Origin of the sequence: Paraburkholderia sp. J67, from assembly GCF_905220265.1 — a bacterium.
GTDB lineage: Bacteria > Pseudomonadota > Gammaproteobacteria > Burkholderiales > Burkholderiaceae > Paraburkholderia.
Genome location: NZ_CAJMZK010000020.1, coordinates 1 through 57,074, shown reverse-complemented (window position 1 = coordinate 57,074; position 57,074 = coordinate 1). Strand labels below are relative to the sequence as shown.

Sequence of the window (57,074 nt, the reverse complement as noted above, 5' to 3'; positions counted from 1 at the left end):
GGATCTGGGCAATCCCGTTGAGGAAGGTCTGATCCAGCAAATCCAGTCTGGCCAGTTCGTCGAGTTGCTTTTCGTCGAGCAGGTCGTCTTCGGGCGCCAGCGGGCGCGCATCGCCAGGGGCGAGCGAGGCCGCCGAAGCGTTCCCCTTCATCAGGTTGCCCGCCACGTTGCCCAGCACGCGCTGCCGCGCGAACTGCCTCGCCAGCGCGGCATAGAGCGCGCCCACCTGAACCGGCTTGGTCACCACTTCGTTCATGCCGGCGGCCAGACACTCCCGCACGGCGTCCATGTCGGTTTGCGCGGTCAACGCGACGATCGGGATACGGGCATAGCGATCGGTGCGGGCACGGATCAAGGACGCGGCCTCCACGCCGCCCATACCCGGCATGTTCATATCGATCACGATCGCGTCTATGCAGGTGCCGTCCTGGAGGCTGTTCAGGCTGGCCAGCACGGCATTGCCGTTCTCGGCCTCGATCACGCTCGCGCCACAGCGCTCCAGATAGGCCTTGGCCACGAGCCGGCTGTAGGTGTCGTCATCCGCCACGAGCACCAGCTTGCCCTGGAAGCCGTCGATGCCCTTACCCAGATGCTGGCGGTCGCCCTTTTCGAAGAGCGCTTGCAGCGCCGCGATCAGATCCATCGTGCTGCTGGCTTTACTGATCACGTCATCCATCCCGGCGCGCCGCGCGAGGACGTGAGCCACATTGCCCGACTCCGCCGTAAAGCCCGCGATCAGCACGTTCCGGTTCGGAAAATCGCGACCTGCGCGAATGCGCTCGGTCGCGGTATAGCCGTCCATGACCGGCATATTCACGTCCATCAGGACGAGGTCGAAAGGCGGCGTCCCCCGATCCTGCAGCAGGGTCAACGCCCGCTGGCCGTTATCGGTCTCCCTCACCTGGGAGCCCAGCTTCTCGAGCACGCGCTGCACCTTGGCGCGCTGGTCGGCGTCGTCATCGACGAGAAGAATGCGTTTTCCTTCAAAGACCGGCATCGCGCGATCAAAAATCTCGCGCTCGTGTTCGGCGAACTCGCGCTCGGACACGGCGGGAAAACGCAAGGTGAACTGCGTGAACGCGCCGAGCTCCGAGTGGCAACTGATCGTGCCGCCGAAGGCGTGCATCGCACGCTGGCAGTAGGCGAGACCCAGACCCGTGCCGGCCGAATTGCCGGCCGTGCGGAACGGTTCGAACAGATGCGGCAGCACCTCGGGCGAGACGCCCGGGCCGGTGTCGCGAACCACCACCGTATGGCGGTCCACCATCAGCGTGAGCGTGGCCGACGGCTGCACCGCCATGTGATGAAGCGCGTTCTTGATCAGGTTGAAGAGCGTGAACAGATAGACCGTTTCGTCGATCTTGAAGACGAAATCGTCCAGCACCAGCAGCCGAACCTTGCTGCGCTCGACTTCGTCGGCAAAGCCGTATTCGTCGAGCGCCTTGCGGGTGGTATTCGCCGCGCGCAGATAGACGAGATGGTCCGAGCGCAGGGGCTTCGCGCTCACTTCGTCCAGCGTCATCGCAATGATGCGCAGGCCGCGCTCGATCGAGAGCTGGCCGTGCGCGAGATAGCGATAGAGCAACGCCGAATTCGCGTGCGTCAACACCGTGGTGCGATCGAATTCGGTCGACGGAGGCAAGGTTTCTTCGATGCCGTCGAGCACGTACCTCAACTGGCTAAGCGGATTGCGTATTTCGTGAGCGATCGAACCCGCCAGCGCCTTGAGCGCCCGGTTCTTCTCGACAAAAATGCGCCCTTTGCCGATCGCATGATTGAAGGCCATGCTGCACAGCACGACGACCGGCAGCAACGCGATGTTCGAAATATCGGCGGCGCTCAGGATGATGGGCGTGGGCGACGTGACGAACGCCGCCAGCGAACTGGCGACGATACCGATGCCAATACAGCCCATCAGCAAAAGCGGGCTGTCGATGCACAGCGCCATGATGAAGATCATCATGACTTCGGTCATCATCCACATCGTGGAGAAGCCGTTTCTGATCGCGAGGAACGTGCAGACGAACGGCAGCACGTAGATCAGGCAGGCATGCCAGTAGATGAGAAGATGCGTGCTGAATCGTTTGGGCCAACGCGCCTGAAAGATCAACGGCACGCAGACGAGCGCCGCGCTCAAACGCAGAAATAGATTGTCATACGGCTGCGGCAGGACATAGGTCCAGACGACGTAGTAAATGGGGTGGCACAGGAGGCCGAGTATGCCCCCCCATCGTATTGCAAGCCGGCTTCGTTCGAGCATATCCCTCATGCTTTCGCGCGGCATCACCATCAGGCCTCCAAAGACGCTTTTATGACCCTACCAGTTCTGGCAAGGCGTTGTGCTGGACATCCGTCACGATCGGCGAGCCGTTCTTCCCGTGGAACGGTCCCACCGAAAACCCGTATTTCTTCAGCAAACCGTGAGTATAAGAAACGGACCACACGGGCGGGCTGCCAACGATGAAATCGGAAGCAATGCCCTCCTGCCAGGCCGCATAACCTTCGGCGAAACAGGTATAGCAGTCGCGGGTGCTGGGCAGTCTGAACGGGTACGCCGTATTCAGTGATGCCGGACCACGTGCGAAGCACTCAATATATAGCGTCTGGCCGCGCGAGGCGAGTTCTGCCTCGACACTTGCCGCCCGCGGATGCGAGTCGTCGATCCAGAACCGCGCACGCCTGAGGTCGGCCGCGCTCAGGTAGGGCACGCTGGTGCTGCTCGCAAGGATTGCACCATCGAACTGCGGCAATGGCGTGTCCGGGCTGAAGGTGTGCACCGACACCTTGACGCGCCCTGTGAGATCGGACGCCAGCAGCTCGTTCGCCTGATCCCTGAGCAGGTTGATCTTGTCCGGCAGGTCGATCAGCACGAGTTCCTTCGGCGCATCCTTGTAGAGCACGTAGCGTGCAACCGTCGTGCCCAGCCGGCCAGCCGCGCCGAACAGCGCAAGCTTCGTATTGCCGAACTCGAGCCCGGTTTCGTTGCAGCAATGCATCGCCCATTCCTTGAGCATCGCCGCCGTGGCCGCGTGACCGGTGGTGATATGCGGCGGCTTGATCGGACGCGGCAGCGCGCCATAGTTACAGGCATACGGTGTGGACGCACCCATCGCGACCATGTTCAGCCCCGCTTTCCTGGCCAGTTCGAGCGCCGGAAAAAATTGCGCCTCGCGGAATCGCTTGATGCCGCGCGCACTGCCCAGCCAGAGTTCGAGCGGGACCGGACACGCGATATTCGCACCGATGACCTGGGAGCCCGAATAGATCGTCGAGGCAATAAAGGGCGCCGTGTTCCAGAGGGCTTCCTCGAACGAGGCACTGCGTTGCCTCACGTTATGCAATGAGAATGAAAGCGTTTCCCAGTCGGTCGCGTGAAACAGAAAGCCGATACCGCCTTGTCCCGCCGGCAGGTTGTCGCGGATCTCTTCTGGGTGGATGGTGCGTTTGAGTGTCAGCGGCGCGCTGCCGAGATCCAGACTCGAATCGATCTGCGTGTGGAACTCGCCCGGAAGTTCGTTATGGATTGACATCATTTATTTCCCTTCGTTTGAAATCGCGCCGAGACGTCGGCGCGGAGTCGCCAGTCCGGATTGACCGACGATCCTTCAACTCTAGAGAAATTTGCGGGCGTGTAGCCGTACGATCGTGCCTGAATGCACGACGCTTAAGTCGTCCTGCGATCGACCGGGAGGCCATCGATGCGGTGGCACCGCAGACAAGAGGGAGTACGAAACACCTGGCCGCTTGAACTGCACGGCCACTGCGCAGCCGTGTGCGGAAAAATTTGCCGGACTGATGCACCTTGCATCTACCGGCTCAACGCTGTTTCCTCGCGTTTGCTGGCCCGTCCTTCGTACTCATGTCGATCCTCAGAACCGGTGAGTCATGCCGACCCCGGCCAGAACCTGCTGCGTGCCCGGCGCGCTCACCGCGACGCCCGGCCAACTGACCGTGGAGCTTCCGTTGTTCTTGATGTAGCCGGCCCGCGCATAGAGACTGGTTCGCTTCGACAGCGCATGATCGACACCCACCTGAACGCCCAGCGCGTTATCGTGCGCGCCCCGCACATCGCGCTCGGTGAAGGCGATTTCGATCACATCGGCCGATGTGGCCTGGACGGTGGCGCCCAGCTCGGCCGTGCTGCTGGAATGGGCCGTGCCGAGCAGTGCCGCCAGCGACCGGGCGGCGGGATTGTCGGAGCGCTGATAGGCGTAGTTGAATTGCAGGTTCACGACGCCGATCCGCCAGGCAATCGCCCCGATAAAATGCTCCGTTCCCAGCAGGCTGAGCGAGCCAGGCAATCCGGCAATCGTCTGTTCTCCAGAATGTTGATTGACGTACGCCAGACCGGCGTAAAGACCATAGCCCGAATAACTCGCCCCCACGTTGAGCATATTGCCTGAGGTGGAGGGCGTGGGTTGGGTCACCGTCGCTGCGAACGCGTACATGCCGTAGAACCGGAGACCGCTCAGGTTCGGCGATTGAAACAGGATGGCGTTGCTTGCGCGGCCATTGCCGGACTGGGTGGACAGCGTGTTGCGGTCGACGGCCAGCACATTGGCCGACATGGGCGAGAGCACTTCGTTCAGGCGGAACGGATCGGTGGGATACACCACGCGGAAGCTCGGTACATATTGGCGGCCGAACGTGAGCGAACCGTATTGCTCGCTGGCGAGCCCCACCCAGGCCTGGCGATAGAAAAGCGACGTGGTATCGGCGAACAAGGCGCCGCTATTGATGTTGTAGCCGCCTTCCAGATCGAATTGCGCGGAGAGTCCGCCGCCCAGATCTTCCGTTCCCTTCAAGCCGAAGAGCGAACCGCTCGCGCCGCCACTTCTCTGCGAGATGGCGTGCGCGCCGCCGTTGTCGAGGTACTGGACAAACGTATCGGCCACGCCGTACAACGTGACACTCGAATCCGCTGCAACGGCATTGCCGGCGGCAAGCGCGAGCGTGCCCCCTACAACGCCCGTGACGAACAAGCGCATGCATGTCTCCTATGTTGTTGTGCCGCGATCCCGGTGCGGTGACGCGGAGTCGCCGGTGTTCACCGGCCGGGGTAAAGCGCTCCTGCATCGGGGCGCGCGCCCCGTTCGAGCCTCAGACGCGTCCCCTGACGGGAATCAGCGCGCCGGTAATGGGCGCGGCGTCCTCCGACTGTAGAAAGACGATCACGCGCGCCAGTGCCGAAGGATCGACCCAACGCGACGCATCGTCATGCGACATGGCGGCCCGGTTGGCGGGCGTATCGATGATGCTGGGCAGCACGGCATTGACCGTAATGCCCCGATCCTTGAACTCCTCGGCCAGCGCTTCGGTCAGCCGGGCGACACCCGCCTTCGACGCGGCGTAGGCGCCCATGCCAACGCCCGCATGATGGGCCGCCAGCGCCCCCACGTTGACGATGCGCCCCGCGCCGCGTTGCAGCAGCCAGGGCAGTGCGGCCTGCGAGGCGCACAGCGCGCTGCGCACATTGAGCCGGTACATGCGATCCCAGGTATCGGCATCCCCGCTCTCCACCGCTTCCCAAACGAAGCCGCCCGCCACGTTGACGAGGCCATCGAGTCCATTCAAGCGCTCGGCCGCCGCGGACAAGACGCTTTTCGCTGCTGCGCTATCGCTCAGGTCAACGCCGCCCCAGTTCGCGCCGTCCTCTTTCATACCCGCTGGCCGCGGCGCCTTGTCGATCCGCGCGACGCGCGCGCCCGCCGCCTCCAACGCCTTGCCGACTGCATCGCCTAACGCCCCAAAGGCTCCCGTCACGACGATGCGTTTTCCTTCCAGTACCTGACTCATGCAAACTCCAGATCTTGCTCAATGCGTGGTGATGTGAATGTCGATGCGCTAGCGCGTCACGCGACCGCTCGAATCGGCGAGCGAATCAGTCGGAAACTGCCCGGCCGATTCGTCGCTATAGATCTGGCCGCCGAATTTCAGTGCGCTGTATTCGCGGCTCGATTGACACAGCGGATAAAACATCTGGTGATGCCAGCGCTCCGCCCCGAACAGTTGATCGTCACGCAGGCCGACTTCAGCGGGATAGCGGCGCGTAATATAAGCAGTACCAAACAACACGTCCCATAAAAACAGCAGATTGCCGAAGTTGCCCGAGTAATGGCCGATACCATCCAGGTTGGTGATCGCATGATGGGCGCGATGCGTGGCCGGCGTGGAAATGGTGCGCTCCACGATCCACATGAGCGGATGCAGCGCGCGGATGCGGTAAAGCGGCTCGTCCCAGGCCCAGGCGCAATGGGCGCCAAGAATGACCACGAGTTTCACGACCAGGTAGACAAAGTAGACGGTTCCAAAGCCCAGATAGAGCATCGACGCGCCCACCCAGAGGCCCGGCATCATCAGGTAGTAAAAGAAGTTGTTCCGGTAGGTGATGCGGATGCTCATATACGACGCGGAATGATGCGCACGATGAAGCGGCCAGAGATGCGCGGAATGCGAAATCCGGTGCCACCAGTATTGCAGCATGTCGTCGCCCACCAGCAGGATGCCGGTCATCGCCCACCAGGGGAGCGTGGACCAGGCATTGCGAAGTTCAGGCGCGAAACGCTGGCCGAGCGCATCGGTAATCAAAACGATGAGCGGTTGCGTGAACACCAGCAAGCTCACGGACATCATCAATTCGAGCGCGGTGTCATTGGCGCTGGCGTGAACGGTGTTGCGATAGCGCTTGCTGACGATTTCAGCCAGAGCGAATCCCGCGATGGCAACGGCAATCAGCAACCAGGTCATTTTTTCGTGCATACGAGTGGATTCTGAATAGATGGAGAGGGAAGCCGACGACGGGCAGAACGGCTTGCTTGTGTGTCCCGGTCACTGCATGATGCTGAAGTTGATCCAATAAGACTGTTCAAATCTTGTCGATTCAGGGCTAATACCGATCCCCATTCCCCATGCAAGTCTTTTTCGACAATCCGTGGTTTGGAAGCTTGCCCAAAGAGGTGGCCGACGCGTTGCTGGCGTGTGCGCGACCGCTGCGCCTCGCGCAAGGTGAAGTGCTGTTTCGCCAGGGCGATCCGTTCAACGAATCCCGCGATGGTTTTTTTGGCGTCGCCAAAGGGGCGATCAAGTTCTTCGTCATTCACCCGGATGGCAATGAAGCCATCCTGACCATCATCGAACCGGGCAACTGGTTCGGCGAGGTCATGCTGCTGGCGCGGCATCCCAGAACCTCCACGACCGTGGCGCTGGAAGACACCGAACTGATCGTCGTGAATGCGGAGCACTTCAACGCACTGATGCAGAACGCCACGTTCGCGCAAGCGGTGGCCCTCATGGAGGCAAGACGGCTGCTGGGCGTGTTCGGACTGCTCGCCGACATCGCGTTGCGCAGCACAGGCACGCGGGTCGCGCGCCGTCTCGTGATGCTTGCCCGTGGCGATCTCACGCAGTCGTGGGACGCGCGTCCGGTGATCGGCACCTCGCAGGACAACATCGCCATGATGCTGGGCATCAGCCGCACGACCCTCAACAAGGAACTGCAAGGGTTGGCGAAAATGGGCGCCATCGAACTGCGCTACGGCAAGATCGAAGTAAAGGATATGAACCTGCTGGTTGAGACGTCCAACGGCGTTTAGGGTGACGCAGCGGCATGCCTGCATGGCGCTAGCCCGACGCGGCAAATCGATCAGGAATCCCTGGCAAATGAGCGAACCGTCGGCCATCGCACAGCGCGACCGGGGCCAAAATCGCCCGCCCTTCGCGCGAGTGGAACGCACCGTCCGGCCCCGTTTTTCGGTGCCGGCAAAGAGGGGCTCAGGACGCCTTCCCCCTCATTTCGATCCCACCCTCAATCCAACCCGTTAAAATCCCGGGTTTTCATTCCAACCCGGCCTTTCCGATGCAACCCGCTTTGCCCACGCAGCACGCTCAACCGCACGCCCAGCCTCACGCGCACGCCCCCCACGACGCCGAACCGGTCCACGACCTCGTCTACGGCCCCGACGACCGCCCCGCCCCCACGATCGCCTTCGTGGCCGCCTTGCAGCATCTGCTGGCCATTCTCGTGCCGATCGTCACGCCAGGCCTGCTGATCTGCCAGTCGCTCGGCGTCTCCAGCCGCGACACCACGCTGATCGTGTCGATGTCGCTCGTCATTTCGGGCATCGCCACGTTTTTGCAGTGCCGCCGCATCGGGCCGCTCGGCGCGGGCCTGCTCATCGTGCAGGGCACGAGCTTCAACTTCGTCGGCCCGCTGATCGCCGGCGGCAGTCTGATGGTCAAGCAAGGCACGCCGGTCCAGACCGTGATGGCTGCGATCTTCGGCGTAGTCATCGCAGGGTCGTTCGTCGAAATGGCCGTCTCGCGCATCCTGCCGTTCGTCAAGCGGCTGATCACGCCGCTCGTCACCGGCATCGTGGTGCTGCTGATCGGCCTCACGCTCATCAAGGTGGGCCTCATCAGCATGGGCGGCGGCTATGGCGCCATCGCCAAGGGCAACTTCGCGAGCGTCGAGAACCTCACGCTCTCGGGCGTCGTGCTCGGCACCATCATCCTGCTCAACCGCGTGCCCATCGTCTGGGTCCGTAGCACGGCGCTCGTCATCGCGCTCGTGATCGGCTATCTCGTGGCCGCCGCGCTGGGCCGCCTCGACTTCACCGGCGCGCGCGAAGCCGCCCTGTTCCAGATCCCGACGCCGCTGCACTTCGGCATCGGCTTCTCGTGGTCGCTGTTCGTGCCGATGCTGATCATCTATCTCGTCACCTCGCTCGAAGCGATCGGCGACGTGACGGCGACCAGCAAGATTTCGCGTCAGCCCGTCGAAGGACCGGTGTGGATGCAACGAATCAAGGGCGGCGTGCTCGTCAATGGCGCGAACTCGCTGCTGGCCGGCGTGTTCAACACGTTCCCGAGTTCGGTGTTCGCGCAGAACAACGGCGTGATCCAGCTAACCGGCATCGCCAGCCGTCACGTGGGCGTGTGGATCGCGGGGATGCTCGTGGTGCTGGGGCTCTTCCCGCCCGTCGCAGGCGTGCTGCAGGCCGTGCCCGAGCCCGTGCTGGGCGGTGCGGCGATGGTGATGTTCGGCGCGGTGGCCGCCTCGGGCATCAACATTCTCGCGGGCACCCGGCTCGACCGCCGCGCGCTGCTGATCATCGCGGTGTCGCTCGCGCTGGGTCTGGGCGTCTCGCAGGTGCCGGAGATCCTGACCAGCCTCCCGCATGCGCTGAAGAACGTGCTGGAATCGGGCGTCGCCACGGGCGGCATCTGCGCGCTCGTGATGAACTGGTTCCTGCCGGAAAAGAAGTGACGTAGCAGTCAGCTACACAGTCAGCAGCAAGCGGCCCTCCCGGGCCGCGCTTGCCCTCGCGTCGTCGGGTGGTCAGACGGCGCTGGCATGCAGCACGGGCGCCGCGGTCTTGCGTGTGCCCGCCACCACCCTGTCCCGCCCCTGCGCTTTCGCGCGATACAGATTCTCATCGGCGCCCTGAAGCGGATCGCTCGCCTGCGGCTTGCCCGCCTCGCTCGTGAACACGCCCAGCGAAATCGTCACGCGCCCCGCCGGGCTTTTCGCGGGAATGTCGAGCTTGCGCACCGCGCTGCGCATGGCCTCGGCAATCGACACCGCCGACGCCGCCGCACAACCCGGCAGCAGCACCACAAACTCCTCCCCGCCATAGCGGCTGACGGCATCGCCCTGGCGTCGCAGACAACCTTGCAGCGCGTTCGCGACCCGCCGCAGACACTCGTCGCCGGCTGCGTGCCCGTAGGCATCGTTGAACAGCTTGAAGTGATCGACATCGACCATCAGCACCGACAGCCGCCGCTCCTGATGCTGCGCCACGAGACATTCACGCGCATAGGCCATGTCGAACCAGCCACGGTTATAGAGGCCGGTAAGCGCATCGTGATTGGCCTTCTCCTCCAGATCCTCGTTGATGCGCGCAAGACGCGAATAGAGCATCGAGATCTCGACCAGCAGCGCCGCCAGCAATGCCGACGAAGCAATCACCGACGCTACGCGCGCGCCATACCAGCCCAGCGTGAAACGCGCCGAGCCCGCCAGCGTGAGCGTCACATCGGCGAGAAAAGCCAGCAGCGCGATCGTCAGCCAGAGATCGAGGACGCTGCGCAGACGACCGCTTACGAGCTGCGCGACCAGCGCCGTCACGCACGCGGCCACGACATAGAACGCGAAAGGGCTATGGCGCAGCAGGCTGTAAGAGCCGTCCTTGATGAGCATCGGCAGCGCGTCGCTGAAACGCACAGCGACAACGCAGCCCGCCACGCTGCCGCATAAGGCCAGCAGGACCAGCAGGCGGGCGTGCCGCAGTCGAAACAGAAATCGCGACTCTGCGAGCCACTGCGCGACGAAGCCCGCCAGCACGAGGGTCGGAAAGCCGCCGTGCCACACCACCCAGATCCACACGGCGCTCTGCTTGCCCGCGCCCAGCAGGCCGGTGGGCGAAAACACGCCCGGAAAGATCAGCAACTGCACCGCGCACGTCAGGCTGCTGAAAGCATAGGCGGCACAAAGCGCCGCATCGATGGGCGACTTGCCCATGCGAAAACGCACCCACATGAGCAGCGACGTGATCGCCTCGGTCACGACGACGGCCGTGCAGAAGATCGGCACGAAGGGCACGCAGGCGGGCAGCGCGCGGCTCGCATACGGATAGATCGCCGCCACCAGCAAGCCGATGCCTAACGCCAGGCCCAACGCGATCGAGCGATGCAGACGGGTCGGACGGCGTGAGGTAATCAGCTTGTTCATGCGGTGTTCGGACGGATCGAGGTCGGAAAAATCCCCGGCAGGCAGCGCTGCGGCATGGCGCGCGAAGGCCAGCCGCCGCCGGGCTCAACGCCTCTATATCGGCGGCCCGCGAGCCGACCTTTAGCGTCGCCCGCCTCCTCATTTACCCGGTATGAGCACCACGCGAAAACGCGCCTTGCCGCTCATCATGCGGTCATACGCCTCGGCGGCGCGGGCGAGCGGATATTCCTCGATCATCGGCTTCACGCCTGCGATCGCGCTGAACGCCAGCGTCTCCTGCGAATCCGCCGCCGTCCCCGACGGCCAGCCCTGCACCGACTGCCGCCCCATGATGAACTGCGTCACCGGCACTTCCACCGGCTCCTGCGCGACGCCCACCATGATGAGCTTGCCGTTCACACCCAGACCGCCGATCGCCGCGCTCATGGCCTGGCCGTTCGTGACGGTCGCCAGAATCACGCGCGCGCCGCCGAGCGCTTGCAGGCTTTCGCCGACGTTCTGCGCGGAACTGTCGATGTAGTGATGCGCGCCCAGTTGCTTCGCGAGCGGCGCCTTGTCCTCGCCGCGCGCGATCGCCACCGTGACGAAGCCCATCTTGCGCGCGAACTGCACACCCAGATGCCCGAGCCCGCCGATGCCGAGGATCGCCACCACATCGCCTGCGCGCGCGCCGCTATTGCGTAGCGCATTGAAGGTGGTGATGCCCGCGCAGAGCAGCGGCGCGGCATCGACATCGGAGAGATCGTCGGGCATGCGCGCGAGCGCCTCCTGCGGCGCCGTCATGTAGTCGGCGTAACCGCCGTCGTAGCTGATGCCCGGCACCAGCGCATTGCGGCAAAGCACGAAGTCGCCGTGACGGCACCGATCGCAGTGACCGCAATGCCCGCCGTGCCAGCCCACGCCCACGCGTTGTCCCAAGCTCCAGCCTTCGACTCCCGCGCCAAGGCGCTCGATCACGCCCGCGATTTCGTGGCCGGGCACGCGCGGAAACTGAAGACCCGGCCACTGGCCCTCTTTCGTGAGTGAATCGCTATGGCAAATGCCGCAGGCCTGCACCTTGATCAGTACATGGCCGGCGGCCGGTTCGGGGATATCCCGCTCGACCACTTCGAGCGGTCCACCTGCTTTCGCTACCTGCACTGCCTGCATCGTTGGCATCGTCTGCTCCTTGAAAGGGAAAGCGCGAGGGGAAGCGCGCGGCGTGCCTTCGACGCCGCCAGTGAGTGACACGATTGACGCGCTAGCAGCGTACAGCAGCGGAAAAAATCGCCGCGCATGGGCGACCGAATGCCTGTGCAGACAGCATTCGCGCGGCGGTGCGGCCAGTGCTAAGGCTTCTTCTTCCCGGGCAGAGGTTGATCGAGCCCCGGTTCGACTGGCGTCGGAATGGCGTCGCCGATGGGGACCGAAATCTCCTCGGGCAGCGGATCGGGCGCGTCGTCGGCTTGGGCTTGTGGCGCTTGGCCCGCTACACGCGCCGTTCTCGCAGGCGTTTTGGGCGGCAGCGGCTGATCGAGCCCCGGCTCCGTGGGCGCCGGCACGGCGTCGCCAAAGGGCCGCGATTGCTCGGATGGCAGGATCGGCGGCGCGTCGTCCGCGTCCGCCGGTTCGGTGGTGACGGCACTGGGTTTATCGATGGATTCGCTCATCGCTACGTCCTCCCGATGTCGATGGATACCCGCTCAGGGCGTATCCGGTCAGCGCACGCGGCGTGCCGCAAAATTCGGGCGTAATCAGACTGTCCATACAGTCATTTGCGCTTTTGAATCGACAGGCGGCGATGGAAACGGTCGAAAGCGCTCTGGCGCCCAGCAACGCTGGTCGAGCTGGAAGCAACCTGCGCGGCGGCGCGCGCAAGCGGTGAACACTCCGATTCGGGCAATCGGGCCGCTGGCGGTCGCTTCGATGTGGGAGAAGCGCGTACGCCGTTAGTTGAAAAATTGACGAGCAGCGCGAAACACCTCTCACGCGCTGCCCGTCCCCCCCCTTATTGCGCCGCGCGCAGCTTGCTCACCTGCTCCGCCGTCACCGCCCCTTCCTTCGAGCCGAAATGACTCAGCACGAAATTGGCGACCGCGGCGATATCGGAATCCGTGTACGCGCCCTCGAAGCCCGGCATCTGCTGCACACGTCCGTTGACCGTGAGCGAGGTGCCATGCAACAACACCTGCACGAGCGCCGCCCCCGAGGGATCGTTGACCGCATGACTGCCCACGAGCGAGGCATAGTCGCTCTGGCGCCCCGCGCCGTTCCACTGATGACAACCCGCGCAATCGCCTGCAAACAGACGCTGGCCTCGTGCAAGCGCCGGTGTCGTGGAGGACGCACCCGGCAGCACGGCATTCGAGGCATGCGCGGCGGACGGGTCGAGCGTGATCGTCGCCGCCGCACTCGCCTGCCCGCCCGTCGCGGGTGCAACACTGCGCAGATACGCGACCAGCGCCGCGATATCGCCGGGCGTCAGGTACTGCAAGCTATGTTCGACCACATCGGCCATCGGCCCCGCCGCCGAGCTGCGCCCCGGCGCATGGCCAAGCGACAGATACTGCGCGACCTGCTGATCGCTCCACGCACCAATGCCGTAGCTCTGGTCCGAGGTCGTGTTGTACGCCTTCCAGCCTTCGATATCCGCGCCGGAGAGATAGTCGCGCGACTTCATCGCGAAACCTGCGTTGCGCGGCGTATGGCATTCGCCGCAATGGCCGAGCGCGGTGGCGAGGTACGCGCCGCGATTCCACTCGACACTCTTCGCCGGATCGGCCGCGAAGCGCTGCTCGTGGAAGAACAGCACGTTCCACGCGGCCATGCCCCAACGCTGGTCGTACGGGAACGACAGATCGTTCGCGGGCGGCGCGGCATGCACGGGCGCGAGCGTCAGCAGATAACGCTTGATCGCCAGCACATCGTCGCGGCTTAGCTGCGTGTACGAGGTATAGGGCATCGCGGGATAAAGATTGCCATGCGATCCAATGCCCTCGCGCACGGCCTTGACGAACGCGTCGTCGCTCCAGTTGCCGATGCCGGAGTCCTTGTCCGGCGTGAGGTTGGTGGCGTAAATGGTGCCGAACGGCAGCTTGAACGGCCGCCCGCCCGCGTAGGGCGTGCCGCCTGAGACGCTATGACAGGCCACGCAATCGGCGGCCTTGGCGAGATATTCGCCACGGGCGATTTCCGACGACAAGCTGGCGGGCAAATCGGCCGGCGTGCCCGCGACGGGCGGCTGCGGTTCGGCGCCGGGCGGCGTGAGCCAGGCGCGGCCGCACAGGACGGCGGAGGCCACGAGCGCCGCGAGCGCCGTGAAGCCAATGATTCTGCGAATTTTCACGATGTTGGGTGTTCCCGGTTCGACACGGAAAAAGGAAAGGGGCGATCGGCGGATCAAGCCGGACGTAGCGAATCACCCAGCGGCAGCGTGCGGATCGCCGTGCCCGTGGCAGCGGCGAGCGCATTCGCGACCGCCGGCGCGGCGGGCGGCACACCCGGTTCGCCGATGCCGGTGGGCGCTTCCTTCGACGGCACGATATGCACCTCGACCACCGGCATGCCGCTCATGCGCAACACCGGGTAGTCGTTGAAATTGCCCTGCCTCACATGCCCCTTGTCGAACGTGATACCGGCGCGCAGGAACGTGAGGCCGAAACCGATGCCCCCTTCCACCTGCGTCGTGACGATGTCGGGATTGACCACCATGCCGCAATCGACGGCGCACACCACGCGATCCACCGTGAACGCGCCATCGGGCTGCACCGTGACCTCGGCGACCTGCGCAACATAAGTGCCGAACGCGAGTTGCAGCGCGATGCCCCGGCCGCGCCGCGTGCCCTGCGGCCCCGGCTTGAGAGGCGTGGACCAGCCCGCTTTTTGCGCCACGAGTTCGAGCACACCGCGATGGCGCGGCTGGGCGCCGAGCAGCGCATGACGGAACGCATACGGGTCCTTGCCCGCCGCGCGCGCGGCTTCGTCCATCATGGTTTCGCCGACGAAAGCCGAGTGCGTGTGCCCGACCGAGCGCATCCACTGCGTCTGCACGGGCAGCTTCGCCTTGTGCTGCGCGACGCGGAAATTGGGAATCGCATAGGGAATATCGGCGGCGCCTTCGACCAGCACCGGGTCGATCGAATCGGACTTGGGCAACTGCATGAAACTCTGCCCGACCACATCGTGATTCCACGAAACGAGATTGCCCGCGCGGTCGACCGCCACGCGCACCTTATGCACCGTGAGGGGCCGGTAATAGCCCGCGCGCATGTCGTCCTCGCGCATCCACACGAGCTTGATGGGCGCAACCACACCCTGGGCGTGCGCGGCGCGCACCACGCGCGCCGCCTCGCGCACGAAGTCCGAATGCGGATTCGCACGACGACCGAAACTGCCGCCCGCATAAAGCTGATGAATCACCACCTGATCGGGCTTGAGGCCGAGCTCTTTCGCTGCCATCGCCTGATCGCCGGTGTGCCACTGCTCGCCATTCCAGATCTCGCAGCGATTGCCCTGCAACTGGATGAGGCAATTCATCGGCTCCATCGTTGCGTGCGCGAGATAGGGCTGCTCGTACACCGCCTCGACGTATTTGCCGCCATCCGGTGCGGCAGTGAGCACCTTGCCGCGCTGCTCGGCCACATTGCCTGGCTGATCGGCCAGCGCGCGAAACTGACTGAAGATATCGGTCGAACTGAGCGCAAACGCGTGGCTGTCGTCCCACGCGATATCGAGCGCATCGCGCCCCTGACGCGCGACCCAGGTATTGCGCGCGAGCACGGCCACGCCGCCCTGCACCTCGTCGTCGCCGGGCACCTGGACGACCGCGACCACGCCGGCAATGGCCTTCGCCTTGCTCGCATCGACGTGCCGAACCTTGCCGCCCAGACGCGGCGGATGGGCGATCACGGCGACCAGCATGCCGGGCACCTTGACGTCCTGCGTATAGATGGCTGAACCGTTGACCTTGGCCGGAATATCGACGCGCTTCGTATCGCGCCTGCCGATCAGCTTAAAGTCTGCCGGCTGCTTGACGACCACTTTGACGGGCAGCGGCTCGCGCGCGGCGGCGGCGACGAACTGACCATAACCCGCACGACGCCCCGAAGCCGCATGCACGACCACACCGCTCTCGACGTGCAGCGTGGCCGGATCGACCTTCCATTGCTTCGCGGCGGCGCCGAGGAGCATCATGCGCGCGGCGGCGGCGGCCTCGCGCATCTGCTTCCACGCCCCGGCCATCGCCGTGCTGCCGCCGGTGGCCTGGAGCGTCCAGCCGAACGACGCGAACATCGGGTTTGCGTACTTCGTGACATCGGCGGGCGCGGCCTCGACGACGACCTTGTCGAGCGAGACATCGAGTTCATCGGCGGCCAGCGTGGCGATGCCGGTAAACGTGCCCTGCCCCATCTCCAGATAAGAGGAGATGACGGTAACCGAGCCATCGGCATTGACGCGGATAAAGGCATTCGGCTCGAACGTGAATGATGAGGCGTTCTTCGCGGGAGAATCGAGCGAAGCCGCAACCGCGAGACCACCGCGAAAGCCGACGGCGAGCGTGAGCGCCGAGATGCCGGCGAGGAACTGACGGCGAGAAAGGGACACGCGCGGCACATCGGCCTGCGCGCCCGCCGCTGCGCGCTCATTGCGATTCGGATCACGCATGCTTGAGCGCCTCCGAAGCCTGGTGGATGGCGGCGCGGATGCGCTGATAGGTGGCACAGCGGCAGATATTGCCGCTCATGGCATCGTCGATATCGGCGTCGGAGGGATTGGGTTGGGTTGAGAGCAGCGCGACGGCAGACATGACCTGCCCGGACTGACAGTAACCGCATTGGGGCGCTTGCTTGTCGATCCACGCGGCCTGGACGGCGGCGCCGACCTTCAACTCGTGAACGGCCTCGATGGTCGTGACGCGACGGCCCTGGATTGCACCGACGGGCGTGACACAGGCGCGCGCGGGCTGACCATCGAGATGGACGGTGCAAGCGCCACAGAGGGCCATGCCGCAACCGAACTTGGTGCCGGTGAGAGCGAGTTCATCGCGCAGATACCAGAGGAGCGGCATCTCGGGATCGCCATCGAATTGATGGGACTGACCATTAATCAGAATCTGAACCATGATCCAGGACCTTCCATGAGGGGGGGAGGCCACGCCCGTCGCAAAGACACGGGGCGGCGAAAATATTGTTGGAATGCGCAAACGCGGGAGCAGACGACAAGACGAGCAGAAACCGCGCGCCACCCGCGCACGACTACCGAGTCTAGTATCGAAGGGCCGGATGGGCCATACCGAAAAATCCGGCATCCATGCCTGAAAATCTGAATGTAAAGAAGCGCGGAGGGTTTCCCTGGCGGCCCCGACCGCAGCGCGCGAAGCGAGCGGCGGGATGGATGATTGCTGTGTCACTTCGTAGGAGGGTGCGAGGTGACAGACGCACCTATACCTATCCCCGTATAAGGCGGTTTGTGGACGGCGTCACACTGGCGGTGTGAGCGGCTTTCTTTGCCTACTTTCTTTGCCGCGGCAAAGAAAGTAGGTGCCGCCCCGCACAGGGGCGACGCTAATAGACCGACACGAAAACAAGGAAAGGCCAAGACGGCAAAGAGCCTGAGAAAAAACGAAGCAAACAACAACACAGCATAAAAATACCTAAGCAACCCTTATTAATATCCAAAAGAGAGCGGGCCTGCCAGGCCAGACGAACGCGCCGCCCGCGAAACGACGCTTTAAAAAAAGCACGAACCGTCACATTTGCCGAAGTCAATCCCGACAAACCGCAACACGACCGCTTACGGCGAACCCCATGCCCGATAAACAAAACGCATCATTAACGTGACTATGGAGATATTCCAGGACCACAAAAATACGCAAGAAACGCAAGAATGTCCCTACCTGTGCGAACAATTCAGCACCTCATGCAAATAACGCATAACGCTATGTGAATACAGCATTGGACGCATAAGAGGTGTCGCCCGAGTATCCGCGTTCGGCATTCAAGCGAGCCTTCGCCACAGCTACCCGCAACTGGCCATACAGCGCGCATACACGCACGCAAAAGCAGGAGAACAGGCAGCGAGAATGCCCGTAACGACGACAAGGCCGCTGCGCAACCCGCACCGAACCCTTACGATCTGGACATGAGGAGATGACGTGAGCAGTTCTGTAAAACGACATATTGGGCCGTTTGCGCTGATGTTTACCGGCCTTGGGTCGATCATTGGCTCGGGCTGGTTGTTTGGTGCATGGAAGGCTGCGAAGATCGCCGGACCGGCAGCGATTTGCGCGTGGGTAATCGGCGCCGTGGTGATACTGGCCATCGCGCTCACGTATGCCGAACTCGGCGCGATGTTCCCGGAATCGGGCGGCATGGTCCGCTACGCCCGCTACTCGCATGGCGCATTGGTGGGTTTCATCAGCGCATGGGCGAACTGGATCGCGATTGTTTCGGTGATTCCGATCGAAGCCGAAGCCTCCATCCAGTACATGAGCACCTGGCCTTACCCATGGGCGCACGCACTCTTCCTGAACGGCGAACTAACAACAACCGGCCTACTGCTTTCCGCCGTCCTCGTGATCATTTATTTCATGCTGAACTACTGGGGCGTGAAAGTCTTCGCACGCGCCAATAGCGCGATCACGATCTTCAAGTTCATCATCCCGGGCCTCACGATTGCCGGCCTGATGGCAAGTGGCTTCCACCACGAGAACTTCGGCGAGGCGAGCACGTTCGCGCCTTATGGTTGGTCGGCGGTGTTCACGGCGGTCGCGACGAGCGGCATCGTGTTCGCGTTCAACGGTTTCCAGAGCCCGATCAACCTCGCAGGCGAAGCGCGTAATCCATCGAAGAGCATTCCGTTCGCGGTGATCGGCTCGATCGTCTGCGCACTGGTGATCTACGTGCTGCTGCAAGTCGCGTATATCGGCGCCGTGGACCCGACGGACGTCGCGAAGGGCTGGAACCTGTTCAACTTCAAGTCGCCGTTCGCGGAACTCGCGATCGCACTGAACCTGAACTGGCTGGCGATCCTGCTGTACGTCGATGCGTTCGTGAGCCCGAGCGGCACCGGCACGACCTACATGGCGACGACCTCGCGCATGATCTACGCGATGGAGCGCAACAACACGATGCCGGCGATGTTCGGCAACGTGCACCCGTTCTACGGCGTGCCGCGTCCCGCGATGTGGTTCAACCTGATCGTGTCGTTCATCTTCCTGTTCTTCTTCCGCGGCTGGAGCTCGCTCGCGGCAGTGATCTCGGTTGCAACCGTGATCTCGTACCTCACGGGCCCGATCAGCCTGATGGCGCTCAAGCGTGCTGCAAGCGATATCGAACGCCCGCTAACCGTGCCGTTCATGAAAGTAATCGCACCGTTCGCATTCGTCTGCGCGTCGATGATCCTCTACTGGGCGAAGTGGCCGCTGACCGGCGAAATCATCCTGCTGATGGTCGTGGCGCTGCCGGTGTACTTCTACTTCCAGGGCAAGGAAGGCTGGGCCGGCTGGGGCCAGGATCTGAAGGCCGCATGGTGGCTGTGTGCCTACCTGCCGGTGATGGCCGTGCTCTCGCTGATCGGCAGCAAGCAGTTCGGCGGCTACGATGTGATTCCCTACGGCTGGGACATGCTGGTGGTCGCCGTCTTCTCGCTCGGCTTCTACTTCTGGGGCGTGAATTCGGGCTATCGCACGCCGTACCTCGCTGAGCGCGAACACCACGCCGAGTACGAAGCGCTGCCCGCAGAAGCCAAAGTCTGACGCATCGAAACGGCGCCGGGATGGAACATCCGCAGCGCCGCTTCCAATCACGAAGCCTCGGCCTCGTGCAACACAGGCAGCAACTTCTCGAAGTGATAACCCGGCGGCCGCACGTCGCCGAAATCGTGCGCCGATAGCAGCGTATAGCCGCTCGTGCTGTACAACCCCACCGCCTCGGGCTGGCGCGGCCCGGTGCCGAGGAACACCCGCGTGTAGCCCTGGCGCGCCGCCTGGGCTTCCAGTTCCACCAGCACGCGGCGCGCGAGGCCCTGGCGGCGCTCATGACGGCTTGCCCAGATCCGCTTGAACTCCGCCGTGCCTGCGTCCCCATGCGGCATGAACGCCCCGCCCGCCACCGCCACGCCATCGCGCAGCAGCAACACGAACGCGCCGCGCGGCTGCACGAAATCCTCGTCGGGATAGCGCGTCATCTCGCGTTCGAGGTCTTCGGCAGCGATCACGTCCGCATAGCGGCTGTGATATTCATAAGCCAGCTCCGCGAACAAGGGCTGCGCGCGCGGGTCTCGCACCGTCACATAGACGAACGCCTCGTGCGCCATCAATGCACCTTCGGGAATCCGTGGCGTTCGGCCAGCAGCGCGAGGATGCGCTTCGGGTCGGTTACATAGCGCGTTTCGCCTAATACGAGCACATCGTCGGGCAGCGGATGCTCGTCGCCCAGCACGAGCGCAGGCAAGCCCTGATGCGCTTCGTCGAGCACCTCGATCACCGCCGGGCGCGGGCGCTCGAACGCCACGCGCTTCACTTCGAGTTGCGCAGCGCGCGCGGGATCGCTCGCCAGCAGTCCTTCGATCGCCAGCCCATGTGGGCAGACGAAACGTTCGCCGGGATGTTTCGGGTCGGCGAATGCGGGGGCGAGCAACAACAGCAGGTCCTGGCTCATCTAAAGCAACTCCTTGTTATTTAATCAGTATGACGATGTAAATTGCGGAACACTTCACGCCGCGATCTGCGTCGGCGGATTGGCGGCCGATGAGGCTCGCCATTGCAACTCCGGTGCGATACGCGTGATGAAATCTTCGAGAATCTGCCGGTAGTTCTCGAACGGCAGATCGTAGGGCAATTCGAGGCGCAGTTCGCGCACCTGCGCGAGCACTGGATCGGCGTGCAATTGCGTCAGAATTTCCTCCGACGTCCCGACGATATCGGGCACGAAAACCGTGCGCCGCTCGCCTTGCGGCGCGAGCGTGCGCGCATGGCGCCCCGCCGCGAAGGCGCGATAACGCTCGCGCGTCGCTGCATCCGCGCTATCGAGCGGCACGATCACGCGACCGAGCGCCACGCGCGGCGGCTGCGCGCCGCTCCAGTGCTTGCGGTACGTCTCCAACTGACGCAATTGCGCCTCGCGATAATCGTCGGTGCCCTCACCCGTCGTGATATTGCCGATCAGTAGATTGAAGCCGTTACGCGCGGCCCATTCCACCGAGCGCTGCGAGCCACCTCCATACCAAAGCCGCGAAGCCAGCCCAGGCGCATGCGGCGTGATGCGCGGACGCACACGTCCCGCTGCCGATTCGACGAAACTCGCCTCGTCGCCCAGCCACTCGCCGCTCAGGTTGCGGCGCAGCCGCTCGACGCGTGCATGCGAGAAGTCGATCTGCGCGGGATCAGCATCGAACAAGCGCTCGCCCAGCAGCGTACCGTGGCCGGGCGCGCCCGCACTCAGCCCAACGTTCAGCCGCCCGCCCGAGAGCAGGTCCACGCTCGCCAGATCCTCGGCGAGACGGAACGGATTTTCATAACCCATCTGGATCACGGCGGCGCCAAGGCCAATACGCGTAGTGCGCTGGCTCGCCGCGGCAAGAAATGTCGCCGCCGAGGACACCGCATGTTCGAGATGGCGCTGACGCACCCAGGCGCTGTCGTAGCCCAACGCCTCGCCCAGGCGAAAGAGCTCGAGCGCGGCTTCGAGACCGGCGCGCGGTGCGTCGTCGCGATAATTGCCCGGTGTGAGAAAAGCGATGTGGTCGATATGAGCTGCGCACATACGAGAGGTCGTTTAAGGTTGGATGAGCGCGATGCGTCAGGCGTCGCGCAGGCCGGGCGGATTGGTTTCGGCGCGCTCGACGGCTTCCGATTCGATCGCCCAGCGCGCGAGCGCCGCGCGATATTGCCCATTGCGGATCAAGCCATTGGTCGCGAGCGTGAGCGCGTTGGCGAGGCCGCTGTCCTTGCGCGTGGCGACCGCCACATCGGCGGTATAGGGCCAGCCCGCGTTGATGCTGCCCACCTTGCGGATGCCGCCTTGCGTGGCGGCCTCGTAGGCGAGCGGCGCGTCGGGATTGAACTCGGCGTCGGAGCGCCCCGAAACCAGCGCGAGTCGCGCCGACGCGCTATCGTCGAAATACTGCAACTGGGTGGCTTTGAGCCCTTGCGCAACATTGCGCCGATTCCACTCGATCAGGATGCGCTCCTGAATCGTGCCGGAGCCGGTGATGACGCGCAGGCCCGCGACATCGCGAGGCTCGCGAATCGACTGGATCTTGCTGCCCGAGGCCACATAAAACGCGTGCAGCCCCTGGCGGTAAGTCGTGAAGTCGAACTTGCGCTTGCGCGCCTCGGTCACGCCGACGTTCGAAATCACCACGTCATACTTGCCGCTCGTGAGACCCAGCGGCCAGTCAGCCCACGCCACCGGCACGAAGTCCACATTGAGGCCCAGCGAATCGGCCAGCAATTGCGCATAGTCGGGGTCCGCACCGACGATGCTGCGCGCGTCCGTGGCGTAGGTCGCAATCGGCGGCGCGAACGGCGCGACCGCCACGGTCAGCGTACCGGGCGTGACGAAGCGATAACCCGCCGCCGCGCGCTGCGCCTCGGCGTCGTGCTGAGCACGCGGGCGGGCGCGTTGCTGCGGACTGAAATCGAAGTTCGAAACGGAAGCCGCCTGTGCACGCCGTGCAGGGAGCACGAGCGGCACCGCACCGAGCGCCGCGAGCTTGACGAGAAAATCCCGCCGCCCGTCTTTGCTTGCGCTCGCAACGAATGATTCAACGTCTGATGATCGCGTCATATCACAAGACCTTCGAAAGAAATTCACGCGTACGTGGGTGAGCCGGATTGCCGAGCACCTGGGCGGGCGGCCCTGCTTCAACCACACGGCCGCCGTCCATAAACACGATGGTGTCCGCGACTTCGCGCGCAAAGCCGATCTCATGCGTCACGATCACAAGCGTTGTGCCTGAGCGCGCCAACTGGCGAATCACGTCGAGCACTTCGTTGACGAGTTCCGGGTCCAGCGCTGAAGTGGGTTCATCGAACAGCAGCACCTTGGGCTTGAGCGCCAGCGCCCGTGCAATCGCCACGCGCTGCTGCTGCCCGCCCGAAAGCTGGCGCGGCCACGCATCGGCCTTGCCCGCGAGACCCACGCGCGCCAGCAGTGCGCGCGCTTCGGCCTGCGCCTGGGCGCGCGGCACGCCCGCGGCGATAGGCGCCTCGGTGATGTTGTCGAGCACGCTCAGATGCGGGAACAGGTTGAAGTTCTGGAACACCATGCCCACTTCGGCGCGATGACGCAGGATCTCCGCTTCCTTCAACTCGTAGAGCGTACGACCCTCGCGCCGATAACCCACGAGTTCGCCGTCGATGTCGATGAAGCCGTCATCGACACTCTCAAGATGATTGATCGAGCGAAGCAGCGTAGATTTGCCCGATCCCGACTGCCCGAGGATCACCGTCACGCTGCCCGAAGGCACCGTGAGCGACACGTTGTCGAGCACCTTGAGCGTGCCGAAGCTCTTCGAAACATTATGGATACCTACGCGACCGCCCGTGCGGCGCTGCGCCCAGCCCGCGTCGGCAGCGGGCGATGCTTCGGCCTGCGTCACCGCAGAGGCATCGTGCCCGGCCGCGACCTTCGAACGCGCAAACGACCTCGCCAGCAGTTTCCCGAAGGCCGAGCGCTGCGGCTGCGCACGCGTCGCGCCGCGCGCGTAGTGACGCTCGATGTGCACCTGAATGGCGGAGAGCACCGTGAGGATCACGAGATACCAGATGGTCGCCACCATCAACAGCGGAATCACCTCCAGATTGCGGTGATAGACGATCTGCACCGTATAGAAAAGGTCCGGCATCGCGAGGATATAGACCACCGAGGTGCCCTTGGCGAGTCCGATCACGTCGTTGAACGCTGTGGGCAGCACCGCGCGCATCGCTTGCGGCAGCACGATGCGCCAGGCCTGGCGTGCATGCGGCAAACCAAGCGCCGCCGCCGCTTCGCGCTGCCCTTGATCGACCGAGAGAATCCCGCCGCGAAACGCCTCGGCCGCAAAAGCCGCATGGTTGAGCGAAAGACCGACCACGGCCGCGAAGAATGGGCTGATGAGGTCCGTCGTCGGGCCGTCGTAGAGCGCCAGATGCGTGAACGGCACGCCGATCCACACGGTCTCGTAGAGATAGCCCAGGTTATTCAGCAACAGCAAGAGCACGATGGGCGGAATCGAGCGGAACAGCCACACGAACGCCCACGCGCAGCCCGCCAGCAGCGGCGAACGCGAGAGTCGCGCCAGCGCGATCGGCACGGCCAGCGCGAAGCCGAACACCGCGCCCACCAGCGTGAGCAACAGGGTGCGTGACAGCCCTTCGAGGATCGGCTCCGCGAAGAACCATTGCGCGAAGACGTTCCAGCCCCAGCGCGGGTTGCCGAGCACGGAGTGCAGCACCAGCGCGATCAGCACGACGGCGAGCACGGTGCCCGCCGTGCGGGCGCGATGGCGTGCGGGCACGACACGGAAATGCGCGTAGTCGGACGCGTCGTGCGTGGCATGCGTGGGGACGGCGATGTGGGTAGTGTCGCTCATGGTTCGATGTTCCTGCTCGATTCGGCGGTCAAGGCGTCACTGGGCTTTGGCGAGCGCGTAGCGGCTCTCGCGTCGCGGCAGTCCGAGGTGGTCGCGCAGCGTGTCGCCAGTCAAACGGCGGCTATAGCGCCCACGCGCTTCGAGCACCGGCACCACGTGCCTGACGAAATCGTCGAGCCCTTCGGCCTGCACCGGGAAGCCCAGAATGAAGCCATCGGCCGCGCCCGTATCGATCCAGCGGATCAGTTCGTCGGCGATCTGTTCGCCCGTGCCGAGGAACTGGGTCTTCGGCGTGGCCACTTCGAGCGCGACTTCGCGCAGCGTCGCGCCACTGCGACGCGCCTCGTTCTTGATGCGATCCGTGGTCGAGCGGAAGCTATTGGTGCCGAGATCGCCCAGTTCCGGGAACGGCTCGTCGAGCGGATACTGCGAGAAGTCATGATGCTCGAAGAAGCGGCCAAGATAGGCAAGCGCGTCTTCGATGCTGAGCAGGTCGCGGATCGCGCGATACTTTTCTTCGGCCTCTTCCTTCGTCGTGCCCACGACCGGCCCGATACCGGGGAAGATCTTCACGTCCGAAGCCGCGCGCCCGTGTGCAACGGCGCTTTGACGCACGCGCTCGGCAAATTCGCGCGTCTCCTCAAGCGAGGGGGAATGCGTAAACACCGCGTCGGCGTATTTACCCGCCAGGTCGATGCCTGAGTCGGACGAGCCCGCCTGGAAGATCACCGGCTGCCCTTGCGGCGAACGCTGGATATTGAGCGGTCCCGCCACTTCGAAGAAGCGTCCCTTGTGATCGAGCGTATGCAGTTTGTCGCGCTCGAAGAAGCGGCCGCTCGCGCGGTCACGCACGAAAGCGTCGTCGTCCCAGCTATCCCAGAGCCCTTGCACGACGTCGAGATATTCATCGGCGATCTCGTAGCGCAACGCGTGATCGGGATGCTCGCCGCCATAGTTCTTCGCCGAACCTTCGAGCGGCGAGGTCACCACGTTCCAGCCCGCGCGCCCGCCGCTGATCAGATCGAGGGAGGCGAACTGGCGCGCCACCGTGAACGGATGGCTGTACGAAGTCGAAAGCGTGCCCGCAAGGCCGATCTTCGTGGTCGCCGTGGCCAGCGCCGAGAGAATCGAAATCGGCTCGAAGCGATTGAGGAAGTGGGGAATCGACTTCTCGTTGATATAGAGGCCGTCGGCCACGAATGCAAACGCCACGCCATTGGCCTCGGCCTTCTGCGCGATGCCAGTGACGAAGTCGAGATTCACGCTCGCATCGGCCGGGCCGCCCGGATGCTTCCACGCGTTCATGTGGCCGCCCGCACCGTGCAGCATGATGCCGAAAGTAAGATTGCGCTGAGGCTTCTGGGTTTGATCAGTCATTTCGGATTCCTTCTATTATATGGATGCGGGTGGTCAGACGCGTGCGTCCTGGGTCAGCGGCGCAAGGCGCTCGACCGAATCGAGTCGCCGCGCGTAATCCGCCACCGGGGTGTCGATCACGAACTCTTCCACGCCGAAGCGCGTATGCAACGCATCGAGTTCGGCGCGCACATCGTCGGCCGTGCCTGCGATCACGTGGGGATGCAGTTCGTCGAGGCGGTAATCGGATACACCGGTCTGCCGTGCAAATTCGGCCGCGGCTTCGGGACTCGGCAAATTCACGCTCTGGCCTGTAGCGAGTTGCAGCTTGAACAGACGCAGCGCGCCAACCTGGGCGCGCGCGGCTTCACGCGTGCCGGCGGCGAACGCATAGAGCGCCAGCAACGGCGCGCGGCCAGTGGCTTCACGATAGGCGTCGATGGAACGCGCGATATTGGCTTCGTCGCCATTGAAGTGGCCGGCATAGCAAAAGGCCCAGTCGTGCTTTGCGGCAAGACGCGCGCTCTCGGGGCTGCCGCCCAGCAGCACGCGCTGCGGTGCCTCCGGCGGCACGGGCAACGCAAGCGCACCGGCCAGCGCGTGATCCTCGGGCACGCCCCATTTGAGGAAGGCATCCAGTTCCGCGAGCTGCCCCGCGAAATCGGGCTTCTTCGCCTTGTCGTGGAACCACTGCAACGCGCGCGTGGTGAGCGGCAGGCCGCCCGGCGCCTTGCCCACGCCCAGATCCACCCGCCCGGGCGCGAGCGACGCGAGCACGCGGAACGATTCAGCGACCTTGAACGGGCTGTAGTGTTGCAGCATCACCCCGCCCGAGCCCACGCGAATGCGAGAGGTATGCGCAAGCAGATGCGAAACGACAATCTCCGGCGCGGAGCTGGCGAGCCCCGGTGCGCCGTGGTGCTCGGCGATCCAGAAACGCTGGTAGCCGAGCGCTTCCGCGCGCTGCGCGAGGCGTATCGTGAAGCGCAGCGCATCGTGCGCGCTCGCGCCTTCGGCGATCGGGCTTTTGTCGAGAATGGAAAGAGACCAGGCCATGTCACTCCTTCCCCGTGCGCACTCCGCACACGGGTAGAACGGTTGCAAAGGTTGCAAACACACCGAAAGGAAAATCGCTCGATTGCGCTCCAGACATTATGTCGATGCAATGCGCCGGAGCGTACGAGCGATTTCTGCTATGCATATCAGTGCGGCGTCTGCGCTATTTAGAACTGGTAGCGCGCACGCAGATAATAGAAACCACCATTCACGCCGATATTCGACGCATAGCCGTCGTACTGAACCCCTTCGAGCTGATTCACATAAGGAATCTTCGAGGGATAGACGTCGAACAGATTGTTCGCGCCCACCGCGATCTGGAATTTCTTCGTGACGTCGTAACGCACTTCCACATCGGTCACATAGCGCGCGGCATTTTCGACGTGCTGGAACTGCGTGGTCGAAAAAGCGTTCGGCCCGACGATATAGGTCAGTTCGCTCGACGTGGAGCCATAGCGCGTTTCGTGCAGGCTCACGCCCCACTTGTCGCGATGCCAGGTGCCGCCAATGATGATCTTGTTCTTCGGCGTCGAGGTCGTGAGCCAGCCGATCTGCTGCGCATTGAGCGTCGGCGCACCGTTGGCGCCCTTCGCCACGCTGGTGACCGAGGTGGTGTTGAGATTCACGCCCAGATCCCAGTCCACCTGACCAAAGCGGCCAAAGCTCGTGTGATACGTGCCCGTGAGATCGAGGCCTCGCGTGCGCGTGCTTGCGCCATTCGTGAAATAGCTCGCCGATACCGCCGAAGCCGGGATCGAGCTCGGCACCGAGAGTCCTGCCGCTTCCATCGCCGCAATCGCTTCGGCGCCCGACGCCGTACCGCCCATCACGATGCGATTGCGGATATCGATCTGGTACGCATCGAGCGTGAGGTGCAGGTTATCGACCGGTTGCAGCACGAAGCCAACGTTATAGTTGGTCGACTCCTCGGGCTTGAGCGACTGCGCGCCGAGCAGTTTGGCCGCCGCCGAATTCGCCGCCAGCAGCCCTTGCGCCGAAGCGGGCGAAACGTTGATATTCGTGTAGTACTCCTCGGCGAGCGACGGCGCACGGAAGCCCGTGCTCACGCTGCCGCGAATTGCGAAGCCCGGTGTGAAGTCGTAACGCGTCGAGATCTTGCCGTTGGTCGTGTCGCCCACGTCGTTGTAGTGCTCGTAGCGGCCAGACAGATCGATCTGCCATTTCTGCGTGATCTTCGTCGCCAGATCGATATACGTGCCGAACACGTTACGCGAGTTGTCGCTCGCGCTCACCGGTGCAAGACCCGGCAGTGCCTGCGCGCCGCCGTCGAGGTACGAATACAGATCGCCCGCGCCCACGGTATAGGTTTCGCGGCGCTGCTCCACCCCGAACGACACGTGCAGCGGCCCGGCCAGCAGCGGCACATTGAAGGCCCGCGAGAAGTCGAGGTTATTGGTGAGCTGCGTATTGCTCACCGTCGCCAGATGGAACGTCGTGGGCGTAAAGCCTTCGGCCGCATAGAGTCCCGTGTTGGCCGAATCGACCATGCCCATGTTGTCATGATCGCCGCCATAGGTCGTGCTCAGATCCCACGCCCAGCCCAGCAGGTTCTCACCCTTGATACCCGCCGTGATCGAGTAGTCGTTCTCGTTGACGGTTTCCTGCGGCGTAAAGCCATTGGGATAGATCGACGGCAGGACTGAAGGCGGACGATAGTTCTGGTAGGCGCTCGCGTTGCGGTGCCCATAGGTGCCGAATCCGTAAAGTTCGACGTCGTCGCCCAGGTAATAGCCCGCGTTGAAACCCACCGATTCGCGCGTGGCCGACGGGTCGCCGAGCATCCGGTTGTAATAGCCCTGGCCTTGCGGAAAACTGCCAAAGTAATCGTCCGGCCCGGTGCGCACCGTATGATTCTGGCGCGCATACTCCGCGCTCAGATCGAGAAAGCCCTTGTCGCCCAGATTGAAGCCGATATTCGCCGATTCCGCGTTCTTCAGTCCGTCGCCCGCATAGGTTTGCCCGGTGGTGGACGTCACTTCGCCGCCATGCGACGCGCGTTTCAGAATGATGTTGATCACGCCCGCGATCGCGTCCGAACCGTATTGCGCAGCCGCGCCGTCGCGCAGGATCTCGATGTGGTCGATCAGCGCGATCGGGATCATGTCCACGTCCACGCCGGTCGAGCCCTGGTTCAGGCCGCCATCGAGCGAGATATTCGCCGTGGTGTGGCGGCGCTTGCCATTGACGAGCACGAGCACGTGGTCGGGGCTCAGGCCGTGCAGCGAGAGCGTGTTGGTCAGCATCGCCGCATCGCCCGCGTAGGTCTCGTGACCGATCGAGGGCGACAACTGCGTGAGCGCATCGCGCAGATTGGTCTGGCCCGTCGAGCGCAGCTGCGCGCCGCTGATCACATCAACCGGCGTGAGGCTCTTGCTCGCTTTCGTTTCCGTGCGGCTGCCGGTCACCACGACGGTGTCCTGCTGCACCGTGCTGGTCGCGTTGGCAGTGGCCCCGCTTGCCGCAGCCGCTGGCGCCGCCGCTTCTTGCGCCCACACTGCGCCATTGCACGCCAGCGCCAATACCGCCGCCGACAGCACCTTCATGCGCACGCTGGGCACGCGTCGATCTTCGATCGTTGCGTTGCTTATTATCGGTGTTGTTCTCGTCGATCCAAAACCCGAAGCATAAGTATTGTTTTTCGTTTTCATTCGAACAACTTATTAATTTAATGTTTGCTTTATTCTTGTGCGCCAACATCCCCGTGCCGCTATCGATCTGCGGGAACGTCGGCGCCCGTTCCCGAACGACGCCGTCAAGGTTCGTTGCCAACCAGTCCGATCTTCGTCGCGCCTTCGCGCTGGGCCGCCGCCATGACCTGCGCCACGGCGCTGTAGGGTGCGAGGTTGTCCGGTGAGAGATGGATCTCCGGCTGATCCGCCTGGGCCGCGACTTCGGCCATGTGGTGCTCGAGATCCGCGCCCGCTGCCAGCGGCGCACCGTTCCAGCTAAGCGCGCCAGAAGGGCCGATATCGATCTGCACGACCGGCGGCGGCGTGAGCGGCGGCGGCGGGTTGTCCACCGGCAGATTCATCTTGACCGCGTGCATCTGGATCGGGATCGTGATGATGAGCATGATCAGCAACACCAGCATCACGTCGATGAGCGGCGTCGTGTTGATGTCCACCAGCACGTCCGGTTCGTCGCCGCCCGATGGGACGTTCATCGCCATCGTCTAGACTCCTTTTCTGTTCAGGTTAGCCGCCACGCGCGGGCGGTTGCGTAATGAACGACACCTTCGCGATGCCCGCGCGCTCGCAGGTGCTCACCACGCGGGCGATGAACTCGTAGCGCGTCGCCTGATCGCCGCGCACGTGAACCTCGGGCTGCGGATCGCGCTGCGAAACGCCTTTCAGTTGCGCGAGCAACGTTGCGGCATCCACCTGCTTCTCGTTCCAGAACAGGTCGCCGTCCTTGTCCACGGCAATCTCGATGCTGTCCGGTCTGGTTTGCAGCGGATTGACCGTCTCCTTGGGCAACTGCACCGGTACGGTATGCGTGACCACCGGAATCGTGATCAGGAAAATGATCAGCAAGACCAGCATCACGTCCACGAGCGGGGTCGTGTTGATGGAGGCGATGACTTCGTCCTCGCCGCCGTCCTGCGCTACGTTCATGGCCATGACGGGTCGCTCAGTGGGCGTTGACGACCGCGCGCACCGGGCGCTTGCGGCCCCCGGCGAGCAGCACCGTATGCAGTTGCGCGCCAAAGCCGCGCACGCGCTCCATCAGCGACTTGTTACGGCGCACGAGAAAGTTGTAGCCGAGCACGGCGGGCACCGCCACGGCCAGACCCACAGCCGTCATGATGAGCGCCTCGCCCACCGGGCCCGCGACCTTGTCGATCGACGCCTGGCCCGCGATGCCGATGGCCGTGAGCGCGTGATAGATGCCCCACACCGTGCCGAACAGGCCGACGAAGGGCGCCGTCGAACCCACCGTGGCGAGAAACGCAAGACCGTCCTGAAGACGATTCGAGACGTTGCCACTGGCGCGGTCGATCGACACCTGGATCCACGTATTGCGGTCCACCTCTTCGAGCAGCGCTTCGTCGTGATGCTCTGCGGCTTCGAGGCCCGTCTCCGCAATGAAGCGGAACGGCGAGTTGTCGTCGAGTTCGGCCACGCCCACGGCCAGCGACGGCGCGCTCCAGAGTTGGGCATCGGCGGATTTGGCGCGGCGGCCCGCACGGGCCTGCTCGACGAACTTGGTGATCATGATGTACCAGCTACCCATCGACATGACGACCAGCACGAGCAGCACGAAACGCGCGACGAAGTCGCCGTTGGCCCATAGCGCGCCAAGACCATAGGGGTTGGCCGCATCGGACGCGCCAGGGGCGCTTTGTGCCCACACCAGCGGCGACGCGAGGAACGCGACGGCACCCGCCGCCGTGGTAATCAGGCCGGCTGAACGCGCGGCAAGAGTCGGGTTCTTCATGATGGCTCCAGAAAGGCTCTTAATTCAGGTTGAACGAAAACGGCACCTGCACGCGCACGGGCTGCCCCTGCGAAATGCAATTGAACTTCTTGACGACGTTGAAGGCTGCGCGGTCGAGCAAGGGGTCGGCGGACTTCTCGACCTTTTCTTCCGTCACATGGCCTTGTGCATCCACCACGAAGGAGATCAGCACGTCGCCGGTAATGTTGTTGTCCTGCGCTTCTTCCGGGTACACCATCGCGGCGCGCACCTTGTCCGAGTTGGGGCACACCACGCCCGCTTCATGGCTCACCGGTTTCGCGGGCGCGGGCGGAGTCGGGGGCGCAACGGGTGCGGGTGGCGCAGGCGGCGTCGGCTGCTCGGACTGATGCGCGATGGTCGGCGCAGGCGGCGCCACCACGGGCACTTCGGGCTTCGGTACGTAAGGCGCCACGCGCTTCGGCTGAGCCACGGGCTTCGGCGGTGGCAGCTTGATGGTGGGCACCGGCGGCGGTGGCGGCGGCTTGACCGTCTCCAGAATCCGCACTTCCACCGGCTTCTGGATCACCTGCACCACCTTGCTCGCCAGCCCGTTGAGCAAAGCCCAGATGAACACGACGTGCAGCAGCAGCACGGCGGCGATACCGGCGTAGCGGCGCACCGAGCCCTGCTTGCGCGCCCCGTAATGCCGCGGGCGCGCCGCCCACTTCCCCGCGACCACCACTGAGTCCGACATGAAACGCTCCTTCTATTTCTATGGACTGCAAACTGTTTGTAAGACTATGGAAAGATCGCGCCGCCTGCCTCGCAGGCAGCGCCCACTGCGTCAGGTTTTCGGCAAGCCCGGCGGGTTGGTCGCGGCGCGCTCGATCGCTTCCGAGTCCAGGTTCCAGCGATCCAGCACCTGGCGGTACTTGCCGTCCTGGATCAAGCCGTTGAGCACCTGCGTGAGCGGCACGGCCAGCCCGCTACCCTTGCGCGTGGTGATCGCCACTTCGGCGGTACGCGGCCAGCCGCCGCTCACCGTACCGACGAGGCGCGTCTTGCCCTGCGTGGCCGACTGCCAGGCCAGCACCGCGTTCACGCTGAAGATCGCATCGGCGCGCCCCGATTGCAGCGCGAGCGTGCGCACCGCGTCATCGTCGTAGTACTGCACGCTCACGGGCTTCAGGCCATGCGCCACGTTCTCCTTGTCCCACTCGAGCAGCACCTTCTCCTGATTGGTGCCCGCATCGGTGATGATGCGCAGACCCGCAATATCCTTGGGCTCGTGAATCGTCTTGATCGCGCTGTCCTTGCGCACATAAAAGCCGAGTTCATCGCGTCGATAAGTCGAAAAATCGAACTTCTCCTTGCGTTCCTCGGTAACGGTCACGTTCGAGACCACCGCATCGACCTTGCCCGATTGCAGCGCGAGCGGCCAGTCCGGCCACGCCAGCACCACGAGCTTGAGCTTGCGGCCGAGACTGTCGGCCACCACCTCGGAGAGGTCGACGTCGAAGCCCACGACGGTTTTCGCATCCGTGGCGTAGGTGCTGATCGGCGGCAGCGCCGGGACAATGCCGATGGTGAGCGTGTCCTTGTCGGCGAAATTGAAATGCGCCGGCAGCGTCTTGATGATCGCGGGGTCCGCGGCGGCGCGCACCCGGCCGTGTTGTTCAGGGCTCAGGTCGAAAGCATTCGCAGCGAGCGCGAGGCTGGCCGCGCCAAGCGTGAGCGCGCCCACGAGGGTAGCGAGAGTACGTTTGAGGGTCATGGTCATGAGAGGATGATCGGAACAGTGCGGGAACAAAGCCAGACGAAGCGCTCAGTGTTGCGCGCCTAGCGGCTCGCGCGGGCGCAGGTCGTGCAGCGTGTCGATCGCGCGGGGATTGACGAGGTCTTTGGCGAACGGCAGGTGCACGTGCACTTCGGGCGCGATCGCCCGGTCGAACAACGGCGCATAACCCGCATCGATATAGAGCCCCCAGGCTTCGGGCTGTTTGAAACCGGTGGTGAGATAGACGCGCCGATAGCCCTGGCGCACTGCACGCAATTCGAGTTCTTCGACGACACGGCGTGCAAGCCCCTGGCGGCGCTGGTCCTCGCGCGTCCAGATGCGCTTGAGTTCGGCGGTCTGGCCGTCGTAGCGTTTGAATGCGCCGCCGCCAACCGTTTCGCCATCGCGCTGGATCACGATGAATGCGCCTTCCGGCGGCAGGAACCGTTCGGCGGGATAGCGCGCGAGTTCCGCTGCGGCGGACGCCTCGCTATCCGCGCGGAAGGCACGGTAGCGCGTGGCGTATTCCTGCGTGAGCGCATCGATCAAAGGCTGTGCGATGGGATCGAGCGGCGACGTGTCGATAATGCGGTAGCTCATGGTCGTTGCATTCGTAATGGGCCGATATCCGACAGCTTTCTGGAGGCTTTATCCGAAGCTGCCGACTTTCTTCTGTTATCGCGCGGTCGTCATGTGTTTTGACGACCGTTGTGGTGCGACAAGATTAGCCCTTCGAGGAATGCAGATTAACCAAGCATTTCTAATATCTTTATCGGCTTGTCTTTACGCATTGAATACGTATTTAAGGCAGGAATATCGCTATCTGGTTGTGCGCGTATTTCGCCATTCGATTGGCACCGAATGGCGTTGAATTGCGCGTTATACAGGTTGTGCCAGATGGAAAAGACAATCGCCGCGCTGCACCGCGGCCATCGCGCGCTGGCAGACGACTTCACCCGCCGCTTCGAATGCGACGGTCACGGGTTCGCGTAACGGCGTATCGGGAAAGTGAATGCGCGCTGCAGGCTGTCCCGCGCTCACTTGCTGCCCGAGTTTCACGAGCGGTTCAGCCACGCCACGCTCGTAGGCATAAACATAGTGCGACGCGCCTGCGACACGATAGAAGCGCGTTTCGCCAGGCGGCTTCTCGGGTACGAGCGGCCCGTCCAGCACGCCGATCTTGCCAAGCAGATGCAGCACGCCCTCGCGCGCGTCGCTTAACAGATGCGGCTGCACGATGCCCGCGCCGCCTAACTCCGTGACAATCGAGAGCGCCCCCTGGCGACGCGCGGCGCTGGCCGAATGAAGCGGATTGGGTGGATGCAAAAATGCACGCGGCATGCCGAAGGCAGCAAGCGCTGCGCGCAAGCGAGTATTTTCCTCAGCGTCGCGCGGCTCGATCGCGAGCATATTCGCACCGTGATAAATGAGCGAGCTGCCGCCGGAATGGAAATCGAGCAGATATTGCGCACGCGAGAGCAGCGTGTGCTCGATATAGTCCGCGATAACGGCGGTGGGTTCGCCTCGCGGGTCACCGGGAAAGCTGCGATTCAGATTGCCGCCGTCGAGCGGTGACGTGCGCAGACCCGCCTCTGCGGCAGGGAAATTTGCCATCGGCAGGAAAATCAGTTGCCCCTGCACCCATTGCGGTTCGATCTCGCGCAGCAGTTGCGAGACGAGTATCTGCCCTTCGTATTCGTCGCCGTGATTGCCGCCCATCAGCAACACCGTGGGGCCCGAGCCGTTGCGGATCGACCCCACGGGAATCGGGATCCAGCCGTAAGCGGATCGATGCACCGAATGGGGCAGCCGCAAGTAGCCGGTTTGGCGGCCCGGGGCGTCGAAGTCGATTTCACTGCGGATGGGGTTACTCATGCGGGTCTTTCCTCGTTGGCGAGGTGGTTGGCGATGTCGGTGGCGTTTCAATAGCTAAACCGGCTCATTCTCGCCCCTGCCCGCCGCCACGCCTACCAAGCTTTGCGCGAATGAATATGCAAGGTGCGCGCGAGCACGCGCGGCGTCGCGATTAGCGTCACGGAGAAGATCCATAGCAGAAAAGCTTCGTTGGCTGCACGCCACGCGCTGACTACACTGCGTTCCATCTTGTCATAACAAGTTGGCCATGCCGAAAAGCAACCCCACCAACCTCGTCGCCCTGCCCCCGCAACCGCTCTACGCGAAGATCAAGGACACCCTGCGCGCCCGCATCCTCGACGGCACCTATGCGCCGCACAGCCAGATGCCGTCCGAACACGAACTCTGCGCGCTGTTTGGTGTGAGCCGGATCACCGTGCGCCAGGCGCTGGGCGACCTGCAAAAAGAAGGGCTGGTGTTCCGCCTGCATGGCAAGGGCACATTCGTGTCGAAGCCGAAAGCGTTCCAGAACGTCACATCGCTGCAAGGTTTCGCCGAGGCGATGTCGTCAATGGGCTACGAGATCGTCAACCAGTTGCGGTCCTTTCGCGTCGTCAAGGCGAGCCGCCACGTCGCGCAAAAGCTGCAACTGGCCGAAGGCGAGAACGTGGTTGAAATCCATCGCGTGCGCCTGCTCAATCGCGAGCCGGTGTCGCTCGAACTCACCTGGCTACCCGAAGCGCTGGGCAAACGCCTCGCCAACGCGGACCTGGTCGCGCGCGACATTTTCCTGATTCTGGAGAACGACTGCGGCGTGGCGCTGGGCCACGCCGATGTCTCGATCGACGCCATGCTCGCCGACGACGACATCGTGGACGCGCTGCGCGTGCAGGAAGGCAGCCCGGTGCTACGTATCGAGCGCACCACGCACGACGCCAGCGGCACGCCGATCGACTACGAATACCTCTACTTCCGCGGCGATGCGTTCCAGTACCGCCTGCGCGTGGACCGCGACAAGCCAACCTCGCATATGAACAATCCATAAGGATGACGTAATGAATACGGAAACGATCACCACTGAAGTGCTCGACTACGATATCGTCGTAGTGGGCGGCGGCACGGCCGGGCCGATGGCGGCCATCAAGGCAAAGGAGCGCAATCCCGCGCTGCGCGTGCTGCTGCTGGAGAAAGCCAACGTGAAGCGCAGCGGCGCGATCTCGATGGGCATGGACGGCCTGAACAACGCCGTGATTCCGGGCCACGCCACGCCCGAGCAGTACACGCGCGAAATTACCATCGCGAACGATGGGATCGTCGATCAGGACGCCGTGTACGCCTATGCGAAGCACAGCTTCGACACCATCGAGCAGCTCGACCGCTGGGGCGTGAAGTTCGAGAAGGACGGCAACGGCGACTATGCGGTGAAGAAAGTTCACCACATGGGCGCTTACGTGCTGCCCATGCCCGAAGGCCACGACATCAAGAAGGTGCTGTACCGCCAGCTCAAACGCGCGCGCGTGTCCATTACCAATCGCGTCGTCACTACGCGTCTGCTCACCGATGCGCGAGGGGCCGTGTGCGGCGTGATCGGCTTCGACTGCCGCACCGCGCATTGCGTGGTGGTGCGCGCCAAGGCCGTGATCCTCTGCTGCGGCGCGGCCGGGCGGCTCGGCTTGCCCGCTTCCGGCTACCTCATGGGCACGTACGAGAACCCCACCAACGCGGGCGATGGCTATGCAATGGCCTATCACGCAGGCGCGGCGCTCACCAACCTCGAATGCTTCCAGATCAATCCGCTCATCAAGGACTATAACGGCCCGGCCTGCGCCTACGTGACCGGGCCGCTCGGCGGCTTCACGGCCAATGGCAAGGGAGAGCGCTTCATCGAATGCGATTACTGGAGCGGTCAGATGATGTGGGAGTTCTATCGGGAACTCCAGAGCGGCAATGGTCCGGTGTTCCTCAAGCTCGACCATCTCGCCGAGGAAACGATTCAGACCATCGAACAGATCCTGCACACCAACGAACGCCCAAGTCGCGGGCGCTTTCATGCGGGACGCGGAACCGATTACCGGTCGCAGATGGTGGAAATGCATATCTCCGAGATTGGCTTTTGCAGCGGGCATAGCGCCTCGGGCGTGTATGTCGATGCGCGCGCCCGCACCACTGTGCCGGGCCTCTACGCCGCTGGCGACATGGCCGCCGTGCCGCATAACTACATGCTGGGCGCGTTCACCTATGGCTGGTTCGCGGGCCACGACGCGGCGGATTACGTGGCCGGCCGCGAGCATGCGCCACTCGACGAGGCGCAGCTCGACGCCGAACGTGCCCGCATCTACGCCCCGTTCGAACAGGCGCACGGCCTCGCGCCCGCCCAGGTCGAATACAAGCTGCGCCGTATGGTGAACGACTATCTGCAACCGCCCAAGGTCACGCGCAAGATGGAAATCGGCCTGCAACGCTTCGACGCCATTGCCGAGGACATCGCGGCCATCAAGGCCAATAATCCGCACGAATTGATGCGCGCCGCCGAAGTGCGCGCGATCCGCGACTGTGCCGAAATGGCCGCACGCGCCTCGCTGTTTCGCACCGAAAGCCGCTGGGGTCTTTATCACCATCGCGTCGATTATCCGCAGCGCGACGACGCGAACTGGTTCTGCCATACCGATCTGCGCAAGGATGCCAGTGGCCGCATGATCTGCGAAAAGCGCGACGTCGCGCCCTATGTCGTGCCGATCGGCGCAGCGGAGCAAGGCGCTTACGACCGCATGCGCATCCAGCCCGCGCAGGAACTGGCCGAAGCGCACTGAATCCGCCGATAGACGAAGGTCTGGAGAACAACATCATGTCCTATACGCCCCACGATATTTTCCAGCGCAGCAGCGCGCCCGTCACGATCGACGAAGATCTCTGCATCGCCGACAAAGGCTGCACCGTCTGCGTCGATGTCTGTCCGCTCGATCTGCTCGCCATCGATACGTCCAAAGGCAAGGCCTATATGCAATTCGACGAATGCTGGTACTGCATGCCCTGCGAGCGCGATTGCCCGACCGGCGCGGTGAAAGTCGAGATCCCCTATCTGCTGCGCTGAATCTTTGCGCTTTATTATTCGCATTCCGAAATCAATACGTCATGACCGATCTTTTCGAACCCAACGCACCACCCGAAGCGGCCAGCGCGCTCGCCCGCCTCAGGGATGCCGATGCCGCCGTGCGCCGCATCGCCGTGCTCGATCTCGCCGATTTCGAGGATGAAACGCTCGTGCCCGCGCTGGTCTCGGCGCTGCGCGATGACGCCGCGCCCGAAGTGCGGCGCGAAGCGGCGGCCGTGCTCGCCGCGTGGGAACAGGAAGACGTGGTGGAGGCACTGTGCGCCGCGCTGCTCGACGTCGATGCGCCCGTACGCGAAGCGGCCCAGCAGGCGCTTTCGGAACTCAAGAACCTGGAATCGGCCCCCGTGCTGCGGCGCTGGGCGGCGCGGCCCGAACCGTTCGCGCGCCGCGCCGCCTTGCGCGGCCTGCGCGAATTGCGCGACGCCGCGGCATTCGAGCCCGCGCGCGCGGCGCTTGACGACGCCGACGCCGAAGTCCGCCTGGAAGCGGTCGCCGTGCTCGGCTGGCTCAAGGACGCGCGCGCCCTCGGGCCACTCGCCGCGCTGACCGTCACGGATGCGCACGTCGCCGTGCGGCGCGCGGCTGCGGGTGCGCTCGGCTTCGCCAACGCCGACGACGCGCACGCCGCCCCAGCTCTGCTTAACGCGCTGCGCGACGCCGACTGGCAGGTGCGCGAGGAAGCCGCGACGACGCTAGGCAAGCTGCGCGCCCACCCGGCGCGCGATGCGCTCGTCACCGCACTCGCCGACGATTACTGGCAGGTACGCCTGCGCGCGACACGCGCACTCGGGCGCCTGGCCGACCCGCATGCCGCCGACGCCGTGAGCGCGCTGCTCGCGCATACGATCAGCAATCTTCGCAAGGAAGCGGCGCTCGCGCTGGGCGAGTTGGGATCGGCGGCGAGCATCGCGCCGCTGCGGGCCGCATTGGAAGACCGGGACCCGGAAGTGCGCAAGGCCGTGCGCATCGCCTTGCAGCAGCTCGAAGGCGGCGCGTCATGAAAGTACCGGTGGAATTGCGCAGCGAAAGCGGCGAGTTGATCGTGATATGGCCTGACGGCGCACGCCAGCGTTTGGTGCTGGCCGATCTACGCGCGGCCTGCCCGTGCGGCTATTGCCGCGGCGCGCGCCTGCGTGGCATGGAACCTGCTGAATCGCGCCCCAACCCGCTCGAACTCACCGGCATCGCGCCGATGGGCTATGGCGTGCAACTCGTCTTCAGCGACGGCCACGACCGGGGCATCTATCCGTGGAGCTGGCTCGCAAACTTCGCGCCGGACGCAGACGTCACAGCGCTTCCTGGCACAGCGACATCATCCGCTGCACCATCGTGGACGCCTCGTTGAGCTCCATGTCGTTGGTAAACAGGACCGAGACGCTCGACAGGCGCACAGCGATGCCCGCGCCCAGCAGGTCGCGGCTCGCAATCTTCAGCGCCAGCTGACCCAGACGTACGCGGTCGAGCCAGTGCATCGTCACGCCGGCCTTGTGCAGCCACTCGCGGCAGCACGACACGACATGATCGACGCGCCACTCCTGCGTGAGCGCGTAAGACGAGGCGGCGACCGCCACGAGATAACAGAGCAATTCCGGGCGGGCACTGCTCGCTTCGATGAATTCCGTTTTCACTGGCATGCTGTCCCTTTTCCAGACATAGGCTCCATAGCTATGGCCGGGTGTCGCAAAAGCAAGCAAAGAAAGTATTGTGCATCGGAACGGGGCGGCACAGCCGTTTGACGGGCACTGCGTCTCCCGATTCGTCCCATGCTTCAGGCGTCAATTCGTTCTGGCCCTGTGCGGTCAGCCCGAAAACCCCACCGGGTCGCTGGCCGCCGCACGCAGGCGCAAATGGCGAATATACGCTTCCCAGACGACCTCGTGCTGAAATAGACGGTAAACACATTACGGTCGCAACACGCCGCGCACGCCGGGCATCTATCAAGAACGCCCAATGTTGTTAGTAATACTGGATAACTCTATCCATCAACATCTTGAAGCCATTCGCTACGTAAGGGGCGCCGGTCAGGTTCAACTGGACGACCGTGTTGCCGCCTGGGTCGGTCACCGTGAGCACGCCCGCCGCGCACACGATCGTCTGCGTCGACGCCACCCCATGACCGAACTCCCCGTTGAACCCCGCGTTGAATGACACGCTGGTGTCAAACGCCATCTCGCGACCAGGCGCGCGCGTCAGCGCAACGTCTGCGCGAGCCAGGAACAAGGGGAAAGGAAAAGTAAGCGGGATTGAAAAACACATCGAGTGGCGTGCAAAAAATGACGCGGCGTACATGAAGCGTTTGCGAGAAATACCCGCCGAATCTTCACGCCATGCGCGACGACTCAACGCCAGGCCATTCGCAAACAGAAATAAAAAGCGCATTTCAATTCGCGACGCATTAACAAAGCCGCATGTTTGCGTGCGTCGATTTATTACGCATTTAAAGCAGCATTAATGTTTGCATTCGCATCGCATGGCGGCACGGCGCTTGCTCGCGCACGGGCCGCGCAACACGTCCCATCGCATCGCGCGATAAATTTTTTCATCCTCATCGCCTCACCGCACTACTGCATCAGGAGTTGCTCTTATGTTCACGAAGCGCACGCGCGCCCTTCAGGTCACGCTGCTGTCGACCGCAGCCCTCGCCCTCTTTTCGCCCGCCGCGCCGGCGCAGCAGTACACCACCGACTGGCTCGCCAACACCTACGGCACGCTCGCCGCGCACGTCGGCAACGGCGCACGCTCGATGTGGGTTGCGCCGGAAGGCGTCATTTATACGGCTTCGTACTGGGACGAGAACGAAGGCGGCGTCGCCATTTATCAAAACGGCAAGAGCCTCGGCTCGATCGGCCTGCATGATGAATTCCAGGGCGGCGCCATCACCGGCAATACCACCTCGATCTTCACGGTCCTGCAATCGGGCACCTCGCTCGGCAGCGGTACGGTCGCACGCTACAACCGCGCGACCGGCACGCGCGACCTCACCATCAACGTGAGCGTGTGGAATCGCGTGAGCCGCGCCGATGCCATCACCGGCCTCGCCACCACCGGATCGCTGCTTTATGTGAGCGACTTTTTCTCCAACCGCGTGCGCGTCTTCAGCACCGACGGCGTCTGGCAGCGCGACATCTCGATCCAGAGCCCCGGCGCGCTTGCGCTCGATAGCGCCGGCAATCTCTGGGTCGCCCAGAAGAGCGCGGGCACGATCGCCAGCTTCAGCGCGGCGGGCGCCCCCTTGCAGACGATCCAGATGGCCACGGGCGCGCAACCGTCGGCGCTCTACTTCGACACCCTCACGGGCCGCCTGATGGTGGGCGACGAAGGCCCGGACATGAACATCAAGCTCTACAGCGTTGCGGGCACGCCAACGCTTACGGGCACCTTCGGTGTCACGGGCGGCTATCTCGACGCCACGAGCGGCACCAAAGGCCAGGTGGGCGACAAGCGCTTCACGCGCATCACCGGCATCGGCCGGGACAGCGCGGGCGATCTCTACGTGCTCAACAACCCGTGGGGCGGCGGCTGGGATCTAGGCCGCAACGGCGGCACCGATATCCACGCCTACAACGCGGCGGGCACCTTGCTCTGGAAATTGCAGGCGCTGAACTTCGAGGGCGTGGCCGCGCCCGACCCCGCCACCGACGCCACGCTCTTCTACGGCGGCACGGCCATCTATACAGGCACGGCGGGCGGCAGTTTCGTCGCCAATACCGTCGATCCTTTCACTTACCCGAACGACCCGCGCCTGAACATGAACGACACACAGCGCGACGAGCACTTCGGCCAGCTCGTCACGGTGGGCGGCAATCGCATCCTCGTGGCCTCCGGGCAGAACCCCGGCATCTTTTATTTCTATCACTTCAATCCGGCGAGCGGCTATATCGCCATTCCCGACGCCGCACTGCCCGGCAACACCTTCAACACGGCGCTACAAGTGACGGGCGGCTTCTGCCTCGACAGCAGGGGCGACATCTGGGCCGGGCTCAATCGCACCAACCACATTTATCACTACCCGCTCACCGGCTTCGACGGCAACGGCAAGCCGTTGTGGGGACCGGCTGTGACGACCTCGACGCCCGAAAGCGTGCGGCCCACCGCGCGCATCGTCTATCAGCCCGAAAGCGACACGATGATCCTCGCGCAAGGCCTCGCCGGCAACTGGGACTGGACCGCCATGAACGGCTATATCCAGGTCTACCACGGCTGGGCCGCAGGCAACATCAGCAAACCCAACCCCGTCATCACGCTGACGAGCGCGAACCCGAAATCGATCGCGGCGGCCGGCAACTATCTGTTTGTCGGCTATGTGCATACCGTGCCGAACATCGACGTCTACAACCTGACGACGGGCCAGCTCGTCACCACGCTCACCAACGCGAACCCCGGCGCGGTGGACGTGGGCAACGACGTCGATTCCATGTATGGGCTACGCGCGTACCTGCGCGCGAACGGCGAGTACGTGATCACCAAGGACAACTACAACGGCTCGAGCGTGATCGTGCATCGCTGGATGCCGTAAGGACCTTTTTTCGCGACTCGATAAGGCAGATTTGATTTCCGACACCCCAGGGTAGAATTTCGCCGCTTACACTCAATATCCCGCCAAACCGGCCGATATATCAGTGCCATATGGATCGCCGCCTGGGCTTGCCGCCAGGATGCCAATACGGTGTTGAAAAGAGCGGCGAAAAGCGGGTCCCCAGGCCCGGCGCGCATCCCCGCGCCGGATCGCCAGAGAAAGGGCGTCTGACCGCGCCCCAAAAAATAGTGAACCACAATACATTCGCACGTCAGCGCCTCGCGCTCATCGTGCCCATTCATCGCGGAACGCGCGCGAGCGGCCTGTGTGCGCCCGGCCAGGCACCGTTCGGCATGCCGCCCGTGTATCGCGCGGCTTACCGGGGCGGCGCATGAGACTGGCCCAGATCCGGCGCTTCGCCGGCTATGCGTGCGTGGGCGCTGCCGGCACCGCCGTGCAGTACGGCGTGCTCAGCGCCCTCGTGCTGGTCCACGCGTGCGGCGCCGTGCTGGCGTCCGCGCTCGGCGCGATCGCCGGGGCCGTCGTCAACTACGTGCTGAACTACCGGCTGACATTTCGCGCCACGCGCTCCCACCGCGAAGCCGCGCCACGCTTTTTCCTGGTCGCGGCCGTGGGCGTCGCGCTCAATAGCGCGCTCATGTACGTGCTGATCCACCGGCTCGCGCTCGGCTGGCTGCTCGCGCAGTGCGCGACCACGGCCTGCGTGCTGATCCTCACCTATAGCGCCAATTCGCTCTGGACCTTCCAGACCCGCCGCGCCTGAGCGCACGCACGGCCCACGTTTCACGCAGATCGAACACCCACCCCTACCCATGTCAGACACCACCACCCTCCCGTCATCGGTCAGCGCCGCACGCACGGGCCAGGCCAACGAGACCGGCAAGCTGCTCTGGCTGCTGCCCCTGCACGCACTCGTCTGGACCCTCGCCGCGTGGCTCTCGCGCAGCAACCTCGACACCCCGGGCGACATGGTCGAGAACTATGTCTGGGGCATCGAGTGGCAGGCCGGCTACGCCAAACACCCGCCGCTCTTCGCGTGGATCACGGCCGCGTGGTTCCGCGTGTTCCCGCATACGGACATCGCCTACTTCGCGCTTTCGTCGCTCAACGCGATGACCGGCCTGTTCGGCATCGTCGCGCTGGCCGGCCGCTTCGTGCCGCGCCGCCTGGCCCTGCTCGCGGGCGTGGCGATGGCCGTTTCGCCGCTTTACTCGAACCTTGCGATCAAGTTCAACGCGAACTCCGTGCTGCTGTCGATCTGGCCGTGGACCGCGTACTTCTTCGTGCGCTACATGCAGACGCGCGGCTGGCGCTCCGCGCTTGCGCTGGGCGTGTTCGCGGCTGCCGCCGTGCTCGGCAAATACTTCTCGGTGGTGTTGCTCGCGGCGCTAGCCTTCGCCACACTCGCCCGCCCGGCCTGGCGCGCGCGGCTCCTCGACTGGCGCACGCTGCTCGTCGCCGTGGCATTCGCGGCCGCCCTCGCGCCGCATGTGCACTGGCTCGTGGTCAATCATTTCCCGACCTTCGCCTATGCGGATAAGCGCACCGGCGGCTCGATCGGCGCGGCGCTGGGCCGCTTCGGCATCTACACGCTCGCGCAGATCGGCTATCTCGCGGCAAGCTTCGTCGCGATGCTGCTCGTGGTGCGCAACCGCCGTGGCGAAGCCGCGAAGCTGATGGCCGCGAGCGTGGTGAAGCCCTCGCTGCACCCGGACCTCTGGTGGCTCACGCTGGGACCGCTCTTTGCCGTTGGCCTGATCGCCTGCGCCGCGCGTACGCAAATGGCCTCGGTCTGGGGCATGGCGCAATGGTTCGCCGTCGCGCCGCTCTGGCTGGCCGTGCTACATCGTGCGGGCATCGCGATCGTGCCCGCGCGCGCCGTGCGCGTGCTGGGCTGCTACTGGCTCATCGTGCTGGCGGCAACCGCGACGATCGGCTACCTGGGCGCGCGCCACAACAGCGACGAAGCAGCCGAACCGCGCGCCGAACTGGCCGCTGCCGCGCAAAACCTGTGGAACCAGCGCTACGGGCATGACGTGCCCGCCGTGGCGGGTTCCGCGCACGAGGCGCAGTCGGTTGCCTTCTATAGCCGCGGGCAAACGCAGTACTGGAACATGGGCGAACCGGAGACGACGCCCTGGCTGCGTCTGGCCGGTCTGGACCGGCATGGCGCGCTGTTCGTCTGCCGCGCGGGCGACGTGCGCTGTATCGTGCAGGCGCACTGGATCAGCGGCGAACAGCCCGAGCCGATCGCGGTGCACAAGCATGCCTGGGGCCAGGAACTGGCGCCGCGCGATTATGTGTTTTTTGTGGTGGCGCCGGATCGGTGAGGTCATGACGGGTCGCCCCGCCTTCAGGGCGCGACCCGATCAACCGCCAAATCCCTCCCGCTCCAGCACCGCCAGAACACTCGGCCGCGCGCGCACACGCTTATACCAGGCGCGCAGATTCTCAAAGCCGCTCAAGTCGATATCGGCGTGATAAACCGACTTCAGCCACGCCGCCTTGCCCCAACCCGTTAGCGCAAACAGATAGGCATCGGCGATCGTGAACGTGTCGCCCATCAGATAGCGTTGGCCTTCCAGTTGCTGGTCGATCCACGCGAAGCGCGCAAGCAGCCTGGGCCGCGCCGTATCGACATAGCGGCCTGCCGCGACCGCATAAAGCAGCGGCAAAAATCCCTTATGAATTTCCGAAGTCAGGAAATTCAACCACTCATGTAGCCGATAGCGCGCCATCGTCCCCTGTGCGGGCGCGAGGCCGCTCGCTGGTTTCAGATCGGCAAGATACTGCGCGATGACCGGCCCTTCGCGCAGTACCGCTCCATCGTCGAGCACGAGCAAAGGCACATAGCCCAGCGGCGCGACCTCGAAGAAGTCGCCGCCGCCAGCGATCACATGTCTGCGCGCATCGACTTCGATCAATTCCGCATCCAGTCCGGCTTCGTGCAAGACGATATGGACTGCTTGAGAACAACTTCCGGGCGCGTGATAGAGCTTCATGAATCTCCTTCATTCTGCGGGTGATGGGAACAGGCCGCACTATCACGCAGATACGCCGAAAAGAGAAGAAGGCAGTCGTTTGTGACATAGGCACAAACTGTATACCGCCCTCTTATTTTCCTGCTAAAAGACAAGGGCATTGAATTTTTGAGACGATCGGTCTAATATCTCCGCATGGACGCTAACCCACCTCCCAGGCCGCGCCGCGGCCGCCCGCCCAAAGATCCGCGCGCGCACGGCGACACGCGCGAGATGCTGATACGCGCGGGCATGGAACTGCTGACGAGCCAGGGTTTTGCGGCTACTGGACTCGACACCGTGCTCAAGCTCGCCGGGATTCCCAAGGGCTCGTTCTACCACTACTTCGATAGCAAGGAGGCCTTCGGTCGCGCGCTGATGGACGCCTACGACGCCTATTTCTGCGCGATGCTCGACCGCTGGCTGCTCGACGAATCCCGGCCCGCGCTCGAGCGACTCGCCGCGTTCGTCGAGAACGCCAAAACCGGCATGGCCCGCTACGACTACACGCGCGGCTGCCTCGTCGGCAATCTTGGGCTGGAGGTGGGCATTCTTCCCGATGACTACCGCACGCGGCTCGAAGCCGCGCTGCAAGGCTGGCAGGCGCGCGTACGCGACTGTCTCGCCGATGCGCAGCGGGAAGGCCACATGGCGAAGCATGCCGATCTCGACGCGCTGGCCGCGTTCTTCTGGATTGGCTGGGAAGGCGCGGTGCTGCGCGCGCGCGTGGTGCGCGACGCCGCGCCGCTCGACACGTTTTTCCGAGGTTTCATTGCCGGGCTGGGCGGCGCGACATCGGCGACCTAGCGCGTCCCGTCAAAACCGCTCCGCCACACTCATTGTCGTTTCAACCGCGAGACACATCATGTTCAAAGGCATTCTGATCAAGAAGGAATCCGAAGTTTATTCGACGCGCGTAACCGATATCGACGAAGCACGCTTGCCCGCAGGCGACGTGCTCGTGGATGTGCAATACAGCACGCTGAACTACAAGGACGGCCTCGCGATCACGGGCAAAAGCCCCGTCGTGCGCAGCTTTCCGATGGTGCCCGGCATCGACTTCGCGGGGACGGTCGCGCATAGCGACGATCCCCGCTATGCCGTGGGCGACGCAGTCGTGCTTAACGGTTGGGGCGTAGGCGAGCAGCATTGGGGCGGCCTCGCCCAGAAGGCGCGCGTGCGCGCCGACTGGCTCATCCCCCTGCCTGACGGGCTCACCGCGCGACAGACAATGGCCGTCGGCACCGCGGGCTATACGGCGATGCTGTGCATTCTCGCGCTCGAACGGCATGGCCTGCGCGCCGGGCACGGCGATGTGCTCGTGACGGGGGCAAGCGGCGGCGTCGGCAGCTTTGCGATCGCGCTGCTCGCGCGGCGGGGTTACCGCGTGATCGCGTCGACGGGCAAGCTACAGGAATCGGCGTATCTGCAACAGCTTGGCGCAGCCGAGGTGATCGACCGCGCCACGCTCACCGCGCCGGGCAAGCCCTTGCAGAAGGAACGCTGGGCGGCCGCCATCGACTCTGTGGGCGGCCACACGCTCGTCAATGTCTGCGCTGGACTGCGTGCGGATGGCGCGGTCGCGGCCTGCGGGCTAGCACAGGGCATGGAGTTTCCGGCCACGGTCGCGCCGTTCATTCTGCGCGGCGTGAGCTTGCTGGGCGTGAATAGCGTGACCCGTCCGTTCGCGGAACGTCAGCAGGCCTGGCAGGCGCTGGCAGAAACACTCGATCTGGGCGCGCTCGACACGATCACGCAGGAAGTCGGCCTCGATGCGGCGATTCCTGCCGCGCATGATCTGCTCGACGGGCGGGTGCGCGGACGCATCGTTGTCGACGTGAATCGCTGATTGAAGCGGCCGGCGGACTCGTTGCCGAGGTCCGAATGCAACTTCAGTCATCCGAGGCTTCGGTGCGCAAGCCCGCACCTATTTCCTCGCCCGCCCCGCCCGCTTGCGCTCCGTTACCGCCTGCTTCACGTCGACCGGAACGAACGGCGCCTCGAAATGCTTGACCAGAAAGTCGATGAATGCGCGCGCGCGGGCCGACTGATTACGTTGGCCCGGGTAATAGACGAACAGGTCCGCGGACGGCAGAACGACCTCAGGCAACACCAGCCGCAACCGGCCACTCTGAACATATTTCGCCAGATCCCATTCCGAGCGGATCAGGATGCCGTGTCCGTCGAGCGCCCACCGCAGCACGATATCGCCGTCATTGCTGGAGAGTGAACCCTTCACCTTCAGCGCTTCCAGATGATCGTCCTGCATGAACCGCCACACGCCGAACGCGTCGTCGTTCTGCGTATGAATGATGCAACGATGATCGGCCAGATCTTCCTTGCGCTGCGGCACGCCGTGCCGCTCCAGATACTTCGGCGACGCACACAGAAACCGGCGATTGCTCATCAGGCGCCGCGCGCGCAAACGCTGATCGGGTAGTTCTCCGAAACGAATCGCCATATCGAAGGCGCCTTCGACCAGATCGATGGGGCGGTCCGTGACCACGAACTGGATTTCGACATGCGGATAGCGCTTCGCAAATTCCGAAACCAGCGGCGCGATCGTCGTACGCCCAAAGCCCAGTGTCGCGTTCACGCGCAGGCGTCCCTGTGGATCGGCGGGCGTGCCCGCGATGGCGTCCTCCATCTCCCGCACCTGATCGAGGATCTGCGCGGCGTAGCGGGCATAGGTCTCGCCTTCCGGGGTCAGGCTCACACTTCGGGTCGTGCGGTTCACGAGACGCGTGCCGAATCGCTCTTCGAGAATACCCAGTCGTTTGGTCGCCGCCGGTGGCGTCAATCCCAGCGAGCGCGCCGCGCCGGAGAGGCTCTTGAGCTTCGCCAGCTGGACGAAAAACTCGAAGTCGGTGGTGGAGTCAGTTCTCACTTTTGGTAAAAAATGAAATGAATTCTGGTGAAGTATAGGCCGTTCTCCCGGGGCTATGCTACGTCCCATCGTGCTACCCAATCAACGTGTCAGACCAGGAGACGCCCTCATGAGAATCGTCGAGATTCGCGAAATCACCGTTCCGATCAGCTCCCCGATCCGCAACGCCTATATCGACTTCAGCAAAATGACGCTGAGCCTCGTCGCCCTGATCACCGACGTGATTCGCGACGGCAAGCCGGTCGTCGGCTACGGCTTCAATTCGAATGGCCGTTACGGTCAGGGCAAACTCATGCGCGAACGTTTCATCCCGCGCCTTCTGGAAGCCGACCCCGCCTCGCTCGTGAACGATGCGGGCGACAACCTCGACCCGCACAAAATCTGGGCCACGATGTTCACCAACGAAAAGCCCGGCGGCCACGGCGAGCGCTCGGTCGCCATCGGCACCATCGACATGGCGGTGTGGGACGCGGTGGCGAAGATCGAAGGCAAGCCGCTCTTCCAGTTGCTGGCCGACCGTTACGGCAACGGCCAGCCCAATCGCAAGATCTTTGTCTACGCGGCGGGCGGCTATTACTACCCGGGTCAGGATCACGGCAAGCTCAAGGACGAGATGCGCAGCTATATCGACCGCGGTTATACGGTCGTGAAGAAGAAGATTGGCGGCGCGTCGCTCGACGAGGACCTGCGCCGCATCGACTCGATCCTGAGCGTGCTCGGCGATGGCCAGAAGCTCGCCGTCGACGCGAATGGCCGCTTCGATCTCGATACTGCGATCCAGTACGCCAAGGCGCTCTCGCAATACGACCTGTTCTGGTATGAGGAACCGGGCGACCCGCTCGACTTCGAACTCCAGGCGACGCTGCGCAACTACTACGACAAGCCGATGGCGACGGGCGAAGACCTGTTCTCGATGCAGGACGCGCGCAACCTGATCCGCTACGGCGGCATGCGCGCCGACCGTGACTGGCTGCAATTCGACTGCGCGCTGAGCTATGGCCTCGTCGAATATCTGCGCACGCTCGAGATGCTGCACCAGCACGGCTGGTCGCCCAGCCGCTGCATTCCGCATGGCGGCCACCAAATGTCGCTGAATATCGCGGCCGGTCTCGGCCTGGGCGGCAACGAGTCGTACCCGGATCTGTTCCAGCCTTACGGCGGCTTCCCCGATGGCGTGAAGGTCGACAACGGCTTCATCACCATGCCGGATCTGCCGGGTATCGGCTTCGAAGGCAAGGCCGACCTGTTCGCAGAGATGCAAAAGCTGTCTGGCTGAGCGGCGGTTCAAAGGTGCGCCGGAATCGAACCGGCGCGCCTCACGACATTAAAAGAACGATTGAGCAGGCGAGATCGGCGTGGGCGTTCGGGGTGATGCAATTCACCGCCAGCGCCCACGCGATTTTCCCCAACGACGCCATGCATAGGAGACAAACATGCTGGTATCCCGCATTCGCAGAACGCTTTCCAGGCTCTACGTTCAGGTGCTGATCGGCATTGTTGCCGGCATCCTCGTCGGGCACTTCTACCCCGATATCGGCACCCAGCTCAAGCCGCTCGGCGACCTGTTCATCAAGCTCATCCGCATGCTGCTCGCGCCGATAATTTTCGCGTCGGTGGTGGTCGGCATCGCGCGTATGACCGATCTTCACGAAGCCGGTCGCGTGGGCGTCAAAGCCGTGCTCTATTTCGAAGCGGCGTCCACGGTTGCACTCGTGCTCGGCATGGTGATCGTCAATGTGATCCAGCCCGGCAGCGGAATGAATGCCGATCCCTCGAAGATCGACAGCTCCGCGATCGTCAGCTACACGCATGCCGCGCAACATCACGGCGCGCTCGAATTCCTCATGAGCATCGTGCCGGGCAGCGTCGTTGGAGCGTTCGCCAATGGCGAAATACTGCCGATCATTTTCTTCTCGGTGATCTTCGCCATCGCACTCGCGAAACTCGGCCCGCGAACCGCCCCGCTCGTGGATATGCTCGACATGTTTTTGCAAGGCATGTTCGGGGTCGTGCGCATCGTCATGTACGTGGCGCCGGCCGGGGCATTCGGCGGCATGGCGTTCACTATCGCAAAGTACGGCATCGGGACGCTCGCGCAGTTCGGACAACTGATGTTATGCCTGTACCTGACGTCGATCCTGTTTATCGTCGTCGCGCTGGGTCTGGTGATGAAACTGTGCGGTTTATCGCTATGGAAGTATCTGCGCTACATCCGCGACGAAATCCTCATTACACTAGGCACCGCGTCGACGGAGGCCGTGCTGCCGCAAATGTTGCTCAAGATGGAGCATATGGGCTGTTCGCGCCCCGTCGTCGGCATGGTGCTGCCCACCGGGTACACGTTCAATGCGGACGGTACCGCGATCTATCTGACCATGGCGTCGCTCTTCATCGCCCAGGCGTTCAATATCCACCTTTCCCTCTGGGATCAGGTGCTTCTGCTAGGCGTATTGCTGCTTACCTCGAAGGGATCGGCGGGGGTCGCCGGAGCGGGTTTTGTCGCACTGGCGGCGACCTTGTCCACCATGCATCAGGTGCCGGTCTCGGGTCTGGTGTTGCTGCTCGGCGTCGATCGTTTCCTGAACGAAGCACGCGCAGTCACCAACCTCATCGGCAACGGTGTCGCGACCGTCGTGGTGGCGCGTTGGGAGGGCGCGCTGGATATCGACAGGGCGCGCGCGGTGCTCGACCGCCGGATCGGCGCGGATTCGGTCGAGTCGGACGAACATGAAGGGCCGATACCGGTTCCCGAACGGAACGCCCAGGCGGGCGTGCCGAACACGAATGCGAATTTGCAGATGTGAAAGGATTGGCGCGAGGGCCGTCGGCGCTAACCGACGGCCCTTGACGCATCATTGAATACCGTGACGCGTCTTGTAGTCGAGCGCGTAGGCGATCTTGCCAGGCTTCGACGCAGTGATGGGTTTCAGCAGATCACCGAAAGTGCCCTTGGTATAGGCCTTTCCAGCGTTGATCTGCGCAAGACGGCCCAGTTGCGCGCCCGTCTTGCCTTCGATTTCACCATCGGTCGACGCGACCATTTTCGTCGATGCGTTCCACACGGCGTTCAGATAGCCGGTGTCGACTGTGGCGGGATCGGGATCGGTCGTGCCCAGTTTCGTCAGCGTATAGCCCGTGAGCGGGAACGTCGTGCGCAGCCAGTCCGCCCAGTAAAACTCCAGGAAATCGGTCGACGGCGTCGGCTTGCTATAGCCGATATCACGCGTGAAATAGACGAGCGAGCGATAGACATCGTTCTGCATCCCGAGCTTGAGCCCAAGACCCGAGGGCAATTGCTCCGGCGTAATGGCCGCGCCATTGGCGTCTTTCAGACGCGTATAGCCGCGGCTTTGCATCTCCGCCCAGAACGTGCTGCCCGAGTACGCACTGAGGTTGTCCTTGACGACCACATGCACATGCACGGTGGGGCCGCCATTGGGGACTTCGTAATACGTCGACGAACCGTGGTGTCCATCGGTGAGATACAGCGTGTCGCCGTTCGGGCCGATGACCACGGGGTTGAGCACCGTGGTATCGCGCTGCGTGGTGTCAGTGACCGTGCAGGTGTAGGACGTCGCGTCGGTCAGCGTCGAGCTTGCCGACGAACCGCTGCTCGCGAGGCCCGTCAGCCCCTCGTCCGCGCAGAAGTCGTCGAATTCCTTGGTGATATCAGCCTCGTAGCGGCCGAGCTTGTAGTAGATCTGGTCATAGCCCAAGGCGGCCTGGGTAGGATGCAGATCGCCGAGCGTCACATCGAGCACCTGATTGGCCGTGGCGGCCTGCCACTTGCCGGGTGTTGGCGTCGCTGCGGGCGCCGATGCCTCAGCGGGCGCGGATGCGGAAGCGGAAGCGGTCTCCGAAGCACCACTTGAAGAAGTCGCCGCGTCCGATGACGGAGTCTTGGCCGCAGAAGCCGCGAGGTCGCCGCCACATGCCGTGAGCACGGCAAACGAAAGAAGTGAAGCAGCCAGCGCGAGCTGGCTGGTAGGTGTTGTCATGAAGAACCCGGCAGGTGAAAAATTTCATTACATTTCACCAGTGTGCCGGGCATCAATGAAAGTGATGTGAAAGATTCGATGTTCGCACAACCATTATTGAGAGACTGGGCGTCACGTCCGGCGGGCGCGCTGCGCCTGTCGGTCGCCTGCTCCGATGCTGTCTCTCAAGCGTTGAATCAAATCAAGTACCTCCGGCCGTCGTTCCTGTTTCGCCATGACCATGTAATTGGCGAGCGGGCTCGTGACCGTACGCCGGTCCAGCCGGACGAGTTTGCTCTGTTTGAGCCACGCTGTCGCCAACGGCAGGCGGGCCAGCGCGATTCCCAACCCTGATTCTGCTGCGGACAGTACCAAGGTGTAATCTTCGAATCGGCGGTCTTGCGCGCGCCCCTTGAGTGAGATGCCACTACCGTCAAACCAGGCACGCCATCCCGTCAGGTCCGAATCGTGCAGCAGTGGATACGCCAGTAACCGCTCGGGCGCATCCCCTTTCACTCGTGCAGCGATATCCGGGTGAGCCACCGGGCAGAGTGTTTCCGGGAGTAGCAATTCAGCATGAAGCCCTGGCCAATGTCCGCGTCCATAACGAATTGCCAGGTCCGCTTCACCACCGGCAATGTCAGCATTGCGCGCCCCGACGTCGAGCTGGATCTTGAGTGGAGATGGGCCCGCTTCGAGGCTGGCGAGTCGTTCAAACAGCGAGAGCTGGGCGAATGACGATCCGACGCTCAATCGCACCAGTCTCGCGCCCGTGCGCGTACGCCATTGGTCGGCAGCGCCGTCGATCACATCGAAGGCCTGCTCGACCTGTCCGACGAAGCGCTGTCCGTCTGGAGTGAGCATGACCCCGCGCCCGTGCCGCTCGAAAAGCGGGACGCCGAGCCAGTTTTCAACAGCAGCCACGCGACGACTAATTGCACCATGCGTGATGCCGCTAGCGGTCGCAGCTGCACTGAAAGATCCCGCCTGGGCTACCAGACAGACAGTTTCCAGATTGGCAAGCGGTGGCCGAGCTTTTGGGATGTGTTTCAAATTCACACCTCGCTGTTGAACTGTGAGCTAGCTTATCAGAGCGCCAAGCCTCCACAATATGAGCTTTCCAGCCTTTTCCCTGGCTTCAGGTGGCTACATGAATATCGCGTCAGCGCTCACCGCCATCCTCATCGCACTTATGCTGGGAGCGATAAGTCCGGGGCCAAGCTTCATCCTGGTTGTCAGAAGTTCGCTCGTGTTGTCACGACGTAACGGGCTTGCGACAGCAATGGGGATGGGTTTCGGCGGAGTGTGCTTCAGCGGCATCGCACTGGCCGGCCTCTATACGCTTTTGAGCAGTGTGGGTTGGCTATATTGCGTTCTCAAAATGGCCGGTGGCGCTTACCTGCTGTATCTCGCTTTCCGAATCTGGCGAGGTTCTTCGGAGTCGATGGCGATTGAGCGCATCCAGTCGGAGAAAATGTCGAGTTTGGCGAGATCATTCTGGGCGGGATTGACAACCCAGTTGAGCAATCCAAAAACCGCCATTGTGTATGGCAGTATTTTCGCGGCATTGTTGCCGCAGCATCCGCCATCGTGGTGCTACATCGCTTTGCCGCCGCTCGTCTTTGCCGTAGAAGGTGGATGGTACGCGGTAGTCGCAGTTTGTTTTTCCAGCAATGGGCTTCGACACCACTACCTTAAATCAAAGGTGTGGATAGACCGTCTCGCCTCTATAGCGATCGGTATGCTCGGATTGCGTTTGATAGAGACTGTGCGGGGCACGATTACCGCCTGATCGTCGAATGTTGCTCTATCACGGTTACCTCCGGGTCGTCGAAAAAACGGGAAATCAATGTCCCGATCGACACCGCACAATCGTTTTCATTCCATAAGTTACCAGGAGACTATTTTGCCAGCAGAGGATCTGCGCCTCTATGTCGACGCGCAATTCACAAGTCCATACGCAATGTCGGCTTTCGTCGCCCTTCACGAAAAGGGCTTGCCATTTGAGCTTGGCACCATCGATCTTGAAAGCAACGAAAATCGAGAACCCGATTTCGCCGCACGTTCACTCACCCAGCGTGTGCCTACGCTGGTTCATAACGATTTCTCGTTGTCAGAGTCATCGGCAATAACTGAGTACATTGACGAGGTGTTTTCTGGTTCGCTGTTGTATCCAAAGGATGCGGTCCGACGGGCCAGGGCCCGTCAAATCCAGGCGTGGCTACGAAGCGATCTTATGCCCATTCGTCAGGAGCGCTCCACCAACGTGGTGTTCTACGGCGCTCACGCTGCATCCTTATCGGATGCAGCCAGTATGGCTGCGGAAAAATTGTTCTCTGCTGCTTCGGCGCTGCTTGATGAGCACTCGCCAAACCTGTTTGGCGAGTGGTGTATTGCGGACGTCGATCTTGCGCTAATGCTAAACCGGCTTGTCCTGAGCGGTGATCCTGTGCCAGAAAGGCTGGTTGCATATGCCACACATCAGTGGCAAAGGCCGTCTGTCCAGCGTTGGGTCGCTCTCAAACGTCCCCCTTTATAGATCCGTCAATGCCCTGGCGACGGACAATCGTTTCGTCGCATGGGCGAACGCGCACGGAGTGCCCGCTCTTTGGGCGGGCGACCGACTACTGCGCTCATGTCGAGCCGTCGGCAGACGGCTGCTAGACAACCGCTCCGGGTCGCAAAGGATATTGCATGCTCCTCACGCCGGGTTTCGTAACCTGATTCTCTGTCTTTCGCTAAGATGACGGGAATTTAGCGGCAATAGTGCCGCGACCAGGAAAGCACATCTACATGAAGTTGTTGGCCATTTCGGGTAGCACGCGCCGCGAATCCACAAATACTGCGTTTTTGACGGCGATGAGGGATTTTCTGCCAACGGGCGTTGAGCTATCTGTCTTCGCACGACTGGACGCCCTGCCTGTTTTCTCACCCGACGCAGAGGGAGCAGACGTTCCTGTACCGGTAGCCGAGTTTCTGGAGCTTGTATCAACCGCCGATGGCATCATCATTTCCAGCCCCGAATATGTCCGAGCACTGCCCGGTGGCCTGAAGAATGCAATCGATTGGCTGGTTTCTCGATTCGAAGTCATCGGCAAGCCGATGGCGATAGCCCATGCGTCTCATCGTGGCGACGATATGCTGGCTTCTCTGCGGCTTGTGCTATCCACCATCAGTACCGGCTTCCTTGAATCCGCCTTTCTGCGCATCCCCCTTATCGGAAAGTCCCCGGTTGAAATTACGACGCTGTTGCAATCACCACACTATGAATCTGAAGTTTCCGCGTTTTTAGCCAACTTCGCGGCATCGATTCGCTTGATGCAGAGACAGGCGCTCGCTAAGTAGCGTGTCGTTAGAATGGCCGCTATCGTCCGGGCTCACTGGCTCAGGGGTCGAACCAGGACGGCCATGAGCCAATGTTGGCCAGCCCATGGCAAGTAGAATACGCCCTCCCGACATGATGGCCGCGACAGCGCACGCCCTTCTCCCGATGAAACGTTTCCTACTGACGCTCGCTCTGTTCGCCCTGTCCGCCGCGTCACACGGCGCCGGGCTTCCAGCGGACATCGCTACGCAGTTACCGCCGGGCTACGAGCCGATGGCGTATCAAGCAGGGCCTCAAATCGAAGGCGGTCGACGCAGCATGCTCGTCGTCGCTCACCGGCGAGACGACTCTGCCGACACGCCGTCGCCGCGTCCACTCCTGATCTTCGAGGAACAGGCAAGCAAGCAGTACCGGCTCGCCGCGCACAATGAAACGGTTGTGCTGCGCGCCAACGAAGGCGGCCAATGCGATCCGTTCGACGACGGCGACAACGGCCTCGCTGTTAAGGGGCGCTACTTTACGGTGCAGAACGGCGTCGCGTGCGGCGCACACTGGACTGACTTCATCACGTTCCGCTATGACGCTGAGCGCCGCGCCTGGCTTTTCGACAGCGAGATCCTCACGTCTTCCGATCCGCTGAACGGCACGCCGGACAAAGTCCACGTAACGCATGCGAAGCGCGCCAAGCCGGTCTCGTTCGAGGCCTGGCGGCCTGTTCGTTGAAGCGACCCGACGCGCGAACGAGGCAGCAACTGCAACAGTTACGCCGAGCCAGGCGGAGCAGCGTCTCGCTTTCAGGACGGTAGTCCAGCAGGGAGCAGCAGGAATGACCACACAGAGCGGTGCGGCAGCAACGGATCGCGACAACGGCCAGCCGGTCGCGGAAATAAAATCCGGCGGTGTATAAATCAATAATTACGAAAAGTAAGGGTAGCGGAGCGCAAGGATGCTGAAGAGTCTTCCTGGCCATCTTATCCCGTACGATGCGATTGCTATCGCTCTTCAGGCGGGACACCCCGTTCAACAACAGCCAATGACCAGCGACGTGAGGGGTTCGGTGTTGGATTAACACCCGGCAGGAAGATATGGAATTGCTCACGACCCGAAACACCAGTGTCGTTGGGCGGCGGAACGAAAGCTGACGTTGGTGAGCGAGAGATTCAAGCCGCCTGAATCAGTTTTGATGGTTGCGCGCCAGCATGGCGCGAACCCAAGTCAAATATTCCGCTGGCGCAATCCGTATCAGGGCGGGCCCCTGTCAGCGGTGAAGGTTAGCAACCCGGAGAGTCTGCCGTCACTCGCCAAGACTCCCAGCGGATTGGAGGCGCCCGATTAACGCGAGTCTAGCGGGCGCAAAATACCGTGAAAACGGACGAAAGATCAGTACCCGTCCATGAAAAGGACCATTTCTACGTCGCGGAGCGTCCAGTGTTTCCGCTGCGCGGGATCGGCATGAGACAAGGCCTCGCGA

The 57,074-nt window shown here is 63.2% G+C and carries 53 protein-coding genes (1 of these 53 running past the window's edge); 21 read left to right on the top strand and 32 right to left on the bottom strand.

Annotation, left to right across the window (positions count from 1 at the left end; all coding sequences use genetic code 11):
• From U5782_RS28660 to U5782_RS28640, 5 genes are all read right to left on the bottom strand, one after another.
• On the bottom strand, window positions 1-2,290 hold the 5' portion of the coding sequence (locus U5782_RS28660; RefSeq protein ID WP_322047235.1) for a hybrid sensor histidine kinase/response regulator. It extends 311 nt beyond the left edge of the window; only the first 2,290 of its 2,601 coding nucleotides appear in the window; the start codon lies at window positions 2,288-2,290; the stop codon falls past the left edge of the window.
• A gap of 19 nt (window positions 2,291-2,309) precedes the next feature.
• Complete coding sequence (locus U5782_RS28655; RefSeq protein ID WP_415914424.1) at window positions 2,310-3,530, bottom strand: hypothetical protein; 1,221 nt, start codon at window positions 3,528-3,530, stop codon at window positions 2,310-2,312.
• Between the two features lie 339 nt (window positions 3,531-3,869).
• A complete protein-coding gene (locus U5782_RS28650) occupies window positions 3,870-4,988 on the bottom strand; it encodes a porin (protein ID WP_322047233.1) in 1,119 nt (372 codons plus the stop codon).
• A 112-nt stretch (window positions 4,989-5,100) separates the two neighbouring features.
• Window positions 5,101-5,796: an SDR family NAD(P)-dependent oxidoreductase gene (locus tag U5782_RS28645; protein ID WP_322047232.1), complete on the bottom strand. Its 696-nt coding sequence runs from the start codon at window positions 5,794-5,796 to the stop codon at window positions 5,101-5,103.
• Between the two features lie 48 nt (window positions 5,797-5,844).
• Window positions 5,845-6,759 carry a sterol desaturase family protein gene (locus U5782_RS28640; protein ID WP_415914422.1) on the bottom strand — a complete coding sequence of 305 codons (915 nt, stop codon included), beginning with the start codon at window positions 6,757-6,759 and terminating at the stop codon, window positions 5,845-5,847.
• A 149-nt stretch (window positions 6,760-6,908) separates the two neighbouring features.
• Here U5782_RS28640 and U5782_RS28635 point away from each other — a divergent pair, with 149 nt between their 5' ends.
• Window positions 6,909-7,592 (top strand): Crp/Fnr family transcriptional regulator, encoded by a 684-nt coding sequence (locus U5782_RS28635; protein ID WP_322047230.1) that lies wholly within the window; start codon window positions 6,909-6,911, stop codon window positions 7,590-7,592.
• A 263-nt stretch (window positions 7,593-7,855) separates the two neighbouring features.
• A complete protein-coding gene (locus tag U5782_RS28630) occupies window positions 7,856-9,265 on the top strand; it encodes a uracil-xanthine permease family protein (RefSeq protein WP_322047229.1) in 1,410 nt (469 codons plus the stop codon).
• Between the two features lie 72 nt (window positions 9,266-9,337).
• Here U5782_RS28630 and U5782_RS28625 read toward each other — a convergent pair whose 3' ends face one another.
• The 6 genes from U5782_RS28625 to U5782_RS28600 form a co-directional block, all read right to left on the bottom strand.
• On the bottom strand, window positions 9,338-10,729 hold the full coding sequence (locus U5782_RS28625) for a sensor domain-containing diguanylate cyclase (RefSeq protein WP_322047228.1): 1,392 nt from the start codon (window positions 10,727-10,729) through the stop codon (window positions 9,338-9,340).
• Window positions 10,730-10,867: 138 nt separating this feature from the next.
• Window positions 10,868-11,887, bottom strand: a complete 1,020-nt coding sequence (locus tag U5782_RS28620) for an alcohol dehydrogenase (protein WP_322047227.1) — start codon at window positions 11,885-11,887, stop codon at window positions 10,868-10,870.
• 170 nt (window positions 11,888-12,057) lie between these two features.
• Window positions 12,058-12,378, bottom strand: coding sequence for a hypothetical protein (locus tag U5782_RS28615; protein ID WP_322047226.1), 321 nt, complete (start codon window positions 12,376-12,378; stop codon window positions 12,058-12,060).
• 338 nt (window positions 12,379-12,716) lie between these two features.
• On the bottom strand, window positions 12,717-14,054 hold the full coding sequence (locus U5782_RS28610) for a cytochrome c (RefSeq protein ID WP_322047225.1): 1,338 nt from the start codon (window positions 14,052-14,054) through the stop codon (window positions 12,717-12,719).
• A 53-nt stretch (window positions 14,055-14,107) separates the two neighbouring features.
• Window positions 14,108-16,372 carry a xanthine dehydrogenase family protein molybdopterin-binding subunit gene (locus tag U5782_RS28605; protein ID WP_322047224.1) on the bottom strand — a complete coding sequence of 755 codons (2,265 nt, stop codon included), beginning with the start codon at window positions 16,370-16,372 and terminating at the stop codon, window positions 14,108-14,110.
• Entirely contained in the window at window positions 16,365-16,829 is a 465-nt protein-coding gene (locus U5782_RS28600) for a (2Fe-2S)-binding protein (protein WP_322047223.1), read from the bottom strand. Before U5782_RS28600 ends, U5782_RS28605 begins: the two co-directional genes overlap by 8 nt.
• A gap of 1,032 nt (window positions 16,830-17,861) precedes the next feature.
• Between U5782_RS28600 and U5782_RS28595 the strand changes: the two genes are divergently transcribed.
• Window positions 17,862-19,463 carry an APC family permease gene (locus U5782_RS28595; protein ID WP_322047222.1) on the top strand — a complete coding sequence of 534 codons (1,602 nt, stop codon included), beginning with the start codon at window positions 17,862-17,864 and terminating at the stop codon, window positions 19,461-19,463.
• A 47-nt stretch (window positions 19,464-19,510) separates the two neighbouring features.
• Here U5782_RS28595 and U5782_RS28590 read toward each other — a convergent pair whose 3' ends face one another.
• The 15 genes from U5782_RS28590 to U5782_RS28520 all read right to left on the bottom strand — a co-directional run bounded on the left by U5782_RS28590 (window position 19,511) and on the right by U5782_RS28520 (window position 34,766).
• Entirely contained in the window at window positions 19,511-20,023 is a 513-nt protein-coding gene (locus tag U5782_RS28590; RefSeq protein ID WP_322047221.1) for a GNAT family N-acetyltransferase, read from the bottom strand.
• Window positions 20,023-20,367 (bottom strand): DUF3088 domain-containing protein, encoded by a 345-nt coding sequence (locus U5782_RS28585; RefSeq protein ID WP_322047220.1) that lies wholly within the window; start codon window positions 20,365-20,367, stop codon window positions 20,023-20,025. Before U5782_RS28585 ends, U5782_RS28590 begins: the two co-directional genes overlap by 1 nt.
• 54 nt (window positions 20,368-20,421) lie before the next feature.
• Window positions 20,422-21,471 carry an LLM class flavin-dependent oxidoreductase gene (locus U5782_RS28580; RefSeq protein WP_322047219.1) on the bottom strand — a complete coding sequence of 350 codons (1,050 nt, stop codon included), beginning with the start codon at window positions 21,469-21,471 and terminating at the stop codon, window positions 20,422-20,424.
• A gap of 36 nt (window positions 21,472-21,507) precedes the next feature.
• Complete coding sequence (locus U5782_RS28575; protein WP_322047218.1) at window positions 21,508-22,497, bottom strand: ABC transporter substrate-binding protein; 990 nt, start codon at window positions 22,495-22,497, stop codon at window positions 21,508-21,510.
• Between the two features lies 1 nt (window position 22,498).
• The gene (locus tag U5782_RS28570) at window positions 22,499-24,283 is read right to left on the bottom strand and encodes an amino acid ABC transporter permease/ATP-binding protein (RefSeq protein ID WP_322047217.1); all 1,785 of its coding nucleotides are present in this window, start codon (window positions 24,281-24,283) and stop codon (window positions 22,499-22,501) included.
• A 36-nt stretch (window positions 24,284-24,319) separates the two neighbouring features.
• Window positions 24,320-25,660 (bottom strand): LLM class flavin-dependent oxidoreductase, encoded by a 1,341-nt coding sequence (locus tag U5782_RS28565; protein ID WP_322047216.1) that lies wholly within the window; start codon window positions 25,658-25,660, stop codon window positions 24,320-24,322.
• Window positions 25,661-25,693: 33 nt separating this feature from the next.
• Window positions 25,694-26,695 (bottom strand): LLM class flavin-dependent oxidoreductase, encoded by a 1,002-nt coding sequence (locus U5782_RS28560; protein ID WP_322047215.1) that lies wholly within the window; start codon window positions 26,693-26,695, stop codon window positions 25,694-25,696.
• A 167-nt stretch (window positions 26,696-26,862) separates the two neighbouring features.
• Window positions 26,863-29,259: a TonB-dependent receptor gene (locus U5782_RS28555; protein WP_322047319.1), complete on the bottom strand. Its 2,397-nt coding sequence runs from the start codon at window positions 29,257-29,259 to the stop codon at window positions 26,863-26,865.
• 209 nt (window positions 29,260-29,468) lie between these two features.
• Entirely contained in the window at window positions 29,469-29,885 is a 417-nt protein-coding gene (locus tag U5782_RS28550) for an ExbD/TolR family protein (protein ID WP_322047214.1), read from the bottom strand.
• Window positions 29,886-29,910: 25 nt separating this feature from the next.
• Window positions 29,911-30,336 (bottom strand): biopolymer transporter ExbD, encoded by a 426-nt coding sequence (locus U5782_RS28545; RefSeq protein ID WP_322047213.1) that lies wholly within the window; start codon window positions 30,334-30,336, stop codon window positions 29,911-29,913.
• Window positions 30,337-30,346: 10 nt separating this feature from the next.
• Window positions 30,347-31,153: a MotA/TolQ/ExbB proton channel family protein gene (locus U5782_RS28540; protein ID WP_322047212.1), complete on the bottom strand. Its 807-nt coding sequence runs from the start codon at window positions 31,151-31,153 to the stop codon at window positions 30,347-30,349.
• 19 nt (window positions 31,154-31,172) lie between these two features.
• Window positions 31,173-31,868, bottom strand: a complete 696-nt coding sequence (locus tag U5782_RS28535; RefSeq protein ID WP_322047211.1) for a TonB family protein — start codon at window positions 31,866-31,868, stop codon at window positions 31,173-31,175.
• Window positions 31,869-31,958: 90 nt separating this feature from the next.
• Window positions 31,959-32,894 carry an ABC transporter substrate-binding protein gene (locus U5782_RS28530; protein ID WP_322047210.1) on the bottom strand — a complete coding sequence of 312 codons (936 nt, stop codon included), beginning with the start codon at window positions 32,892-32,894 and terminating at the stop codon, window positions 31,959-31,961.
• A 45-nt stretch (window positions 32,895-32,939) separates the two neighbouring features.
• Window positions 32,940-33,491 (bottom strand): GNAT family N-acetyltransferase, encoded by a 552-nt coding sequence (locus tag U5782_RS28525; protein ID WP_322047209.1) that lies wholly within the window; start codon window positions 33,489-33,491, stop codon window positions 32,940-32,942.
• A gap of 279 nt (window positions 33,492-33,770) precedes the next feature.
• Window positions 33,771-34,766, bottom strand: a complete 996-nt coding sequence (locus U5782_RS28520; protein WP_322047208.1) for a succinylglutamate desuccinylase/aspartoacylase family protein — start codon at window positions 34,764-34,766, stop codon at window positions 33,771-33,773.
• A gap of 247 nt (window positions 34,767-35,013) precedes the next feature.
• Here U5782_RS28520 and U5782_RS28515 point away from each other — a divergent pair, with 247 nt between their 5' ends.
• The 5 genes from U5782_RS28515 to U5782_RS28495 are packed head-to-tail and all read left to right on the top strand — an operon-like array spanning window position 35,014 to window position 39,202.
• Complete coding sequence (locus U5782_RS28515; protein ID WP_322047207.1) at window positions 35,014-35,790, top strand: GntR family transcriptional regulator; 777 nt, start codon at window positions 35,014-35,016, stop codon at window positions 35,788-35,790.
• Window positions 35,791-35,815: 25 nt separating this feature from the next.
• A complete protein-coding gene (locus U5782_RS28510) occupies window positions 35,816-37,555 on the top strand; it encodes a fumarate reductase/succinate dehydrogenase flavoprotein subunit (RefSeq protein ID WP_322047318.1) in 1,740 nt (579 codons plus the stop codon).
• Between the two features lie 35 nt (window positions 37,556-37,590).
• The gene (locus tag U5782_RS28505; protein ID WP_322047206.1) at window positions 37,591-37,836 is read left to right on the top strand and encodes a ferredoxin family protein; all 246 of its coding nucleotides are present in this window, start codon (window positions 37,591-37,593) and stop codon (window positions 37,834-37,836) included.
• A gap of 41 nt (window positions 37,837-37,877) precedes the next feature.
• Complete coding sequence (locus U5782_RS28500) at window positions 37,878-38,858, top strand: HEAT repeat domain-containing protein (RefSeq protein ID WP_322047205.1); 981 nt, start codon at window positions 37,878-37,880, stop codon at window positions 38,856-38,858.
• On the top strand, window positions 38,855-39,202 hold the full coding sequence (locus U5782_RS28495; protein WP_322047204.1) for a DUF971 domain-containing protein: 348 nt from the start codon (window positions 38,855-38,857) through the stop codon (window positions 39,200-39,202). Before U5782_RS28500 ends, U5782_RS28495 begins: the two co-directional genes overlap by 4 nt.
• On the opposite strand, the gene U5782_RS28490 is transcribed toward U5782_RS28495, so the two are convergent.
• Complete coding sequence (locus U5782_RS28490; RefSeq protein WP_322047203.1) at window positions 39,144-39,491, bottom strand: hypothetical protein; 348 nt, start codon at window positions 39,489-39,491, stop codon at window positions 39,144-39,146. The genes U5782_RS28495 and U5782_RS28490 overlap by 59 nt on opposite strands.
• 322 nt (window positions 39,492-39,813) lie before the next feature.
• On the bottom strand, window positions 39,814-40,236 hold the full coding sequence (locus U5782_RS28485) for a hypothetical protein (protein ID WP_322047202.1): 423 nt from the start codon (window positions 40,234-40,236) through the stop codon (window positions 39,814-39,816).
• Window positions 40,237-40,441: 205 nt separating this feature from the next.
• Here U5782_RS28485 and U5782_RS28480 point away from each other — a divergent pair, with 205 nt between their 5' ends.
• The 4 genes from U5782_RS28480 (at window position 40,442) to U5782_RS28465 (ending at window position 44,724) form a co-directional block, all read left to right on the top strand.
• Complete coding sequence (locus U5782_RS28480; RefSeq protein ID WP_322047201.1) at window positions 40,442-42,373, top strand: SMP-30/gluconolaconase/LRE-like region family protein; 1,932 nt, start codon at window positions 40,442-40,444, stop codon at window positions 42,371-42,373.
• 248 nt (window positions 42,374-42,621) lie between these two features.
• Window positions 42,622-42,768 (top strand): hypothetical protein, encoded by a 147-nt coding sequence (locus U5782_RS28475; protein ID WP_322047200.1) that lies wholly within the window; start codon window positions 42,622-42,624, stop codon window positions 42,766-42,768.
• Window positions 42,765-43,157: a GtrA family protein gene (locus U5782_RS28470; RefSeq protein ID WP_322047199.1), complete on the top strand. Its 393-nt coding sequence runs from the start codon at window positions 42,765-42,767 to the stop codon at window positions 43,155-43,157. Before U5782_RS28475 ends, U5782_RS28470 begins: the two co-directional genes overlap by 4 nt.
• Window positions 43,158-43,206: 49 nt before the next feature.
• On the top strand, window positions 43,207-44,724 hold the full coding sequence (locus U5782_RS28465; RefSeq protein ID WP_322047198.1) for a glycosyltransferase family 39 protein: 1,518 nt from the start codon (window positions 43,207-43,209) through the stop codon (window positions 44,722-44,724).
• Window positions 44,725-44,763: 39 nt separating this feature from the next.
• On the opposite strand, the gene U5782_RS28460 is transcribed toward U5782_RS28465, so the two are convergent.
• A complete protein-coding gene (locus U5782_RS28460) occupies window positions 44,764-45,396 on the bottom strand; it encodes a glutathione binding-like protein (protein ID WP_322047197.1) in 633 nt (210 codons plus the stop codon).
• A gap of 174 nt (window positions 45,397-45,570) precedes the next feature.
• Here U5782_RS28460 and U5782_RS28455 point away from each other — a divergent pair, with 174 nt between their 5' ends.
• Window positions 45,571-46,221 (top strand): TetR/AcrR family transcriptional regulator, encoded by a 651-nt coding sequence (locus tag U5782_RS28455; RefSeq protein ID WP_322047196.1) that lies wholly within the window; start codon window positions 45,571-45,573, stop codon window positions 46,219-46,221.
• Window positions 46,222-46,279: 58 nt separating this feature from the next.
• Window positions 46,280-47,263 (top strand): MDR family oxidoreductase, encoded by a 984-nt coding sequence (locus tag U5782_RS28450; RefSeq protein ID WP_322047195.1) that lies wholly within the window; start codon window positions 46,280-46,282, stop codon window positions 47,261-47,263.
• Window positions 47,264-47,341: 78 nt separating this feature from the next.
• Here the strand turns inward: U5782_RS28450 and U5782_RS28445 are convergent, their stop codons facing one another.
• A complete protein-coding gene (locus U5782_RS28445; protein ID WP_322047317.1) occupies window positions 47,342-48,301 on the bottom strand; it encodes a LysR family transcriptional regulator in 960 nt (319 codons plus the stop codon).
• 109 nt (window positions 48,302-48,410) lie between these two features.
• On the opposite strand from U5782_RS28445, the gene U5782_RS28440 reads away from it, so the two are divergent.
• Both U5782_RS28440 and dctA read left to right on the top strand, forming a co-directional pair.
• Entirely contained in the window at window positions 48,411-49,577 is a 1,167-nt protein-coding gene (locus U5782_RS28440) for a mandelate racemase/muconate lactonizing enzyme family protein (RefSeq protein WP_322047194.1), read from the top strand.
• Between the two features lie 157 nt (window positions 49,578-49,734).
• Entirely contained in the window at window positions 49,735-51,105 is a 1,371-nt protein-coding gene (gene dctA, locus U5782_RS28435) for a C4-dicarboxylate transporter DctA (RefSeq protein WP_322047193.1), read from the top strand.
• Window positions 51,106-51,153: 48 nt separating this feature from the next.
• Here dctA and U5782_RS28430 read toward each other — a convergent pair whose 3' ends face one another.
• Window positions 51,154-52,299, bottom strand: coding sequence for a ParB/Srx family N-terminal domain-containing protein (locus U5782_RS28430; protein ID WP_322047192.1), 1,146 nt, complete (start codon window positions 52,297-52,299; stop codon window positions 51,154-51,156).
• Window positions 52,300-52,410: 111 nt separating this feature from the next.
• Complete coding sequence (locus tag U5782_RS28425) at window positions 52,411-53,337, bottom strand: LysR substrate-binding domain-containing protein (protein ID WP_322047191.1); 927 nt, start codon at window positions 53,335-53,337, stop codon at window positions 52,411-52,413.
• A gap of 91 nt (window positions 53,338-53,428) precedes the next feature.
• On the opposite strand from U5782_RS28425, the gene U5782_RS28420 reads away from it, so the two are divergent.
• From U5782_RS28420 to U5782_RS28400, 5 genes are all read left to right on the top strand, one after another.
• Window positions 53,429-54,070: a LysE family translocator gene (locus U5782_RS28420; RefSeq protein ID WP_322047190.1), complete on the top strand. Its 642-nt coding sequence runs from the start codon at window positions 53,429-53,431 to the stop codon at window positions 54,068-54,070.
• 57 nt (window positions 54,071-54,127) lie between these two features.
• Window positions 54,128-54,817: a glutathione transferase gene (gene yfcF / locus U5782_RS28415; protein WP_415914421.1), complete on the top strand. Its 690-nt coding sequence runs from the start codon at window positions 54,128-54,130 to the stop codon at window positions 54,815-54,817.
• Between the two features lie 254 nt (window positions 54,818-55,071).
• Window positions 55,072-55,623: an NADPH-dependent FMN reductase gene (locus tag U5782_RS28410; RefSeq protein WP_322047189.1), complete on the top strand. Its 552-nt coding sequence runs from the start codon at window positions 55,072-55,074 to the stop codon at window positions 55,621-55,623.
• A 112-nt stretch (window positions 55,624-55,735) separates the two neighbouring features.
• Window positions 55,736-56,326, top strand: a complete 591-nt coding sequence (locus U5782_RS28405) for a hypothetical protein (protein ID WP_322047188.1) — start codon at window positions 55,736-55,738, stop codon at window positions 56,324-56,326.
• Between the two features lie 367 nt (window positions 56,327-56,693).
• Window positions 56,694-56,939, top strand: coding sequence for a transposase (locus tag U5782_RS28400; RefSeq protein ID WP_415914423.1), 246 nt, complete (start codon window positions 56,694-56,696; stop codon window positions 56,937-56,939).
• The last annotated feature ends 135 nt before the right edge of the window (window positions 56,940-57,074 follow it).

Coding starts and splice junctions, on each gene's coding strand:
- U5782_RS28460 (WP_322047197.1), bottom strand. CDS start 45,396: ATGAAGCTCTATCACGCGCCCGGAAGTTGTTCTCAAGCAGTCCATATC.
- U5782_RS28500 (WP_322047205.1), top strand. CDS start 37,878: ATGACCGATCTTTTCGAACCCAACGCACCACCCGAAGCGGCCAGCGCG.
- U5782_RS28620 (WP_322047227.1), bottom strand. CDS start 11,887: ATGCCAACGATGCAGGCAGTGCAGGTAGCGAAAGCAGGTGGACCGCTC.
- U5782_RS28505 (WP_322047206.1), top strand. CDS start 37,591: ATGTCCTATACGCCCCACGATATTTTCCAGCGCAGCAGCGCGCCCGTC.
- U5782_RS28485 (WP_322047202.1), bottom strand. CDS start 40,236: ATGCGCTTTTTATTTCTGTTTGCGAATGGCCTGGCGTTGAGTCGTCGC.
- dctA (WP_322047193.1), top strand. CDS start 49,735: ATGCTGGTATCCCGCATTCGCAGAACGCTTTCCAGGCTCTACGTTCAG.
- U5782_RS28410 (WP_322047189.1), top strand. CDS start 55,072: ATGAAGTTGTTGGCCATTTCGGGTAGCACGCGCCGCGAATCCACAAAT.
- U5782_RS28565 (WP_322047216.1), bottom strand. CDS start 25,660: ATGACTGATCAAACCCAGAAGCCTCAGCGCAATCTTACTTTCGGCATC.
- U5782_RS28570 (WP_322047217.1), bottom strand. CDS start 24,283: ATGAGCGACACTACCCACATCGCCGTCCCCACGCATGCCACGCACGAC.
- U5782_RS28420 (WP_322047190.1), top strand. CDS start 53,429: ATGAATATCGCGTCAGCGCTCACCGCCATCCTCATCGCACTTATGCTG.
- U5782_RS28440 (WP_322047194.1), top strand. CDS start 48,411: ATGAGAATCGTCGAGATTCGCGAAATCACCGTTCCGATCAGCTCCCCG.
- U5782_RS28605 (WP_322047224.1), bottom strand. CDS start 16,372: ATGCGTGATCCGAATCGCAATGAGCGCGCAGCGGCGGGCGCGCAGGCC.
- U5782_RS28495 (WP_322047204.1), top strand. CDS start 38,855: ATGAAAGTACCGGTGGAATTGCGCAGCGAAAGCGGCGAGTTGATCGTG.
- U5782_RS28470 (WP_322047199.1), top strand. CDS start 42,765: ATGAGACTGGCCCAGATCCGGCGCTTCGCCGGCTATGCGTGCGTGGGC.
- U5782_RS28645 (WP_322047232.1), bottom strand. CDS start 5,796: ATGAGTCAGGTACTGGAAGGAAAACGCATCGTCGTGACGGGAGCCTTT.
- U5782_RS28640 (WP_415914422.1), bottom strand. CDS start 6,759: ATGCACGAAAAAATGACCTGGTTGCTGATTGCCGTTGCCATCGCGGGA.
- U5782_RS28650 (WP_322047233.1), bottom strand. CDS start 4,988: ATGCGCTTGTTCGTCACGGGCGTTGTAGGGGGCACGCTCGCGCTTGCC.
- U5782_RS28480 (WP_322047201.1), top strand. CDS start 40,442: ATGTTCACGAAGCGCACGCGCGCCCTTCAGGTCACGCTGCTGTCGACC.
- U5782_RS28655 (WP_415914424.1), bottom strand. CDS start 3,530: ATGTCAATCCATAACGAACTTCCGGGCGAGTTCCACACGCAGATCGAT.
- U5782_RS28490 (WP_322047203.1), bottom strand. CDS start 39,491: ATGCCAGTGAAAACGGAATTCATCGAAGCGAGCAGTGCCCGCCCGGAA.
- U5782_RS28530 (WP_322047210.1), bottom strand. CDS start 32,894: ATGACCATGACCCTCAAACGTACTCTCGCTACCCTCGTGGGCGCGCTC.
- U5782_RS28525 (WP_322047209.1), bottom strand. CDS start 33,491: ATGAGCTACCGCATTATCGACACGTCGCCGCTCGATCCCATCGCACAG.
- U5782_RS28625 (WP_322047228.1), bottom strand. CDS start 10,729: ATGAACAAGCTGATTACCTCACGCCGTCCGACCCGTCTGCATCGCTCG.
- U5782_RS28450 (WP_322047195.1), top strand. CDS start 46,280: ATGTTCAAAGGCATTCTGATCAAGAAGGAATCCGAAGTTTATTCGACG.
- U5782_RS28545 (WP_322047213.1), bottom strand. CDS start 30,336: ATGGCCATGAACGTAGCGCAGGACGGCGGCGAGGACGAAGTCATCGCC.
- yfcF (WP_415914421.1), top strand. CDS start 54,128: ATGTCCCGATCGACACCGCACAATCGTTTTCATTCCATAAGTTACCAG.
- U5782_RS28520 (WP_322047208.1), bottom strand. CDS start 34,766: ATGAGTAACCCCATCCGCAGTGAAATCGACTTCGACGCCCCGGGCCGC.
- U5782_RS28515 (WP_322047207.1), top strand. CDS start 35,014: ATGCCGAAAAGCAACCCCACCAACCTCGTCGCCCTGCCCCCGCAACCG.
- U5782_RS28615 (WP_322047226.1), bottom strand. CDS start 12,378: ATGAGCGAATCCATCGATAAACCCAGTGCCGTCACCACCGAACCGGCG.
- U5782_RS28405 (WP_322047188.1), top strand. CDS start 55,736: ATGATGGCCGCGACAGCGCACGCCCTTCTCCCGATGAAACGTTTCCTA.
- U5782_RS28630 (WP_322047229.1), top strand. CDS start 7,856: ATGCAACCCGCTTTGCCCACGCAGCACGCTCAACCGCACGCCCAGCCT.
- U5782_RS28535 (WP_322047211.1), bottom strand. CDS start 31,868: ATGTCGGACTCAGTGGTGGTCGCGGGGAAGTGGGCGGCGCGCCCGCGG.
- U5782_RS28600 (WP_322047223.1), bottom strand. CDS start 16,829: ATGGTTCAGATTCTGATTAATGGTCAGTCCCATCAATTCGATGGCGAT.
- U5782_RS28555 (WP_322047319.1), bottom strand. CDS start 29,259: ATGAAGGTGCTGTCGGCGGCGGTATTGGCGCTGGCGTGCAATGGCGCA.
- U5782_RS28430 (WP_322047192.1), bottom strand. CDS start 52,299: ATGACAACACCTACCAGCCAGCTCGCGCTGGCTGCTTCACTTCTTTCG.
- U5782_RS28560 (WP_322047215.1), bottom strand. CDS start 26,695: ATGGCCTGGTCTCTTTCCATTCTCGACAAAAGCCCGATCGCCGAAGGC.
- U5782_RS28455 (WP_322047196.1), top strand. CDS start 45,571: ATGGACGCTAACCCACCTCCCAGGCCGCGCCGCGGCCGCCCGCCCAAA.
- U5782_RS28465 (WP_322047198.1), top strand. CDS start 43,207: ATGTCAGACACCACCACCCTCCCGTCATCGGTCAGCGCCGCACGCACG.
- U5782_RS28540 (WP_322047212.1), bottom strand. CDS start 31,153: ATGAAGAACCCGACTCTTGCCGCGCGTTCAGCCGGCCTGATTACCACG.
- U5782_RS28635 (WP_322047230.1), top strand. CDS start 6,909: ATGCAAGTCTTTTTCGACAATCCGTGGTTTGGAAGCTTGCCCAAAGAG.
- U5782_RS28590 (WP_322047221.1), bottom strand. CDS start 20,023: ATGGCGCACGAGGCGTTCGTCTATGTGACGGTGCGAGACCCGCGCGCG.
- U5782_RS28585 (WP_322047220.1), bottom strand. CDS start 20,367: ATGAGCCAGGACCTGCTGTTGTTGCTCGCCCCCGCATTCGCCGACCCG.
- U5782_RS28550 (WP_322047214.1), bottom strand. CDS start 29,885: ATGGCGATGAACGTCCCATCGGGCGGCGACGAACCGGACGTGCTGGTG.
- U5782_RS28580 (WP_322047219.1), bottom strand. CDS start 21,471: ATGTGCGCAGCTCATATCGACCACATCGCTTTTCTCACACCGGGCAAT.
- U5782_RS28575 (WP_322047218.1), bottom strand. CDS start 22,497: ATGACGCGATCATCAGACGTTGAATCATTCGTTGCGAGCGCAAGCAAA.